General features: G+C 36.3%; 55 protein-coding genes, 2 pseudogenes, 2 riboswitches and 1 other annotated feature (2 of these 60 cut by a window edge). Of the genes and pseudogenes, 45 read left to right on the plus strand and 12 right to left on the minus strand.

Annotated elements, in window-relative coordinates:
- The 3 genes from LN736_RS08350 to LN736_RS08360 form a co-directional block, all read left to right on the plus strand.
- Window positions 1-471: the 3' portion of an HAD family hydrolase gene (locus LN736_RS08350; RefSeq protein WP_229981324.1), read on the plus strand. It extends 189 nt beyond the left edge of the window; 471 of the gene's 660 nt are visible here — the last part of the coding sequence; its start codon lies beyond the left edge, outside the window; its stop codon occupies window positions 469-471.
- A gap of 96 nt (window positions 472-567) precedes the next feature.
- Window positions 568-1,173 carry an IDEAL domain-containing protein gene (locus LN736_RS08355; RefSeq protein WP_179977816.1) on the plus strand — a complete coding sequence of 202 codons (606 nt, stop codon included), beginning with the start codon at window positions 568-570 and terminating at the stop codon, window positions 1,171-1,173.
- A gap of 110 nt (window positions 1,174-1,283) precedes the next feature.
- Window positions 1,284-1,781 (plus strand): hypothetical protein, encoded by a 498-nt coding sequence (locus tag LN736_RS08360; protein ID WP_229981325.1) that lies wholly within the window; start codon window positions 1,284-1,286, stop codon window positions 1,779-1,781.
- On the opposite strand, the gene LN736_RS08365 is transcribed toward LN736_RS08360, so the two are convergent.
- Window positions 1,778-2,527, minus strand: a complete 750-nt coding sequence (locus LN736_RS08365) for a polysaccharide deacetylase family protein (RefSeq protein WP_150356900.1) — start codon at window positions 2,525-2,527, stop codon at window positions 1,778-1,780. The genes LN736_RS08360 and LN736_RS08365 overlap by 4 nt on opposite strands.
- Window positions 2,528-2,655: 128 nt before the next feature.
- Here LN736_RS08365 and LN736_RS08370 point away from each other — a divergent pair, with 128 nt between their 5' ends.
- Both LN736_RS08370 and thiI read left to right on the plus strand, forming a co-directional pair.
- Window positions 2,656-3,792: a cysteine desulfurase family protein gene (locus tag LN736_RS08370; protein ID WP_229981326.1), complete on the plus strand. Its 1,137-nt coding sequence runs from the start codon at window positions 2,656-2,658 to the stop codon at window positions 3,790-3,792.
- Window positions 3,789-4,931 carry a tRNA uracil 4-sulfurtransferase ThiI gene (thiI, locus tag LN736_RS08375; protein WP_229981327.1) on the plus strand — a complete coding sequence of 381 codons (1,143 nt, stop codon included), beginning with the start codon at window positions 3,789-3,791 and terminating at the stop codon, window positions 4,929-4,931. Before LN736_RS08370 ends, thiI begins: the two co-directional genes overlap by 4 nt.
- Before the next feature lie 52 nt (window positions 4,932-4,983).
- On the opposite strand, the gene LN736_RS08380 is transcribed toward thiI, so the two are convergent.
- The 3 genes from LN736_RS08380 to LN736_RS08390 are packed head-to-tail and all read right to left on the minus strand — an operon-like array spanning window position 4,984 to window position 7,790.
- Complete coding sequence (locus LN736_RS08380; RefSeq protein ID WP_150356897.1) at window positions 4,984-6,123, minus strand: S1C family serine protease; 1,140 nt, start codon at window positions 6,121-6,123, stop codon at window positions 4,984-4,986.
- Complete coding sequence (locus tag LN736_RS08385) at window positions 6,110-7,435, minus strand: FxLYD domain-containing protein (RefSeq protein WP_229981328.1); 1,326 nt, start codon at window positions 7,433-7,435, stop codon at window positions 6,110-6,112. The genes LN736_RS08380 and LN736_RS08385 overlap by 14 nt, the downstream gene beginning before the upstream one ends.
- Before the next feature lie 22 nt (window positions 7,436-7,457).
- The gene (locus tag LN736_RS08390; RefSeq protein ID WP_150356895.1) at window positions 7,458-7,790 is read right to left on the minus strand and encodes a HesB-like protein; all 333 of its coding nucleotides are present in this window, start codon (window positions 7,788-7,790) and stop codon (window positions 7,458-7,460) included.
- Between the two features lie 179 nt (window positions 7,791-7,969).
- On the opposite strand from LN736_RS08390, the gene LN736_RS08395 reads away from it, so the two are divergent.
- The 7 genes from LN736_RS08395 to sufU all read left to right on the plus strand — a co-directional run bounded on the left by LN736_RS08395 (window position 7,970) and on the right by sufU (window position 14,946).
- Window positions 7,970-9,151, plus strand: coding sequence for a DUF4317 domain-containing protein (locus tag LN736_RS08395; protein ID WP_179977811.1), 1,182 nt, complete (start codon window positions 7,970-7,972; stop codon window positions 9,149-9,151).
- Window positions 9,152-9,268: 117 nt separating this feature from the next.
- Window positions 9,269-9,380, plus strand: a riboswitch (SAM riboswitch).
- Window positions 9,381-9,502: 122 nt separating this feature from the next.
- Window positions 9,503-9,664 (plus strand): YezD family protein, encoded by a 162-nt coding sequence (locus LN736_RS08400; protein WP_150356893.1) that lies wholly within the window; start codon window positions 9,503-9,505, stop codon window positions 9,662-9,664.
- 221 nt (window positions 9,665-9,885) lie between these two features.
- Window positions 9,886-10,632: a Fe-S cluster assembly ATPase SufC gene (gene sufC, locus LN736_RS08405; protein ID WP_150356892.1), complete on the plus strand. Its 747-nt coding sequence runs from the start codon at window positions 9,886-9,888 to the stop codon at window positions 10,630-10,632.
- Between the two features lie 29 nt (window positions 10,633-10,661).
- Window positions 10,662-12,068, plus strand: coding sequence for a Fe-S cluster assembly protein SufB (gene sufB / locus LN736_RS08410; protein ID WP_229981329.1), 1,407 nt, complete (start codon window positions 10,662-10,664; stop codon window positions 12,066-12,068).
- 11 nt (window positions 12,069-12,079) lie between these two features.
- On the plus strand, window positions 12,080-13,255 hold the full coding sequence (gene sufD, locus LN736_RS08415; protein ID WP_229981330.1) for a Fe-S cluster assembly protein SufD: 1,176 nt from the start codon (window positions 12,080-12,082) through the stop codon (window positions 13,253-13,255).
- Window positions 13,248-14,510: a cysteine desulfurase gene (locus LN736_RS08420; protein ID WP_150356889.1), complete on the plus strand. Its 1,263-nt coding sequence runs from the start codon at window positions 13,248-13,250 to the stop codon at window positions 14,508-14,510. Before sufD ends, LN736_RS08420 begins: the two co-directional genes overlap by 8 nt.
- Window positions 14,497-14,946: a Fe-S cluster assembly sulfur transfer protein SufU gene (gene sufU, locus LN736_RS08425; protein ID WP_150356888.1), complete on the plus strand. Its 450-nt coding sequence runs from the start codon at window positions 14,497-14,499 to the stop codon at window positions 14,944-14,946. Before LN736_RS08420 ends, sufU begins: the two co-directional genes overlap by 14 nt.
- 68 nt (window positions 14,947-15,014) lie before the next feature.
- On the opposite strand, the gene add is transcribed toward sufU, so the two are convergent.
- A complete protein-coding gene (gene add / locus LN736_RS08430; RefSeq protein WP_150356887.1) occupies window positions 15,015-16,055 on the minus strand; it encodes an adenosine deaminase in 1,041 nt (346 codons plus the stop codon).
- Window positions 16,056-16,281: 226 nt separating this feature from the next.
- Between add and LN736_RS08435 the strand changes: the two genes are divergently transcribed.
- From LN736_RS08435 to LN736_RS08535, 21 genes and pseudogenes are all read left to right on the plus strand, one after another.
- A complete protein-coding gene (locus LN736_RS08435; RefSeq protein WP_150356886.1) occupies window positions 16,282-16,437 on the plus strand; it encodes an aspartyl-phosphate phosphatase Spo0E family protein in 156 nt (51 codons plus the stop codon).
- A 226-nt stretch (window positions 16,438-16,663) separates the two neighbouring features.
- Window positions 16,664-16,924 (plus strand) — a binding site (T-box leader).
- Window positions 16,925-17,018: 94 nt separating this feature from the next.
- Window positions 17,019-17,651 (plus strand): class I SAM-dependent methyltransferase, encoded by a 633-nt coding sequence (locus tag LN736_RS08440; protein WP_179978317.1) that lies wholly within the window; start codon window positions 17,019-17,021, stop codon window positions 17,649-17,651.
- Between the two features lie 3 nt (window positions 17,652-17,654).
- Window positions 17,655-18,797 carry a trans-sulfuration enzyme family protein gene (locus tag LN736_RS08445; protein ID WP_150358027.1) on the plus strand — a complete coding sequence of 381 codons (1,143 nt, stop codon included), beginning with the start codon at window positions 17,655-17,657 and terminating at the stop codon, window positions 18,795-18,797.
- Between the two features lie 45 nt (window positions 18,798-18,842).
- Window positions 18,843-19,754 (plus strand): PLP-dependent cysteine synthase family protein, encoded by a 912-nt coding sequence (locus tag LN736_RS08450; protein ID WP_229981331.1) that lies wholly within the window; start codon window positions 18,843-18,845, stop codon window positions 19,752-19,754.
- Window positions 19,755-19,824: 70 nt separating this feature from the next.
- Window positions 19,825-21,120, plus strand: coding sequence for a LysM peptidoglycan-binding domain-containing protein (locus tag LN736_RS08455; RefSeq protein WP_229981332.1), 1,296 nt, complete (start codon window positions 19,825-19,827; stop codon window positions 21,118-21,120).
- Between the two features lie 385 nt (window positions 21,121-21,505).
- Window positions 21,506-21,685 carry a hypothetical protein gene (locus LN736_RS08460; RefSeq protein WP_179977805.1) on the plus strand — a complete coding sequence of 60 codons (180 nt, stop codon included), beginning with the start codon at window positions 21,506-21,508 and terminating at the stop codon, window positions 21,683-21,685.
- Between the two features lie 259 nt (window positions 21,686-21,944).
- On the plus strand, window positions 21,945-22,196 hold the full coding sequence (locus LN736_RS08465) for a TM1266 family iron-only hydrogenase system putative regulator (protein ID WP_150358023.1): 252 nt from the start codon (window positions 21,945-21,947) through the stop codon (window positions 22,194-22,196).
- A gap of 229 nt (window positions 22,197-22,425) precedes the next feature.
- Window positions 22,426-23,544 carry a [FeFe] hydrogenase H-cluster radical SAM maturase HydE gene (hydE, locus tag LN736_RS08470; protein WP_229981333.1) on the plus strand — a complete coding sequence of 373 codons (1,119 nt, stop codon included), beginning with the start codon at window positions 22,426-22,428 and terminating at the stop codon, window positions 23,542-23,544.
- Between the two features lie 70 nt (window positions 23,545-23,614).
- Window positions 23,615-24,355 (plus strand): annotated as a pseudogene (locus LN736_RS08475) (nucleotide-binding protein); the annotation flags it as partial.
- 1,358 nt (window positions 24,356-25,713) lie between these two features.
- Window positions 25,714-26,862 (plus strand): nitrogenase component 1, encoded by a 1,149-nt coding sequence (locus LN736_RS08480; RefSeq protein WP_179977803.1) that lies wholly within the window; start codon window positions 25,714-25,716, stop codon window positions 26,860-26,862.
- Window positions 26,859-27,623 (plus strand): nucleotide-binding protein, encoded by a 765-nt coding sequence (locus LN736_RS08485; protein WP_150358019.1) that lies wholly within the window; start codon window positions 26,859-26,861, stop codon window positions 27,621-27,623. Before LN736_RS08480 ends, LN736_RS08485 begins: the two co-directional genes overlap by 4 nt.
- A complete protein-coding gene (locus LN736_RS08490) occupies window positions 27,616-28,905 on the plus strand; it encodes a nitrogenase component 1 (RefSeq protein ID WP_229981334.1) in 1,290 nt (429 codons plus the stop codon). The genes LN736_RS08485 and LN736_RS08490 overlap by 8 nt, the downstream gene beginning before the upstream one ends.
- Entirely contained in the window at window positions 28,906-29,949 is a 1,044-nt protein-coding gene (locus LN736_RS08495) for a nitrogenase component 1 (protein WP_150358017.1), read from the plus strand.
- Window positions 29,950-29,988: 39 nt separating this feature from the next.
- Complete coding sequence (gene hypF, locus LN736_RS08500; RefSeq protein ID WP_407647124.1) at window positions 29,989-32,295, plus strand: carbamoyltransferase HypF; 2,307 nt, start codon at window positions 29,989-29,991, stop codon at window positions 32,293-32,295.
- A gap of 49 nt (window positions 32,296-32,344) precedes the next feature.
- Window positions 32,345-32,551 carry a HypC/HybG/HupF family hydrogenase formation chaperone gene (locus LN736_RS08505; RefSeq protein ID WP_150358016.1) on the plus strand — a complete coding sequence of 69 codons (207 nt, stop codon included), beginning with the start codon at window positions 32,345-32,347 and terminating at the stop codon, window positions 32,549-32,551.
- On the plus strand, window positions 32,551-33,606 hold the full coding sequence (gene hypD, locus LN736_RS08510) for a hydrogenase formation protein HypD (protein ID WP_229981335.1): 1,056 nt from the start codon (window positions 32,551-32,553) through the stop codon (window positions 33,604-33,606). Before LN736_RS08505 ends, hypD begins: the two co-directional genes overlap by 1 nt.
- A complete protein-coding gene (gene hypE, locus LN736_RS08515) occupies window positions 33,599-34,603 on the plus strand; it encodes a hydrogenase expression/formation protein HypE (protein WP_150358014.1) in 1,005 nt (334 codons plus the stop codon). Before hypD ends, hypE begins: the two co-directional genes overlap by 8 nt.
- 450 nt (window positions 34,604-35,053) lie before the next feature.
- Window positions 35,054-35,149: riboswitch (guanidine-I (ykkC/yxkD leader) on the plus strand.
- Window positions 35,150-35,309: 160 nt separating this feature from the next.
- Window positions 35,310-35,999, plus strand: a complete 690-nt coding sequence (locus tag LN736_RS08520) for a radical SAM protein (RefSeq protein ID WP_229981336.1) — start codon at window positions 35,310-35,312, stop codon at window positions 35,997-35,999.
- A 120-nt stretch (window positions 36,000-36,119) separates the two neighbouring features.
- The gene (locus LN736_RS08525; RefSeq protein ID WP_229981337.1) at window positions 36,120-36,599 is read left to right on the plus strand and encodes a MarR family transcriptional regulator; all 480 of its coding nucleotides are present in this window, start codon (window positions 36,120-36,122) and stop codon (window positions 36,597-36,599) included.
- Window positions 36,600-36,865: 266 nt separating this feature from the next.
- Window positions 36,866-37,444: a flavodoxin family protein gene (locus LN736_RS08530; RefSeq protein ID WP_229981351.1), complete on the plus strand. Its 579-nt coding sequence runs from the start codon at window positions 36,866-36,868 to the stop codon at window positions 37,442-37,444.
- Between the two features lie 18 nt (window positions 37,445-37,462).
- Complete coding sequence (locus tag LN736_RS08535) at window positions 37,463-38,290, plus strand: MFS transporter (protein ID WP_229981338.1); 828 nt, start codon at window positions 37,463-37,465, stop codon at window positions 38,288-38,290.
- A gap of 26 nt (window positions 38,291-38,316) precedes the next feature.
- Here the strand turns inward: LN736_RS08535 and LN736_RS08540 are convergent, their stop codons facing one another.
- Window positions 38,317-38,529 carry a hypothetical protein gene (locus tag LN736_RS08540; protein ID WP_229981339.1) on the minus strand — a complete coding sequence of 71 codons (213 nt, stop codon included), beginning with the start codon at window positions 38,527-38,529 and terminating at the stop codon, window positions 38,317-38,319.
- A gap of 797 nt (window positions 38,530-39,326) precedes the next feature.
- On the opposite strand from LN736_RS08540, the gene LN736_RS08545 reads away from it, so the two are divergent.
- The 4 genes from LN736_RS08545 (at window position 39,327) to LN736_RS08560 (ending at window position 44,982) form a co-directional block, all read left to right on the plus strand.
- Window positions 39,327-40,457: a YkvI family membrane protein gene (locus LN736_RS08545; RefSeq protein WP_229981340.1), complete on the plus strand. Its 1,131-nt coding sequence runs from the start codon at window positions 39,327-39,329 to the stop codon at window positions 40,455-40,457.
- A gap of 202 nt (window positions 40,458-40,659) precedes the next feature.
- Window positions 40,660-41,466 (plus strand): pyrroline-5-carboxylate reductase, encoded by an 807-nt coding sequence (gene proC / locus LN736_RS08550; RefSeq protein ID WP_229981341.1) that lies wholly within the window; start codon window positions 40,660-40,662, stop codon window positions 41,464-41,466.
- A 320-nt stretch (window positions 41,467-41,786) separates the two neighbouring features.
- On the plus strand, window positions 41,787-43,181 hold the full coding sequence (gene glmL, locus LN736_RS08555; RefSeq protein WP_229981342.1) for a methylaspartate mutase accessory protein GlmL: 1,395 nt from the start codon (window positions 41,787-41,789) through the stop codon (window positions 43,179-43,181).
- Window positions 43,182-43,230: 49 nt separating this feature from the next.
- Window positions 43,231-44,982 (plus strand): cobalamin-dependent protein, encoded by a 1,752-nt coding sequence (locus LN736_RS08560; RefSeq protein WP_229981343.1) that lies wholly within the window; start codon window positions 43,231-43,233, stop codon window positions 44,980-44,982.
- A 228-nt stretch (window positions 44,983-45,210) separates the two neighbouring features.
- Here the strand turns inward: LN736_RS08560 and LN736_RS19110 are convergent, their stop codons facing one another.
- Together LN736_RS19110 and LN736_RS08570 are read right to left on the minus strand one after the other, a co-directional pair.
- Entirely contained in the window at window positions 45,211-45,981 is a 771-nt protein-coding gene (locus LN736_RS19110) for an IclR family transcriptional regulator (RefSeq protein ID WP_229981344.1), read from the minus strand.
- A 354-nt stretch (window positions 45,982-46,335) separates the two neighbouring features.
- Window positions 46,336-46,701: pseudogene (locus tag LN736_RS08570) on the minus strand (IS982 family transposase); the annotation flags it as partial.
- 548 nt (window positions 46,702-47,249) lie between these two features.
- Between LN736_RS08570 and LN736_RS08575 the strand changes: the two are divergent.
- The 5 genes from LN736_RS08575 (at window position 47,250) to LN736_RS08595 (ending at window position 53,541) form a co-directional block, all read left to right on the plus strand.
- On the plus strand, window positions 47,250-48,449 hold the full coding sequence (locus tag LN736_RS08575) for a DUF362 domain-containing protein (protein ID WP_229981345.1): 1,200 nt from the start codon (window positions 47,250-47,252) through the stop codon (window positions 48,447-48,449).
- A gap of 173 nt (window positions 48,450-48,622) precedes the next feature.
- Window positions 48,623-49,984, plus strand: coding sequence for an NADP-specific glutamate dehydrogenase (gdhA, locus tag LN736_RS08580; protein WP_229981346.1), 1,362 nt, complete (start codon window positions 48,623-48,625; stop codon window positions 49,982-49,984).
- A 438-nt stretch (window positions 49,985-50,422) separates the two neighbouring features.
- Entirely contained in the window at window positions 50,423-51,799 is a 1,377-nt protein-coding gene (locus tag LN736_RS08585; RefSeq protein WP_150358443.1) for an APC family permease, read from the plus strand.
- A gap of 46 nt (window positions 51,800-51,845) precedes the next feature.
- Window positions 51,846-52,346 (plus strand): GNAT family N-acetyltransferase, encoded by a 501-nt coding sequence (locus tag LN736_RS08590; RefSeq protein WP_150358442.1) that lies wholly within the window; start codon window positions 51,846-51,848, stop codon window positions 52,344-52,346.
- Window positions 52,347-52,431: 85 nt separating this feature from the next.
- On the plus strand, window positions 52,432-53,541 hold the full coding sequence (locus LN736_RS08595; RefSeq protein WP_150358441.1) for a 4-hydroxybutyrate dehydrogenase: 1,110 nt from the start codon (window positions 52,432-52,434) through the stop codon (window positions 53,539-53,541).
- A gap of 161 nt (window positions 53,542-53,702) precedes the next feature.
- Here LN736_RS08595 and LN736_RS08600 read toward each other — a convergent pair whose 3' ends face one another.
- On the minus strand, window positions 53,703-54,104 hold the full coding sequence (locus LN736_RS08600; RefSeq protein ID WP_150358440.1) for a pyridoxamine 5'-phosphate oxidase family protein: 402 nt from the start codon (window positions 54,102-54,104) through the stop codon (window positions 53,703-53,705).
- A 128-nt stretch (window positions 54,105-54,232) separates the two neighbouring features.
- On the opposite strand from LN736_RS08600, the gene LN736_RS08605 reads away from it, so the two are divergent.
- On the plus strand, window positions 54,233-54,649 hold the full coding sequence (locus LN736_RS08605) for a winged helix-turn-helix transcriptional regulator (protein ID WP_229981347.1): 417 nt from the start codon (window positions 54,233-54,235) through the stop codon (window positions 54,647-54,649).
- A gap of 105 nt (window positions 54,650-54,754) precedes the next feature.
- Here LN736_RS08605 and LN736_RS18965 read toward each other — a convergent pair whose 3' ends face one another.
- Together LN736_RS18965 and LN736_RS08610 are read right to left on the minus strand one after the other, a co-directional pair.
- Window positions 54,755-54,886: a hypothetical protein gene (locus tag LN736_RS18965; protein ID WP_268253813.1), complete on the minus strand. Its 132-nt coding sequence runs from the start codon at window positions 54,884-54,886 to the stop codon at window positions 54,755-54,757.
- A gap of 15 nt (window positions 54,887-54,901) precedes the next feature.
- Complete coding sequence (locus LN736_RS08610) at window positions 54,902-55,054, minus strand: hypothetical protein (protein WP_190972254.1); 153 nt, start codon at window positions 55,052-55,054, stop codon at window positions 54,902-54,904.
- Window positions 55,055-55,211: 157 nt separating this feature from the next.
- Here LN736_RS08610 and LN736_RS08615 point away from each other — a divergent pair, with 157 nt between their 5' ends.
- On the plus strand, window positions 55,212-56,129 hold the full coding sequence (locus LN736_RS08615) for a fused DSP-PTPase phosphatase/NAD kinase-like protein (protein ID WP_229981348.1): 918 nt from the start codon (window positions 55,212-55,214) through the stop codon (window positions 56,127-56,129).
- Window positions 56,130-56,316: 187 nt separating this feature from the next.
- Window positions 56,317-57,339 (plus strand): acyltransferase family protein, encoded by a 1,023-nt coding sequence (locus LN736_RS08620; RefSeq protein WP_229981349.1) that lies wholly within the window; start codon window positions 56,317-56,319, stop codon window positions 57,337-57,339.
- Window positions 57,340-57,353: 14 nt separating this feature from the next.
- On the opposite strand, the gene LN736_RS08625 is transcribed toward LN736_RS08620, so the two are convergent.
- On the minus strand, window positions 57,354-57,671 hold the 3' end of the coding sequence (locus tag LN736_RS08625; RefSeq protein WP_190972253.1) for a GDSL-type esterase/lipase family protein. It continues 375 nt past the right edge of the window; only the last 318 of its 693 coding nucleotides appear in the window; its start codon lies off the right edge, out of view; the stop codon is at window positions 57,354-57,356.

Genomic DNA, 57,671 nt, shown 5'->3' on the forward strand with positions numbered 1-57,671 from the left:
GATTCTCTGGAGGAATTGATAAGAAAGGATAGAGAATTGTATTTAGCTAACTTGAAAGAAAACAAAGACATAAAACCCATAAAAGGTGTAGATGAACTCATAAAATTTCTCTATGAAAAAAACTTGAAGTTGGCAGTGGCATCTTCATCTCCCAAAAATGTTATAGAAAATGTTATTGAAAGGTTTAAGCTGGAAAAATATTTTTCTAAATTTGTGACAGGTGATGATGTTAAAAACAGTAAGCCCTCTCCAGATATATTTTTAAAAGCAGCAAAACTTCTAAAGGTAGAGCCAAAGCGCTGTATGGTTATAGAGGATTCTAAAAATGGAGTGGAAGCTTCGAAAAATGCTGGAATGTATTGTGTGGCCTTTAAAAATTTAAATTCAGGAAATCAAGAATTGACAAGAGCGGATTTTATATCGGATTCCTTTAATTACATACTAAAAGAATTTAGAAGAAATATTTTTTAAACTTTTTTAATATTGTGTATAAACGCAAAAAATTACTTTTTTCGTTTATAATAGTGGAATAATGTAAAAAGGAGATATAATAAGGGAGATATAATCATGAATATAAGCAATTTTACTGTTTCCAGTGATAAAAATAAGCAATTTCTATATGGAGTAAAACTTATCCCTAGTTTGGCAATGGACAGATTTGTAGATGCTATTTTAATTTCTGCTGTGGAAAACAACAGGGGATATAATGAATATGAAATTTCCTTCAAGAGAAGATGCGGGATTAAAACCATTGTAAATAATTTTAAATTTAATAGAAAAAATTTTATGGCATATATAAAATTTTTGACATCTTTTAAAAGTCTAGATATAAAGTATAGAAAATTTGTTGTTGAAGAATTTGGGGAAATAGAGCTGGTCTCTCTCAATAGAAGAATGATAAAAATATCTTCAAAAAATAATTGCAATAAATTGTTTTTTGTAATTTCTAGAAAAGAGCTGGCCTCTTATATAAACATATTGAAAAGTGTGTATTTAACTCAAATAAATAATTCTTTTATATATTATGATAATTATATTGTTGATCCCCTAAGTAAGCGGGAGAGGGATGAGTTCTATAGAGAAATTTTATTGACCTTAATAGACGGAGCATTGGATGCAAGAAACAAAGGGCTTTTTAGCTATCTTTGCAATGAGCTGAAAATATTGAAATAGCCTTGGTAATTTTACACTGGAGATTTATCATCCCCAGTGTAAAGTTGTGATATTATATAATTATGTGTATTAGTAAAATTAAAATATGGAAGTTAGGAGAAGTTGATATTTTGAGTAAGGGGCATAGGAAAGTATATATTATAATTTCAATAATTTTATTTGCTGTGATATGCTTTGGAATTTATAGATATAGAATAGCTAAATATAACAATGGCAAAAAAAATAAAACAGATGTGACAAATGTTGATAAAAAAACAGGACAAAAATCGAAGAGTAAAGAAAATGGGAAAAAGTACGAGAAAAGTACTTCTACTGATACTGAAAACGCCGTAAAGAGTGAAGCTGGTGTTTCTGATGGTTCACAGAAAAATATTACAGTAGAACAAGCGGTGAAAACAGCTTCGGAGTGTTATGGAGATAAAAATGAAAATACTAAATTTGTGTTTGATCATGAGACCGTAAGAGATAATATACACTATTATGTCATACAAGTTTTTGACAGCATGGAGGATCATTCTGCCACCAGCGGTTGGTATTATATAAATAAAAAAAATGGCAAGGCATATGAATGGGACCTAAATGAGGATAAACTTATTCCTGTAAATTAGTTATATTCTGACACTCTAAAATGGTATTCGGGGGTGTTTCTTGTGATAGTTTTAAATTCATATCCTAAATTTATGTAATAGTCAATTATTTTTGGCAGTACCTTACAAGTGTTTTTATTCTGGCTGTCACAGTGTGCAAGCAAGAATATTTTATTGGGATTGATACATTTTTCTGTGCCCTCACTATATAGTTTTTGAACGGGTGTCCTGTAATCTATGCCATCTGATAGACATAGGTTCCAATCATATATTTTATATCCACAGGAATGTAATTTCTCTAAAAGATATTCATCCAGATGCCCTTTGCTTCCAGTTGGGAATCTTATTATTTTTGGTGCAAATCCTAAGATGTTTTTTACCTCTTTACCTGTTTTATTCATTTCATTTAAAAAAGAATCAGGGCTCGAATATATTTTACTGTACTTATGTGTATAGGTATGAAGTCCTATGCTGTGCCCTTCATTGTATATTCTTCTCAATATTTTTTCATGACCGTTTATTTTATATCCTATTACAAAAAAAGTTGCTTTTACATTTTTTTCTTGTAAAATATTCAGTATTTTACTGGTAACCTCTGTGCTGGGACCATCGTCGAAAGTGAGGTATATTGTCTTGCCGGCGGGCAATGTGTTCGATTTACCTCTTATGGAAGGTGAATCTTCTGAAAAGGATTTTACAGGAGTTATACAGTTTAATAATACATATAAGGTACATAGTATGACTAACAGAAAGTGCTTGATTTTCATTTTGAATCCTCCTATTTTATTTCTTTGGTTAGTATGTGCTCTTATTATTTTTTTATAAGTGTGATAATATATGTTATATTGGTTTTATTATATTTTAATTATTTTTACATATAGGGGTGACAATGATAATGGAAGCTTATTTTGACAATAGTGCTACAACCAGGCCTTATGATGAAGTGATGGATTCAATGGTGGATACTATGAGAAATTATTACGGAAATCCATCTTCAGCATATTCTCTTGGATTAAAAGCGGAACTTAAAATGAATGAGAGTAGAGATATAGTTGCAGATACACTGAATTGTGACAGAGATGAGATAATATTTACTTCTGGAGGGAGTGAGAGCAATAACTTTTTGATAAGAGGCTTTGTAAAACCTGGAAATGAAATCATAACTACAAAAATAGAACATCCAAGTGTGCTGAATACCTGTAAAGCTTTGGAAAATAATGGGGTTAAGGTTATATACCTTGATGTAAACGGTAGGGGGAAGATTGATTTAGGTGAGCTTGAAAAAAGCATAAATAAGCAGACTCAGCTGGTCAGCATAATGCATACCAACAATGAAGTTGGCACGGTTCAAAATATCAAAGCTATAGGAGAGCTTATAAAGGAAAAGAGCAGCAGAATAAAATTTCATGTTGATGCAGTTCAGGCTTATGGAAAATATGATATAGATGTTAAAAAAATGCATATAGATTTATTATCTGCCAGTGGTCATAAAATACATGGCCCCAGGGGAGTAGGAATTGCCTATGTTAGAAAAGGGCTTATACCAAGACCTCTGATATATGGAGGTGGACAGGAAAGAGGATTTAGATCAGGTACTGAGAATTTAGCTGCTGTTGTAGGACTTGCAAAAGCTGCTGAAAAGATATATAAAAACAGAGAGCAGAATTTTCACCACGTAGATGAAGTGAAAAAATATTTCATGGAGAAACTCAGAGATATGGAGGAAGTTAAAATAAACAGCTGTGGAAAAGAATATTCTCCTTATGTATTAAGTGTTTCTTTTATAGGAGTTAGAGGAGAAGTATTGCTTCATATGTTGGAGGAGAAGGGCATTTATGTTTCTACAGGTTCTGCCTGTTCTGCCAAGAGCAGTAAAGACAGCCACGTGCTGGAGGCAATTGGACTTCCTAAAGATCATATAAGGGGTACTATAAGATTTAGCTTTGGCGAGGATAATTCAAAAGAAGAAGTGGATTATGCTTTAGATGTGATAGATGAATCTTTAAAGTTTTTAAGGAGAGTAGGTAAATGAGAAAATTATTGCTTGTAAAATATGCTCCGGAAATATTCTTAAAGGGATTGAACAAGGGAAAATTTGAGAGAAAATTAAAAGGTAATATAGAGAATACTTTTAAGGACAGCAGGTACTCTTTTGTAGTAGATCAGGGAAGATGGTTTATAGAATGCGATGATTTAAAAGATGGTATAAAAAAGCTTAAAAATATATGCGGCATATCTGAAATATGTGTGGTAGATGAAATAGATTCCGATATAGAAAGTATTAAAAAGCAAGCTCTCAGTAATGCTCTGAAAAATGAGGGAAAGACTTTTAAAGTTGTAACTAAAAGGGCAAACAAAAACTTTCCAGGAACTTCTATGGATGTAAGCAGAGAAGTTGGGGCTTATATACTGCAGAATACTGAAAGATTATCGGTAGATGTGAGAAAGCCTGATTTCTTTGTAAATATTGAGATAAGAGATAAGGCCTATGTATATTCAAAAAGAATTAAAGGTATAGGTGGCATGCCTTATGGTACTAACGGCAGTACTATACTTATGCTTTCAGGTGGTATAGATTCTCCAGTAGCCGGTTATATGATGGCAAGAAGGGGAGTTAGATTGAATTGTGTGTATTTCCACAGTCATCCCTATACCAGTGAAAGAGCCAAGGAGAAAGTCAAGGAACTGGCGGGTGTGTTGAAGAAATACACCGGGAGCATAAGCCTTTATGTGGTTCCCTTTACAAAAATACAGATGAGCATAATTGAAAACTGCAGAGAAGACGAATTGACTATAATAATGAGAAGATTCATGATGAGAATAGCCTGTAATTTAGCTGAAAGACATGGTATAAATTCTGTAACTACAGGAGAAAGTATAGGTCAGGTTGCCAGCCAGACTATGGAAGGTCTTGTTGTAAGCAATGATGTAGCAGATAGACCGGTATTTAGACCATTGATAGCCATGGACAAAGTGGATATAATGGACGTGGCAAGACAGATTGGGACTTATGAAATTTCCATATTGCCCTATGAGGACTGCTGTACCATATTTGTACCAAAACATCCTAAAATTAAACCCAGAGTTGAAGAGATAAGGAAAGCAGAAAGTGTTTTGGATATAGATGCTCTGGTAAAAGAGTCCGTGGAAAATACTGAATTTTTTAGCTGAGATCATATGAAAATGCAGTTCACTAAAATATTAAGTGATCTGCATTTTTCATTTATTCTTGAGGTGTGCTTTTGCCGCTCAGGATCTTAAGATTATTATTTTCATATCCTATGGTATACACCACATTGTATTTACTGACTTTCGAATTTGATGTATTTCCTTCAACAGCCTGAATTACAGCGGAAACTTCTATGTTTCCATTTTCTGTCCCATGACAGATCATATTGTCTATTTTTACAGATAAAGTTTGAAGGTAGCCTTTTCTAAAGTCTTCATAGGTAGTACTTTGCTGCCAGTTTGCTCCAAGTAAAGAATAGGCAGTTACATAGTCATTGGAATTTAAACTGTTGTAGAAATATGAAACTAAATAAGCGGCATCCTCTGTGGAAAGCTTTGAATCTCCAGTTGAAGCAGTATTTTGGGATGAAAATTTATAGGTATTGGGATTAGCTGCCCAGTTGTCTATCATGGGAATAACTTGAGTTATTGGTATGCTGAAACCTATGGATTCATCGTCTACTTTTGCAGAGTTTATACCTATAACTTGTCCTGTGCTTCTATCCAAAAGAGGGCCTCCGCTGTTGCCTGGAGATACAGGGGCAGAAATTTGGTAGACATTTTTATACTGGTAATTTTCTAGGTTGAAATTTCTATTCAAACCGCTTATTATACCTGTAGTAGCTGTATTCTGAAGACCAAGAGGGCTTCCAAGGGCTATTATCTCATCTCCTATATCAGCCTTTTTGTTTTTTGAAATTTTCATCGGACTTTTTCCTTTTAAGTTATCCACCCTGACTAAAGCTATATCTGTAAGCTCACTTTTACCTATAAGCTTACCTTTATATGTTGCGGTATCGGCCATCTTTACAATTATGGCGGAGCCGTCTTTTACCACATGTGCATTAGTTACTATATCTCCTTTTGTATCATATAAAAAACCAGAGCCAGTTATATTTCCACTGCTATTCTTTACTTCTAAAGATACCACTAATTTTTGATTTTCATGTATTATTGTCTTTAAATCCTTGGATTTGGGTGTGCCGAGTACTTCAGACACATTTCCCAATTTAGATGAACCTCTGGAGGATTTAAGACTTATATTTTTATGTATAGCAAAACATGCTGTAATGCCAATTACTAAGAAGGTTATTGTGGTAAGAAGAGAAACTATAAAAATTTTATTTATTTTCATAACTATCCTCCTGCGGCAATATCCAGGTTATTTTTGTGATTTTAATGTGATGGCCTTTTGACATCCCATATTCTGTATTTTCAAATTGACCTGTGTCATTTATAGATAAGTAATTGGGATATACATAGGTAGAATCGTTTCCAAGTTCGGCATTACTGGAATTATATATGGTATAGTATATTTGTATAGAGCTGATGGGCTTTGTAGCTATGTTTTTGATAGTTCCTTTAATTACGAAATCTCCGTATTTATTTATATTAGTAGAAGTAGAAACTACCTCTACTGCATTGGTTTTATTGTTTTTGTTCTCCAGGGCAGCTGAAGCCATGGCGTTCTGAATTCTAGTCTGTTCAGCTGTTTCAAAAGAATTTTTCTCGGATATTATGACCTGTTTAAAATTGTTGAGCTTTTTATCATTTGGATTATAAACGATACCTTTGTCTATAGTTTGAAGGGCAGAGGTGAAATCATTGTTTTTCAAATATTCATTCGCAGTGTTGTAAGCCACAGCGCTTATTCTTTTTCTAAGTTCTGAAGCAGTTTCACTGGCCTCTTTCACATTGTAATTGGATATTTTGTTTAGCAGTCCAGCTAAATCCTCTATGCTGCTTTTATTATTCATTTCATTTTTTATTTGTAATACAGTTATGCCCATTTTCTTATTTTCTATGTTTTTATTTAACAGGGAATAAAAAGCTCCGGTTTTATCCGATATTAAATTAACAGCTTCGTCTAATTCATTTAAAGCCCCATTGTAATTTTTATCCTTTATATAACTATCTACGGCACTTATATGTAAGTTTACAGATTTGCCATCCTGCAAAAATATTTTATCTGCTTTTAGGGTTTCATTATTTGGACGTAAACTCAGGGCCTTGTCTATTATTGAATACGCACTAGATATATTTCCCTGAAGAGCTATATTTTCGGCAGTAGTTCTATTTTTTTCAACATTTTTAGAAACAGAGGCTTCATATAAATAATAAGTGCAGGTTAAACTCACGGCAAGTACTGCTGACAAAAGGGGCATTGCTATATTTATATTTTTATAAAATGGAATTTTACAACAGGTATTATCTCCAACTTTCTTATTTAAACTAAAATTTGTTGTATTGTCTTTTGATTTATCTAAAGCTAGGGCGTTTAACTGATCCTCTTTTATATTATGTTTTAAGGCTTGTCTGATATTATGAATTTTAATTGTACTTTCATTTAAATTTTCTATTTCCAGGTTTTTATTTAACCTGGTTCCGCATTTTTCACAAAATAGAGCTTGATTAGAAACCTTGGCTCCACATTTATAACAAAACATTCTAGTATTCTCCTTAAATTTATTAATTTTTACATCCATTGCAGTTTTCACAGTCTGGAAGGTTAGGTTTAAATACGGGTTCTATAGAAAAACTTCCGAGTCCGTTTTCGCTTCCACATAGGAATATAAAACCACTAAACTGCATGAATAAGTTTTTGTCTACTATAAAATTTATATCCTTTATTTGCTGAGTCAAATCATTGTCGTTTTTTTTATCGGCACTCATGTTGAAATGAGGACCGTGACAGGACATACCATCTAAATAAATTCTTATTGTAGAATAGGTAATATTATTCTCAGTCAAAAATTTTTTAAATTCATTGTAAGCTGTATTACTTATTTTTATAAAATTCATATAAAATCCTCGCTTAATGATCAAATTTTTATAATTGTACAGATATACTTATATGTATTGTACCAAAAATTTTATAATTGTACTATAGTAATTTATTCATAGCAAATATTATTATATTTTGTTAAAATAAGTATGTATAGAATGGGATTAGAACTTATTTTTAGAGCGGAGATGTAAAAATGAACAAAAAAGATTTGGCGAATATAAGAAAAGAGTTTAAGTTGGGAAGTTATATGCTTCCTATTAAGGAAGTTTACAGCGTATATTTAAAAAAAGATAATGGAGAAATAATAACCAGGGAACTAGAGCATTTTGAAATGATGGAAATAGAGAAGAGGGAGCTTTACCTGAATAATTTCAAAAAGGTGCTTACAGGTTCTCTGGATTCCAAAATATTTGAATTGGATTTTAAGGAAACGGATGGGAAAGAAGGCCATGAGGTTGGTGAAAGCACACAGCAGATATTGTATGGTGCTTTGAATTCCGGGAAGAGTGCGGCTGAATTTGGAGATAAGATAGTGGATAAAATATCTAAAAATTATACCTATGATACGGATGTAGTGATAAATTTTATAAAAGCAGAGTATTATAACAGCAGAAAAAATAAGAATGGAGATGAAAGTGATGTAGAAGATTATGTTCAAGCTGTGGAGTTTATATTGTGCAGTGTAAACAAGGTGGAAATTCCCAAAAAGGTATTGAAATTTGATTATACCGAGATGAAATTCAAGCCCAATTCTGCACTGGATATGATCGTGAATTTAAATTCTCCTCTAGACGGATTCATGTTTCCAAGTTTTACATGTGAATATGTAGATGTGAACAAGATAATATATTATTCTTCTAAAACGAAGCAGGTTAACGGCACTTTTGTAGAAAAAGTCCTTGAGTGTACTGTAAAACCCACGGCTGTAGAAGAAAAAGAAAGTTTTAAAAGTATACTGGGTACAGTGACAGGAGGCAGAATAAAGCCGGATATCATGAAGGATGTATATGAAAGAATAAATGAAAAACTTGATGGAGGAGATAGGGAAGAGGAGGCAGTACTGGATGTAAATGAAGTTACCAGGGTTTTAAAAGAAAGCGGCCTTAAACATATACAGTCTGTCAAAAGCGCCTTTCAAGAGGTATGTGGTGGAGATCATGAATTTAAAGCCAGAAATGTAATCCCTGATTTTAAAAGTAAATCTGTAAAGATTGAAAATGAAAATACAAGTATAATTATAAGGCCTCAAGATCTGGGTAGTGTAAAGCAGGTAATAGACAAGAGAGGGAAAAAATGTTTATTGATAGAACTTAAAGAAGATATGGTTATAGACGGGCTTAATTTGGAGACTGAGAAAATGGAAGATTATATCTAATTGAAAACAATTCTTTTAAGGATAAAATTTTAATGTTAAACTTCTTAATTTGATTAAAAATTAATTTGACCGTAAGAATGTTATAAGGTATAATTAAAGTCAATAATTTAATATTAACCCTTATCAAGAGAAACTTAGGGAATGGCCCGATGAAGTTTCAGCAACCCATGTATTAATTGGTACATGTAAGGTGCTAAGTCCATCAGAACACAGTTCTGGAAGATGAGGTAAATATAAAACTTCAACTTGAACATTTTATATTTATTATAATATAGAAAAATCCTCTTCTTCATAAAAGGGGATTTTTTAGTTATTAATTTATAAATTAATGTAAAAGGGGGCAATATGAAAATGGGAGAAAAAACTGCGCGAAAAAATAACCAGATCTCAGAACAGTACATTAAAGAAATATTGCAGTCATTGAAGAGTATAAATTATGGTTCAATAACTTTGGTGATTCAAGATGGAATAGTAATTCAGGTAGAGACAAAAGAAAAAATAAGACTAAAATAGAGATTGAATAAACTTAAGATATTATCAGAAAATAAAAACTTTTAGAGAAAAATATAAAATGATATTTTAATTATTGATTATCCTTTAAATAAATAGTAAAATGTAATCAGATACAATGTTGAGTATTTAAGTCGGATATTTTATCCTGATGCCCATTTATAATGGGATTGATTTTTGGAATTAAATATGACTTAAATACTCGGATATAAAGGAGAGGTATAATGGGAAAAAAGTTACTGGAAATAAATAAGCTGAAAACGGAAGTTGAAGGTAATGAAATATTAAAAGGACTTGATCTAGAAATTGGCAAGGGTGAAATACATGCCATAATGGGTCCCAATGGGGCAGGGAAATCTACTCTTGTAAATACTATAATGGGTCATCCTAAATATGTAATATCATCAGGAGATATAGTATTTGATGGGGAAAAAATAAATGATTTAAAGGTGGATGAAAGGGCAAGAAAGGGAATATTCATGTCTTTTCAGTATCCGCAGGAGATACAGGGAATAACTGTTGAAAATTTTTTACGCAATGCTAAGGCTGCTGTTACAGGTAAGAGAGGTGGAATATTGGCATTTAGAAAAGCTTTAAAAGAAAAGCTAAAGCTTTTAAAAATAGATGAAAGTTATGCTAAAAGATATTTAAACGTGGGATTTTCAGGTGGAGAAAAAAAGAAAAATGAAATACTCCAGATGGCGGTACTTGAGCCCAAGCTTGCTATGCTGGACGAAACGGATTCTGGACTTGATGTAGATGCAGTTAGAGTAGTATCGGAAGGGGTGAGCAAACTCCGAACAGAGGATAACTCCATACTTATAATTACACATCACGATAGTATATTAGAATATTTGAAACCGGATTACGTTCATATACTTGTAGATGGAAGAATAGTTAAAACTGGTGATGCATCTTTAGCTGAGGAAATAGAGAAAAACGGATATGACAGGTTTAAGGCATTGGCTTAACAGGATGTTTTAAAAGAGAGGTGTTTTTATTGGAAAAAGAAAAAACTCATATAGAAGATATAAGAAGAAATATTTATGATATAAAAAATGAAGACAAATCCAGTTATAAAACTGGCTCGGGTCTTACAAAAAAGATAATAGAAGAAATATCAGATGAAAAAAATGATCCTGAATGGATGAGGGAGTTTAGACTTAAATCCTTAGATATTTACAATAAGATGCCTATGCCGTCCTGGGGACCTGATCTTTCGGATCTGGATATGAATAACATAGTTACCTATGTAAGGCCTGATACCAACATGAAACATGATTGGAAGGATGTGCCCAAAGATATAAAAAGAACTTTTGATTTACTTGGAATACCTAAAGCGGAGCACGAATCCCTGGCAGGTGTGGGTGCACAATATGATTCGGAGATAGTCTATCACAATGTAAGCGAGGAGCTGAAAAAGCAGGGCGTTTTATATATGGATATGGAAACGGCTATAAGGGATTACGAAGATCTGATAAGACCTCTTTTTATGAGGCTTGTGCCTCCAACAGATCATAAATTTGCAGCACTTCATGGAGCAGTTTGGTCTGGCGGCTCATTTGTATATGTTCCTGAGGGAGTTCAAGTTGATATACCAATACAATCTTATTTTAGATTAAATGCCCCTGGTGCAGGACAATTTGAACACACCCTTATAGTAGTTGAAAAAGGAGCAAAAATTCACTATATAGAGGGATGTTCGGCACCTAAATACTATGTAAACAATCTACATGCAGGTTGTGTTGAGTGTTATGTGAGAGAGGGAGCTTCATTAAAGTACAGTACTATAGAGAATTGGTCAAGAAATATGTACAATTTAAATACCAAAAGGTGTGCAGTGGATAAAAATGGGCATGTAGAATGGGTTACAGGTTCTTTTGGATCTAAAGTATCCATGTTGTATCCTATGAGCATACTGAGGGGAGAGGGAGCAAGATGCGATTTCACAGGAATAACTTTTGCAGGTGCCGGGCAGTATCTGGATACTGGCTCTAAAGTAGTTCATGCAGCTCCAAATACTACGTCAGTGGTAAATTCTAAATCCATTTCCAAGGATGGTGGAGTTTCAATTTACAGAGGCCTGTTGAGTTCTACTAAAAATGCAGTTAACTCCAAGTCCAGTGTATCCTGTGAATCATTGATGCTTGACAGTGAATCCAGATCGGATACTATACCTATTGTAAGTGTGGCAAACAACAATGTTGATATAGGACATGAGGCTAAAATAGGTAGAATAAGTGACGATGCCATTTTTTATCTTATGAGCAGAGGTCTTACGGAAGAAGAGGCAAGAGGGATGATAGTTACAGGATTTGTTGAGCCTGTAGCAAAGGAACTTCCACTTGAATATGCAGTGGAAATGAATAATTTGATTAAATTAGAATTAAAGGGAACCATAGGATAAGGAGGTAGTTTATGATAGATAATAGGGGAAATTTAAGCAAAAGTAAGAGAATAATTTCCGAATTGCAAAACAAGAAGGAGTTTAGACTAAATCAGGCCTATGTACCTACATGGAAGCATCTTGGATTAAATAATTTTCACCTTGATAATTATAAGTTTCCTGAAATAGAGGCATATGATGCAGGGTATATGGATTTTAAGGCTGAAGATTTTGAGGGGGTAACCTTAAAATTCATGCAGGAGATTGATGGAGAAAATCTTGCTCAATATTCTAGTTTTAAAGATGCTACTTCTGTATCAAAAGATTCTGTCAGACTTGGGGAGAACGGATTTAATTCAGGAATATTTGTAAAAGTTCCAGAGAATAAAATTTTGAATTCGCCTATAAGACTTAATTTCAATTTAAATGAACACAACCCTACAGTTATAGATCACAACATAATTGTAGCCGAATCAAATAGTAAAATTACTTTAGTGGTGGATTATTGTACTGAAAATAAAGACATAGATGCATTTCACAATGGTTTGACTAAAGTATTTGCAAAGAGCGGCTCAGTAGTAGATGTTATAAAAGTTCAGAGGATGAATGATAAGTCAACCCATTTTGATTCGAATATGGCTCAGGTGGAGAATGGAGCAAAAGTAAATTGGATTACTGTAGAGATGGGAAGCCATATAAATGTTACAAATTATAATTCGGATTTAAAAGGGGAATACAGCAGTGCAGATATATATTCAGCCTATTTAGTTGATGGAGACAGAAGACAGGATCTTTACTATACCACCAATCATTTTGGTAAAAAGAGCACAAGTAATATGGTCATAGAAGGGGTACTGAAGGATAGAGCCAGAAAAGTTTTTAAGGGAAATATAGATTTTAAGAGAGGCTCATCTAAATCCAAGGGAGCTCAGGCTGAAGAAGTTCTTCTTTTAGATCCAACAGTTAAGACGGATACTATTCCAATACTTCTCTGCCAGGAGGAAGATGTGGACGGACAGCATGCAGCAAGTGTAGGCAAAATAGATGAGAATCAACTTTTTTATTTGATGAGCAGGGGCTTTGATTATGGTGAAGCGGAAAAATTGGTTATAGAGGCTAGATTTAATCCTATATTTGATAAGATTCCAGCAGAAGATTTAAAAAAGTTTTTATCTGAAGAACTTAAAAGGAGGATTATAAATGAGTAATGGAAATGTAATACAGGAGAGTATAGATGTAAAGAGGATAAGAAAGGACTTCCCAATACTTTCTATAAAAGTGAAGGGTAATGATCTGGTGTATTTTGACAATGGAGCAACTACACAGAAACCACTTTCTGTCATAAAAGCCGTAGAACATTATAATGAGAATTTAAATGGAAATCCCCACAGAGGTGCCCACTATCTTGGAGTCACGTCTACAGAGGCTTATGAGGGAGCTCGTGAGAAAGTAAGGGCTTTTATTGGAGCAGAGAAATCCTCTGAGATAATATTTACAAGGAATACTACAGAATCCTTAAATTTGATAGCTTATAGTTATGGGCTGAATTTTGTAAATAAGGGAGATGAAATAGTAATTGCTATTTCAGAGCATCACAGCAATATACTCCCTTGGCAGATGGTAGCTAGAGTAAAAGGTGCAGTGCTTAAATATATGTATACTAATGAAGAGGGAAGAATAACTGAAGAAGAATATAAAAGTAAAATTACTGACAAGACAAAGATTGTATCCATTGCTCAGGTGTCAAATGTACTTGGAACGAAATATCCAGTTAAAGATATTGTAAAATACGCTCATGAAAAAGGAGCTGTAGCAATAGTAGATGGAGCACAGAGTACACCTCATATGAAGGTGGATGTATCTGATCTTGATACGGATTTCTTTGTATTTTCAGGTCATAAAATGCTAGCTTCTATGGGAATAGGAGTACTTTATGGAAAAGAAAAATTTCTCCTTGAAATGCCGCCTTTCCTAGGTGGTGGTGATATGATAGAATATGTTACAGAACAAGATGCTACTTTTGCAGAGCTGCCTTTTAAATTTGAAGCCGGCACTCAAAATGTGGAAGGTGCAGTGTCTCTCGGTGCAGCTATTGACTATTTAAATTCAATAGGACTTGACAAGATTGAAGCCTATGAGGAAGAACTTACGGAATATGCACTTAAAAAAATTTCAGATATAGATTATGTGACGGTTTATGGCCCTAAAAGTGCCAAGAATAAAGGTGGAATTATTTCATTTAATGTAAAAGATGTTCATCCTCATGATGTAGCAACTATATTAAATAATTACGGAGTAGCAGTTAGATCAGGACATCACTGTGCACAACCTCTTATGAAACATTTGGGAATCCAAGCATCTTCCAGGGCTAGCTTTTATTTTTACAACACTTATGAAGAAATAGATAAATTTATAGAAGCCCTTAAGAATGTTAGGAAGTGGTTGGGATATGGACGATCTTAGTCTTGTGTATTCTGAAATAATAACAGAACATAACCAGGATACCACTAATAAGAGAGAGCTGAAAAACCCTGATTTAAAAGAAAGAGGACATAATCCCAGCTGTGGAGATGATATAACTCTTTCATTGAAATTCAAGGGAGACATTATAGATGATATAGCTTATGAGGGAAGCGGATGTGCCATATCTCAGGCTTCAACATCTATAATGATAGATTTGATTAAAGGTAAAACTGTTGAAGAAGCTTTGGATTATGTTAAGACATTTATAGGAATGATAAAAAAGGAAATTACAGATGAAAAAGAGTTGGAAAAATTAGAAGATGCTATAGCACTTAAAAATATATCCATGATGCCTGCCAGAGTGAAGTGTGCAGTCCTCGCCTGGCATACATTAGAGGAAGCTATAAAAAAAAGAAAGAAGGGTGTCTCTGAATAAGCTGTATTCAAAACCCAGAGCACAAATATCAAACTCCATTATTTGATATTTGTGCTCTATTTTTTCTGTTAACTGTCAATTGCTTTTGTATTGTTTATAAAAGAATAGTAGTCATTTCTCAAATTGTTTTTGTCTTCTTCAGAGGCAAAAGAACAATTTATTCCATTTTCAGTGACCTTTTTTATATCTTTGAAATCGAAATTTTGGTATTTTACAAGATATTTAAATTCCTGAATTATATCTGTGTTTGACACAGTGATATTGTCTGTGTTTACTGTTACCATAATATCCTCATCCAGGTATTTCTTTATTGGATGTTCTCTGTAGGAATTTACGGCAGATGTATTCACATTGCTGGTTATACATACTTCGAGAGGAATTTCATGCTCTATCAGATATTTAAGGGTTTCTTTGTCTTTATATGCATAAGTGCCGTGGCCTATTCTCTCTGCATGTAATATTTTTATAGATTTTAATATGTTCTCTGAAATACCCGTTTCGCCTGCATGGATTGTACGGTGAATGCCGTATTTTCTTGCTAAATTAAAGGATTCACTGTGAATTTCTGGAGGAAAATTTGTCTCATCTCCTGCAAGATCTATGGCAGCTACTCCCCTGGAAAAGTATTTTTTAGCTAATTCAACAACTTTTATCCCAAGTTGAGGGGACTCCTGTCTTAGGATGCATAGTATTAAATTTGACATGATCCCTAAATTTTTTCTACCGTAATCCATGGCAGAAAGTACGGTTTCTATGACCTGTTCAGGTTTTAAATTGCCAGCTAGATGATTAAAGGGGGCAAAACGAATTTCTATGTATTTAATATTTTTTTTAATAGCATCTTCCAGCAATTCGGTAGTCACTCTGTATATATTTTTTTCACTTTGCATAATTTTTATAGGTAGATTGAATTTATCAAGATATTGTTTTAGAGAATTGCATTTCCCAAGAACTTTAACTTGTTTTTCAAGAGTATTTAAATCGATATCTGAAGTAAGTATATTTTCTTTAGATGCAATGTCTAAGATAGTTTCGGGTCTTAAACTGCCGTCTAGGTGACAGTGGAGGTCTGTCTTTGGAATAAGTTCTAATATTTTATCGAGATTCATTATACTATTCTCCTTGTCAGATATTTTTGATATATCAATATTATATACCTAAATGTTAATATACAATAGAAAGTATTTGAAAAGGTTATATAAAATGTTAATTTTAACTCTTGATATTATTGTATTTTTCTGGTATATTATAAAAGGTTTGTGTATTGCAATATTTATACAATAAAGTAATACACTAAATAAGATTGTTAGAATTTATAAGAAAGATGGTAAATTTATGGAACAAATAGAACGATTAAGGGAAAAATTAAATTTATTGGTTATTGAAAGTGAGGATCTCTACAAGGGAGAAATATTGGAGATAAGTCAACAGTTGGACAGGTTAATTTATCTCCAATATAGGAAAGTCAATGGTTCTGAGATAAGTATCTGATATTTGCAGTTTGTATTTTCTCTGTCAGTTGTGGATTGAAAATAGTGGTAGCCATTGAATAAAAGTATCGGGTAATTTGGTAACATTTTATAAGAATGAGTATATAATAAAATTAAAATATAGAAGTATTTGCAATTAATTAAATTTTATGTTGTAATTTTTACTTGATCAAAATAAATTTATATAGTATTATAAGAGTGTAAATTTAATTCATAGTGAATTACTAAGAATTACGATGATGGGAAGAGTAGGTTACACAAAGTTATAAGAGAGAGTTTCCCTCGGGTGTGAGGAAACTTTAACTGGTGGTAATTGAATTGCATCTTGGAGTACTGGATTGAACGATAGTAGATTTCAGCGGAAACGTCCGTTAAAGCGTTGAGGTATGATTGTACCAATAAAAAAAAGAGTTTTGTCATGTAAATTTAATTGATTTTATGTGATATAAACAGAGTGGAACCGCGGAAGTAAACCTTCTGCCTCTGTATTGAGGCAGAAGGTTTTTTTATTTTTCAAATTCCGGAATTTGAAAAATAGTATGAGTAAAAATTAATTTAATATTTATTAGGAGGTTAATTATGATGAATTCAGTATCGTATTTTGATTCCATTGCAGATAAATGGAATGTGATAAGGTCAGAGTATTTTGAGGATAAACTAAAATATATTGTGCTCTCTAAGTTTAATATAGAAGATAAAATATGTGTGGATTTAGGATGTGGGACGGGATTTATTTCATTGGTTTTAGCTGAAAGTGCAAATTTGGTGTTTTCTATTGATAACTCGAGAAATATGTTAAAGCAGCTGCATGATGAAGCTGTAAATAGAAAGATTAAAAATATATATCCAATAAAGGGATCTATAACGGATATTCCACTATTTGACGAATCCATTGACGCTGTGTATATAAACATGGCATTACATCATGTTGTGGATGCAAGAAAAGCAGTAAAAGAAGCTTACAGGATTTTGAAAAAAGACGGGGCATTTATCATAGCGGATGTAAAAGAGCACAATGGAGAGTGGGCAAGAACTGAAATGCATGATAAATGGCTGGGATTTTCCAATGAACAGATAAGTACCTGGCTTGTCGAAGCAGGATTTAGTGGAATAAATTTTGAAAATACAGAGTTAAAATGTAAGGCCTATTCAAGTAAAGGCGAATATACTGAAACTGGAATATTTATAGCAAGTGGAATTAAGAAGGGAGAATAAATTATGGAGATTGAGTCATTGTTAATACACGGAGGAATAGATGGAGATAAAAGAACAGGGGCAGTCAGTGTACCTATATATCAAACTTCTACCTATAAACAGGAGGCGCTTGGCAAAAATAGCGGTTATGAGTACTCTAGAACGGGAAATCCAACTAGAGAAGCTCTGGAAAAATTAATTGCAGATCTGGAAGGCGGATATAGAGGTTTTGCATTTGCTTCTGGACTGGCAGCTATATCGGCGGCTTTGATGCTTTTCAAAAGCGGAGATAAAATAATAGTTTCCAGTAATGTGTATGGAGGAACTTTCAGAGTTATAGATAAAATATTCAAGAACTTCAATTTAAATTATGTACTAGTGGATACCAGTGATCTGCAAAAAGTAGAGGAAAGCATTACTGAAGATGTAAAGGCAATATTTATTGAGACACCTACCAATCCACTTATGACCATAACGGATATATATAAGATAAGTGAAATAGCAAGGAAAAATAAGGTGTTAACTATTGTGGACAATACGTTTATGACACCTTATCTTCAAAAGCCTATAAAACTAGGTGCAGACATAGTGATCCACAGTGCTACTAAATATTTGGGCGGTCATAGTGATCTGATTGCTGGCCTTTTGGTGGTAAATAATGAAGAATTAGGAGAAAGGGTTCATTTTATTCAAAACTCAACGGGAGGCATATTAAATCCTTTTGACAGCTGGCTTTTAATAAGAGGAATAAAGACATTATCTGTTAGAATGGATAGGCACAATGAGAATGCCGAATATGTGGCCAATTTTTTGAAAGAGAATCCGCTAATAGACAAGATCTATTATCCTGGGTTTTCAACTCATCCTGGATATAAACTTCATAAATCCCAGGCTTCAGGGTATGGTGCAATTATATCCTTCGTTTTAAAAGAGGGTATAGATATAAATAAATTTTTTAAGGGATTGAAGCTTATAACCTTGGGCGAAAGCTTAGGAGGAGTTGAATCATTAATATCTCATCCAGCTACAATGACTCACGCAGCAGTACCCTATGAAATAAGACAAAAAATAGGAATAGTGGATAATTTGATTAGATTGTCCGTAGGACTTGAGAATAAAAAAGATCTAGTAGAAGATTTGAAAAATGCATTGGAATTTTCTAAATAAAACAGCATAATTGCGCAATGTGAAATGTGGTGGAGGGTTAACAACATGATATATTATAATGATATAAAAGAGATGATAGGCAATACGCCCATGTTAAAATTAAATAATTTTGATATAAAAGACAGTGTGTCTATATTTGCTAAATTAGAAAATTTCAACCCCGGAGGCAGTGTAAAAGACAGGATTGGGGCGTATATGATAGAAAGTGCAGAAAAGAGGGGAATTTTAAAGAAAGGGTATACTGTAATAGAAGCAACTGCAGGTAATACTGGCTTGGGTATTGCCCTGGGAGCCCTCAACAAAGGCTATAGAGTTATATTTGTAGTTCCAATGAAATTTTCTGTTGAAAAACAAACTCTTATGAAAGCACTTGGGGCAGAAATAGTAAATACTCCTGAAGATAAGGGAATGATTGGGGCTATAGAAAAATCACAAGAGCTCCTTGAAAGTATACCAAACTCAATTTCATTAAAGCAATTTGAAAATGCTGATAATCCACAAGCTCATTATTTAACTACAGGTCCTGAAATATATTTAGATATGGAAGGACGAATTAATTATCTTGTAGCAGGAGCAGGTAGTGGAGGTACTTTTACAGGGGTTGCGAGATATTTAAAGGAAAAAATAAAGGATATAAAATCAGTTCTGGTAGATCCGGAGGGATCCACTTTAGGTGGCGGCGAGGAAGGTCATTATGCGGTTGAAGGCATAGGAAACAATTTTGTTCCCTGTACCATGGACATGGATCTAGTTGATAAAGTTATAAAAATAAATGATGAAGAGGCTTTCGATATGGTTAAGAAATTAGCAAAAAAAGAAGGATTAATAGTGGGATCCTCTTCAGGTGCTGCAATGGCAGGAGCAATAAAATTGTCAAAGACTATAGAGCAGGGAAATATAGTAGTTATATTTCCAGATAGAGGAGATAGATATTTTAGTAAAAATATTTACAATTAGTTCTAGAACAGAAATATAATTTACGAATATAATGGTTAATGATAGTAAGTGAAAAAGGAGTACTACGTTTTTGAATATATATGTAGTTCGTTCAGGCGATTCTATATGGTCCATAGCCCGTAGGTTTGGTGTTATTCCCGACAGCATAGTGGATGTCAATGGTCTTCGACCGGAGGAAAGTCTAGTAGTGGGGCAATCCCTTGTAATCCCTAGCGCAGAAAGGGCATACATGGTTAGACCAGGTGATTCTATATGGTCCATATCCCAAAAATTTGGAGTTTCTGTAGACAGCATAGTTCAGTTAAATAACATTGTAAATCCTGCATCTATTCATCCAGGCATGGTAATAAGAATACCAGAGAATTCAAAAAATTATGGTGTAATTGAAACCAATGGATTTATACAGCCATCCACTGCTGAACGGGAAAGAGCTGTAGTGAACAATGTAGGTCTCTATTTAACCTATGTAACGCCTTTCAGTCATCATGTCACTGAGCAGGGTGAACTTACACCTCTTAGGGATGAGACCATAATTGAAGCCGGCAGAAATAACAGAGTAGCACCACTGCTTTCAGTAACAAATATATCTGGTGCAAATTTTGATACTGATTTAATATCTGCCATATTAAACAATGAAAACCTTCAGGATACTTTGATAAACAATATAATTGATACCATGGATGAAAAAGAATATTATGGAGTTGTAATAGATTTTGAAAGAATTCCGCCTTCAAATAGAGAAAGGTACAATAATTTTCTTGAAAAGCTGGTATCAAAAGCTCATCCCCTGGGATATGTAGTCGGCACCGCACTGGCACCTAAAACATATGATGTAACCTCTGGTGCATGGCATGGAGCTCATGATTATGCTTCCCATGGCAGAATAGTGGACTTTGTTATAATAATGACTTACGAATGGGGTTGGTCGGGAGGCCCTCCTATGGCCGTAGCGCCTCTCAACGAGGTTAGGAGAGTAATAAATTATGCTGTGAGCGTAATTCCGCCTAATAAGATATTGATGGGCATACCCATGTACGGTTATGACTGGACATTACCCTATACGCCTGGCGGTGAATTTGCAGAGAGCATAGGACATCAGGAGGCAGTGAACAGGGCAAGAAGATATGGGGCAGAGATAAAATTTGATGAGAGAGCGCAATCTCCATATTTCAATTATGTGGATGAAGAGGGAAGAGAACATGTGGTTTGGTTTGAGGATGCGAGAAGTATACAGGCAAAGTACAGGTTAGTCAATGAATACGGCCTCAGAGGAGTAAGTTACTGGACGCTGGCTCAGCCTTTCCCTCAAAATTGGTATATATTGAATAATATGTTTGAGATTACGAAGGTTATACCTGCTGAGTAGGTTAGTGTGTCTACGAATTTGTGTAAAACAATGTGGATTATGATAAAAATTAATTTGGAATTACTATGGGATATATTCCTGTAGTAATTTTTTTATTTATAGTTTTTATATCAACTAATTTTTCCTCATCACGAATACATTCTAGAAATGAATTTATTTTATATTCAGCGATGTCGACTCTAAGTGAAAGGTTGATGAATCCGTTTTCCCTGTATCTTTTTCCACATAGTTCTGTTATTGTCTACAATGTTTCTGGCTTTAATAGAATTACGGGATATGATATAGTTTAAATGTAATAAGAAAAATTGTATAAGGGTACCTCTTCTTTAGTTATGGGTGGATCATGGTTAATAATGTCTGCGTATGAAGAAGAGGTGATGCGTTTATGTCAGAAGGATATTTAGTATTGTTCTTTAGTTTATTTTCAATCACTGTTATTTGTATAGTGGCATTATCTGATAAAAAATCAGATATTAAAATCGAAAATAAAATAACTTTGAGACCTGATGAAATATCATCCGGTACTAAAGTAAACATAAATAATTCCAAAAAGAATAATAGATAGTCCCTGACAAGACCTATCTATTATTTAAACTATACAATTTACTAAGCAGACTAAATTCATAATCCACCCTCTTATTACTAATAGTATATCATAAAATATAGGGATTATACAGTAGAAAATTTTAGTGTAAATGGAGTTTGTTTATAAGGGCTTACTCCATCTTAACCTTAATTAACGGTATTCTTATTATTTGACTTTTTACTGAAATTGAAATATAATCAATATCATAAAAGAATTGGTAAATTATGAGGTGGTGCCGATGGAAACAAGAGTGGCCATTATCGCAATCATTGCGGAAAGCAGGGAATGTGCAGAGCAGATCAATGATCTGTTGCATGAATACGGTTCCTATATTATTGGGCGCATGGGACTTCCCTATCGTGAAAAGGGAATCAATATTATTAGCATCGTGATTGATGCTCCGCAGGACAAGATCAATACTATTGCGGGGAAAATCGGTCGAATTAAAGGAGTTACTGCAAAAACGGTATATTCTAATGTTACAAATTAATAATTAAATCAAACAAATATCAGCCTGACGTCAAAATTTTTTTGAGACGAAAGATCGATATAGCTGTTAAATATGAAATAGCCGTATCCGTCAGGATACGGCTATTATTTGTCTAACCGAAATAAACCAGAAGCTTATAATAAGGGGAGGTAATGACTTTACCCAAAATAACCGGAGGCGCTGTGGAAGTTGGACGCTATGGTAAATGACAGAGAAGAGGTGGTGGGCGATGACGATTCAATTGAATGACGCAAATGACGCGTCGAAACTGACTGACTTTTTGAATAATGCCTGTAAAAGGGAACTTTCTGAAATATTGAGGTTTTTTTTACAGAATGCACAGACGGAGGTGCTTTCTCTGCTTGCCTGTCGTGCGGAAGAAATCAGGGAAAAATACTATGAACGAAAAATATATTTCCGCGGGCTTATAGAGTTTTCAAGTTTCTGCAGAAACGACTGCTATTACTGTGGTATTCGAAGAAGCAATTTTAATGCGCGCAGATACAGACTCTCAGATGGGGAAATCCTAAACTGTTGTACAATCGGATACAGGCTTGGATATCGGACTTTTGTATTACAGAGCGGTGAGGATATATATTATACCGATGAACGGATGTGCCATATTGTCTCAGCCATCAAAGCCAGTTTTCCTGAGAGTGCGGTTACGCTTTCATTGGGAGAAAGGAGCCGAGACTCATATAGGCGGCTTTTTGACGCCGGTGCAGATCGATACCTTTTGCGGCATGAAACGGCCGACGAAGCACATTACAGAAAGCTTCATCCGCCTGAACTGAGTCTCAGAAACCGTATGCAGTGCCTGTATAATCTCAAGGAAATAGGCTATCAGGTTGGTTCTGGATTTATGGTGGATTCACCTTATCAGACGTATGATACACTGGCTGAGGATTTTATATTTCTTCGAGATTTACAGCCTCATATGGTAGGAATAGGTCCTTTTATTCCGCATAAGGACACTCAATTCGCAAATTATTATGAACCTTCGTCAAGGACGACGCTGATATTGCTCTCGCTTTTAAGGTTTCTGTTGCCAAAATCGCTGCTTCCTGCAACGACTGCACTTGGTACTGTTGACCCAATTGGCAGGGAGAAAGGTTTTCAGGCAAGTGCTAACGTGGTTATGCCAAACCTTTCCCCGACGGAGCACCGCAGAGATTACTCTCTCTATGATAATAAAATCTGTATGGGTGAGGAATCAGCGGAATGCTTCCACTGCCTTGCCGGCCGGATACAAACCGCCGGCTTTGTTCCAGACTTCTCAAAAGGGGACCATTTTGATCGGCAGATGGAAGTACCAAACTCTGATCCCTGCCCTACAACAGAAATGTGAGAAAATATAACAATGATTTTGCGCTGAAGTATAATTTCAGTGCAGAAAAATTATGCAGGAGGTGGAAAAAATGATTAAGTTAGCTGTATATGGAAAAGGTGGTATCGGGAAATCAACCACGGTTTCAAATCTGGCGGCGGCGATGGCTGAAAAAGGGCTCAGGGTCATGCAGATAGGCTGTGACCCGAAGGCAGATTCCACCGCCATCCTTCACGGCGGTACAAAAATACCCACTGTGTTGGAGCTTGTGAGAAAATATAACAATGATTTTGCACTGGATGATATGGTATGCGTCGGCTTTGACGGAGTAATCTGCGTTGAAGCGGGTGGACCTTTGCCGGGGCGTGGCTGCGCGGGACGAGGTATCATCGCCGCACTTGAAAAGCTCGCCCAGAAGGGCGCATATGAAACATACAAACCAGACGTTGTAATGTATGACGTGCTCGGAGATGTGGTCTGTGGCGGATTTTCCATGCCCATGCACGGTGGCTATGCCGATAGTGTATTCATTATAACATCTGGAGAAAATATGTCGATTTACGCAGCGGCAAATATTGCTATGGCTGTGGAAGATTTTAAAGGCCGTGGCTACGCTTCTCTCGGCGGGCTGATCTTAAATCGCCGAAACGTAAAAAACGAGGAGAAAAAGGTGAAAGAACTGGCGGCTGATTTCCATACAGAAATCGCCGGAGCGCTTGATTTGAGTGAGACTGTACGAGATGCGGAACTGCTGAATAAGACAGTTATCGAAGCCTTTCCAGACAGCAAAATGGCTTCTCAATACCGCAGCCTCTCTGAAAATATACTGCACATGCATAAGCAAAAGAGAAGGAGAAACAGTGTGCTGAAAAAAATCAATGGAAAAGCAGGTATGATCGGAGAGGAAATAAGAATACGTGATGCCGAATTTCCGTCACCGTTTCTCTCCGGGCTGGAATACAATGCACCGGCCAGGGGACCATGGAACATCGTGCATACGGGGATGCTGATACCACAGTCGCACCAGGTATTCGTTTGTGCCGAGGGATGTCTGCGCGGTGTCATTCTCACCGCGGCTGAGATGAACGCCATGGATAGGATGTCCTGGGTTTCGGTTCATGAGAACGACCTTTTGGATGGCAGTATGGAGCGGAATATTGTCGATGGTACGGCTGATATTCTGAATAAAATGGATACGCTTCCACCGGCTGTGCTTGTGTTTATCAGCTGTATCCATCTTTTTACTGGTTGTGATTTCAAAGTAGCTCTGACTGAACTGAGCACGCGTTTTCCCGGCGTTGATTTTGTTGAGTGTTATATGACTCCCACGATGCGCAAGAGTGGACTGACAATGGATCAGATTATGCGCCGACAGCTGTACAGTCCATTAAGATCGGTGCAGAAGAATAAAAAATATGTCAATATCATCGGAAACGACAGGCCCACTGATGAATCGAGTGAATTTGTTTCCTTAATACGCGGCGCAGGCTTCGAGATCAGGGATATTGCACTCTGTAAAACTTATGGAGACTATTTGAAGATGGCGGAAAGCGCCGTCAATATTACATATCTTCCCGCAGCGTTTGCTGCTGGTGAGGAACTTTGTCAAAGGCTTGGACAGAATCATCTGTATCTGCCGCTGAGTTATTCGTACAAAGAAATCATGGAAAATTACAGGAAACTTTCTAATGTTCTTGAAATTAAGATGCCAGATTTCTCGGATGCCATGGACAGAGCGGACAAGGCGATTAAAGACGCATACCGTATTATTGGAAATATACCGATTGCCATCGACTACACCTCGACACCGCGTCCTCTCGGATTAGCTCGCCTGCTTGTGGAACACGACTTTGCGGTGAAAAAAGTCTATGTGGACAGTTTTCTCGATGAGGACGGGCGGGATTTTGTCTGGCTGAAAGAAAATAAACCGGAACTTGTGCTGTCCTCGACGGTTCACCCGAAGATGCGGTTTGCCGCTCATGGCAGCCATGATGAAAAAGTTTTGGCTATCGGCCAGAAGGCTGCGTATTTCAATGAAACAGGCCATTTTGTAAATATCGTGGCAGGCGGCGGAATGTACGGTTTTGATGGGATCGTCCATCTTGCCGAAATGATGACCGATGCATATCTGCACGAAAAGGACGTGAAAACGGTCATCCAGTATAAAGGATTGGGGTGTGAGAGCTGCTTATGAGACAGACGGCAAGAATTATATCAACTTATACGGCGGATATTTCGGGTGTCTGCTCCGCTCTCTTTGAGCTTGGGGGAATGACTGTAATTCATGACGCATCGGGATGCAATTCTACATATACAACGCATGACGAGCCCAGGTGGTATGATCTGGACAGCATGATCTATATATCCGCACTGACGGAGACGGAGGCCATCCTGGGTGACGACAATAGATTGATTGGCGATATTGTGAATACGGCTGGGGAACTTTCGCCGAGGTTCATCGCCATATGCGGTTCTCCGGTGGCAATGATGATCGGGACGGACTTTAAGGCAATTGCCAAGGTGATCGGTGAAAAGACCGGTATCCCGACCTTCGGCTTGAGCACAAATGGCATGCACTCCTATCTTACCGGTGCTTCCTGTGCATTGGAGACTGTCGTGAAGTATTTTTGCCATGGAGATGTTGCCAGGTCTAAAGATCTCTCCGTGAATATTATCGGGGCAACACCATTGGACTTCTCAATAAATGGCAGCGTGGAATCGATCAAACGGTGGCTCGCCGAAAGTGGATTTAGGCTTGTATCCTGCATGGCAATGGGGAGTGATTTGGATCGTATCAGCCTGGCGGGCAGTGCACATGTCAACCTTGTTGTGTCATACAGCGGTCTTGCCACCGCAAAAATGCTGCAAAAACAGTTCGGTACTCCATACGTTGCCGGTGTTCCATTTGGAATCGGGTTTGCCGACATCCTTGCCCATGTACTTAGAAGAGCTGCAAAGAGTGGAAAAAGCAGTGTGCCCTGTGCAGAGCGGAAAAGTGGATCGGATGGCGGACTGACAGTTGTCGGCGAAAGCATATTTGCTGGATCGCTTGCACGTGCAATCGAGGTGGAATCCGGTAGATCAGTCAGGGTACTCTGTCCGCTGGAAACAACGGAAGAACTGACGGCGGAGGGGGACGTTCTCATTCCGAATGAGGATGATGCAGCGAGACAGTTTGCTTTAGCCGGCAGTGTCATAGCGGATCCTCTCTATAAGCCGATATGTCCGGATGACGTATCGTTTTACAGTCTGCCGCACGAGGCATTTTCCGGAAGGTGCTACCGGGAACAAATACCGAATTTGATTAATAGAAAGCTGAAACTGGAGGAAACGATATGATAAAAATAGCTGTTTACGGGAAAGGTGGAATAGGAAAATCAATGATTACGAGTAATCTAAGTGCTGCATTTGCTTCTCTTGGGAAAAAAGTAATCCAGATTGGCTGCGATCCGAAAGCGGATTCGACGATCAACCTGCTTGCCGGGAATCGGGTCATGCCAGTTATGGATTATTTGCGAAAATTCGACCGAGAGCCGGATCATCTGGAGGAAATCACAAAAGAGGGCTTTGGGCATGTCTTGTGCATCGAGACCGGTGGGCCGACTCCGGGGCTCGGGTGTGCGGGCCGTGGAATCATTACGACATTCAGCTTGTTGAACGATCTGGATCTTTTTGAAAAATACCGCCCCGATGTTGTCCTTTACGACGTGCTCGGAGACGTTGTGTGCGGTGGATTTGCCGCACCGATACGGGAGGAGTATGCATCAGAGGTGCTGATCGTTACTTCCGGTGAAAAAATGGCACTTTATGCTGCAAATAATATCAACACCGCCGTCCATAATTTTGCCGACCGCAGTTACGCAAAGGTGCGCGGCATCGTATTTAATCGTAGAAATGTGGATCATGAGGAGGAAAAAGTCCGGGCGTTTGCCTTAAATGTCGGTCTGCCAATTGTTGCGGATATTCCGAGAAGTGACGATATTATTCGATACGAAGATATGGGGAAAACTGTCATAGAGGGGGATGCTTCACTGCCTGTAAGCTGCAAATTTTTCGACCTGGCAGAGTTATTGTCTGGGGATGAAGAAACCGATGAATAAGGCATATTACATAAGCGCCGAAGAACTAGTGCACCGTGGGTATTCCGATATACCAGATGAGCTGCTTTCGTCTACGCACTTGATTTACAGTTCACCTGCAACGCTGGCGTTCAACTCTCCGGGCGCACAGGGTTTCGGCGTCAAACGTGCTGGACTGGCCATCCCAGGCTCCGTAATGCTGCTTATTTCACCGGGCTGTTGCGGAAGAAACACAGCTGCACTCAGCCAAAAGGGCTATGAAGAACGATTTTTTTACATGACGATGGATGAAACTGATATTGTCACAGGGCGGCATCTGACCAAAATTCCAAATGCAGTTAAGGAGGTCTGTGAGGCATGTGATACGGTGCCAACGGCTGTCATGATCTGCATTACCTGTGTTGACGCACTGCTTGGAACGGATATGGAACGTGTATGCAAAAGGGCATCTGAGCATGCGGGAGTTCCCGTGATTCCATGCTATATGTATGCACTGACACGGGAGGGGCGTCTACCGCCCATGGTCGCGGTGTGCCAGTCCATTTATTCCCTGCTGAAACCTGCCCCTAAAAAGCCGGATGCAATGAATATCATCGGATATTTTTCGCCGCTGAGGGACGACTGCGAGCTGTATGCTCTCCTAAGACAGGCGGGTATACATCAGATCCGTGAAATTTCCCGATGCCGGGATTTTGGTGAGTATTTGACCATGGCTCAGGCGAACTTCAATCTTGTGCTGAGCCAGGAGGCGAGACATGCCGTGCTGGACATGGAAAAAAAGTTGAATATCCCAAGTATTGAACTGACAAGGATGTATCAGCTGGACAAAATACGCAATCAGTATCATCTTTTCGGTCAGGCCTTGGGTGTGACCTTCGACGACCGAAAATATTACAATATGGCATCCGCATCAGTTGAAAAATTTCGCAGTGATCACAACAATGTCACGTTCGCGGTAGGTGAATGGGCAAATGCCGACCCCTTTGAGTTGTCACTGGCGTTAATCCGATATGGATTCGCGGTTTCCGAAATCTACGGCACTGTGGGCGATGTGAATTTTGCCTACCTCAAAAAAATTGCACGGCTCAGTCCGCAGACAAAAATTTATTCCAATCTTTCTCCGACCATGCTCTATTACGACTCAGATGATTCGAACGTAAACGCCGTCATTGGCAAAGATGCGGCCTATTATCATCCGGGATGTGCCGGAGTTGACTGGAATGAGGAACTCCAACCCTTTGGATATGCCGGTGTGACGGCACTTTTTGAAGCGCTCGATACAGTATTTAGCAAGGAGGACTGAATGAATATGATTAAATATCTGTCGCCGTTCGCTCCGGATATATCCGGAGCCGTATCGGTACTCTTCGAACTTGGAAGTCTTATTGTGATCTGTGATGCAGGTGGATGTACCGGGAACGTATGCGGCTTTGATGAGCCGCGCTGGTTCCAGAAAAAAAGTGCCATTTTCAGTGCTGGGCTGCGGGACATGGATGCGATACTCGGATGTGACGAACGGTTGATTACAAAACTGCAGGATGCCGTATCAAAGATAGACGCAGCGTTTACGGCGATTATCGGCACACCTGTGCCGGCGGTCATAGGAACGGATTTTCGTGCACTTAAGCGCATGGCCGAGAAAAGGACTGGACTTCCGGCAATTACTATTGAGACGAGCGGGACCAGCCTCTATGATGAGGGGGAAGAGAGCGCCATGCTGAAACTTTTTCAGGGCTTTGCCACGGAGGGCTTTCCGGTAAAACGCGGCACCGTCGGCGTGCTGGGAGTGACACCGCTTGAATTTTCTAGCCTGCAGGCCGGGGAGCTTATGGCTTCGGCGGTGGAGCACAGTGGCCTTGGCAGGGCCGTTTGCTATGGAATGGGCCGCGGTCTTGACAGTGTACAGCACGCCTCTGCCGCAGAAAAAAACCTGGTTGTATCTCCTGCTGGTCTTAAAACTGCGAAATACCTGAGATCAACCTTCGGGACACCGTATACCATAGGTTGTCCCCTCATTTCGAAAAATCTGAAGGAAAAGTTAACAGGACTTGCCGGAAAACGGGTGCTTGTGATCCATCAGCAAATACTGGCAAACTCGGTACGCAATAGAATACTTGATAGTGTCGATGCCGACGTGACGGTTGCATCGTGGTTCATGCTGAAGGATGATTTGAAGCAGAAGGGGGACTTCAGACTCACGGACGAGCGGCAGTTTGCCGCTGCTGTGGAAGACGGCGGCTATAACGTGGTTATCGGTGACAGTTTTTTGAAACGTGCACTCAGGCACTATTATGGCCAATTTATTGATTTTCCGCATTTCGCAGTATCCGGCAGACTGGAAGAATGAACCGTGTAAAGCGGTGGTATAAAGAAAGGGAGTGAATTGATGAAAATGTCTTCTCTGATCATCAGGATTTACGGTATTGTCCAGGGTGTGGGCTTCCGGCCGTTTGTCAGCAGAATTGCCCACCGGTTCGGCATCAAGGGAAGTGTGGCCAACAAGGGATCTTACGTGGAAGTGCATGTACAGGGAACGGACAAAGCACTTCATGCGTTTTTGAAAGTGCTTAAAAACGAACCTCCTGAGAGATCGACGATTTTAAAGATAGATCTAAACAAGACTGACGAAAAGACTGCGGAGAGCTTTGAAATTATTGAAAGCGAAAAAGAGGTTGGAGATATTTTTGTTTCACCGGACATTGCCACATGCGACAAGTGTAAACAGGAGCTTTTTGACAGAAACAATCGGCGTTATCTGCACCCTTTTATCAATTGTACTGCCTGCGGCCCGAGGCTGACTATTCTCGATTCCATGCCCTACGATCGTGTCCGCACAAGCATGGGAGAATTCCCGATGTGCCCTGCCTGCGAATATGAATACACCCATGCCGAAACCAGAAGGTACGATGCACAGCCAGTTTGCTGCAACGACTGCGGTCCTCAGGTGTATCTGCTTGAACGTTCGGAGCGTGGTGCGGATGCGATTACCTATACAAGACGTGCCATAATGGATGGAAAAATTGCGGCGGTCAAGGGAATTGGTGGTTTTCACCTCTGCTGTGACGCATCGAATGAAAGAGCCGTCAACCGTCTGCGTGCACTAAAAAGTAGACCTATAAAGCCGTTTGCGGTTATGCTGCATGATCTGAACACGGTAAAACGCGAGTGTATGATTCTCCCTGGGCAGGAGAAAATATTAAACGGTCCCCAAAAGCCCATCATCCTTCTGAGAAAGAAGCCAGTCAGCCGTCTTTGCGATCAGATTGCGCCAGATAACCCGATGGTTGGAGTTATGCTGCCCTATGCGCCAATACAGATGCTGCTCTTTACTTATGATGACGATGTTCAAATGACGGACTGCCTGGTAATGACGAGCGGAAACGTATCGGGTGCGCCGATTTGCAAAAGTGATGAGGATGTCTTACACGAAATCTCAGGATTCTGCGATGTGGTTTTGTCGCACGATCGGAAAATCCGCTTGAGAGCCGACGATTCTGTCATGGATTTTTTTCAGGGAAAACCCTATATGATTCGGAGGTCACGCGGATACTCACCGCTGCCATTTATGCTCTCAAGTGATTTTCACGGACAGGTCCTTGGTATTGGCGGCGAGCTGAAAAATACGTTTTGCATTGGGAAAAATAGACTGTTTTATCCGTCCCCCTATGTTGGAGATATGGCGGACATACGCACCGTCTGTGCCCTGCGCGAATCTGTTGAAAGAATGGAAACGCTGCTTGAAGCAAAGCCGCAGATTGTGGCGTGCGATATGCACCCGAGATACAACACAACGGCCATTGCGGGAGAACTTGGCCTACCGATCATGAAGATACAGCATCATTACGCTCATATTGTTTCGTGTATGGCGGAAAACGATTATGCAGATGATGTGATCGGAGTCTCTTTTGACGGCACTGGCTATGGGGCTGACGGAACCATCTGGGGAGGCGAGTTTTTAAAATCGTCTTACGGCGGATTCGAACGGCTCGGCAGTATCCGCCCGTTTTTGCAGATTGGTGGTGATGTCTCGGCTCAGGAGGGATGGCGTATTGCCGTTTCGATGCTTTACGCTCTATATCAAGATAAGGCAGCTGATGTTATCTCCGCGCTGGGCCTGTGCAGCCCAAAGGTAATGCGTGTGCAGATGATGATGGCGGATAAGAAGCTCAACAGTGTCCTTTCCACCAGTGCTGGACGGCTTTTCGACGCGGTCAGCGCCATTCTCGGCATAAGGGGAATTTCAACATTTGAGGGTGAGGCATCAATGGCGCTCCAGTTTGCCGCCGAGACTTACTGTGAACAGTATCCGGATATCTCGGAAAAAGTTTCCGGCGCCGTCCATCGAATGTTGATTTCCGTAAAAAACAGGTTTGTGCTTTGCACGGATGAACTGGTGAAATATCTGACGGATTTGGTGCTTTCGGGTGGAGACACACAAGAGCTCGCCTATAGGTTCCATGTTGCCTTGGCGGAAATGATTACGGCAGGTTGTGAAAAGGCCCGGGATATAACAGGGCTTGATGTGTGTGCGCTCAGCGGCGGCGTTTTCCAGAATCGGCTCCTCACCGAAATGTGTACTTCACGGCTGCGGGAACATGGATTTACTGTGTTGCTTCACAGTCTTATCCCTCCGAACGACGGCGGGATCGCGCTCGGTCAGGCAGTTGCCGCCATGTACCATCTAAATCAATAAAATCATGTATTTAAATGAATTATATTATCAAATATTGGAGGTATGAATTATGTGTGTAGGAATATCAGCAAAGGTTGTCAACATCGATGAAGACACGGCGGTTATTGACATGTCCGGGGCCAAAAGGAAGGTATCGGTAGATCTGATGGAGGATCTCGAACCCGGTGATTATGTTATGGTTCATGCAGGAATGGCTATTGCCAAAATTACTGACAGCGATGCTGATGAAACTAGTAAAATTATGGAGACGCTTTAATGGGAAATCGTAATGCATCCGCAAAGGAAATTATTGAATCTTATAATGGCCGGCATCTTCGCATTATGGAAGTATGCGGCACGCATACCCATGAAATTTTCAGACTGGGAATCCGGAAAATCCTGCCCGAAGCCGTTGAACTGATCTCCGGCCCCGGGTGTCCGGTCTGTGTTACGCCGGTTGGATTTATCGACGAGGCCGTCATGCTCGCACTTGATCATGGTGCGGTTATCTGTACTTTTGGCGATCTAATCCGCATTCCCGGATCAAAGGTAAGTCTAGCCGGCGCCAGGCCGAAGGGTGCGGCTATCAAGATGGTATATTCTCCGCTGGATGCCGTTGAATACGCTGGGAAAAACCCGGATAAAAATGTTGTTTTTCTTGCAGTGGGATTTGAAACTACAGTGCCGGCAGCGTGTCTCGCTGTCAAAAAAGCTAAAATGGCGGGCCTCAAAAATTTCACTATCCTAGGTGCCAACAAGACGATGCCAAATGCTTACAAAGTACTGAAGAACAGTGCTGACGCATTCCTCTATCCGGGACACGTCAACGCTATTGCCGGAACGTATGTCTGTGAACAGCTTGTTAAAAAGGGAATCTCCGGTGTCGTGACGGGTTTTACTGCGGACGAGCTTCTTACCGCACTTGCTGTTGTGATCAAGTTGAGTCAGAAAGGAAAGCCATTTTTCCGGAACTGTTATCCGCGGGTGGTGAAGCCCGAAGGCAATGTACTTGCGCAAGAGCTTATAAAAGAAGTCATGGAGCCCTGCGATGCCGAATGGCGTGGGCTTGGAATGATAGAAGGTTCCGGTCTTAAACTTCGAGATGTGTATGGTGGTTTTGATGCAAGGCTTCGGTTCAGTCTACCGAAGATCACTGGCAGGAGCAGCCCCGCATGCCGCTGCGGCGATGTACTTCAGGGAAAATGCAGGCCATCAGACTGCAAAGCGTTTGGGACTGGCTGCACACCGCAGCATCCAGTGGGTGCTTGCATGGTGTCCAACGAGGGTGCATGCTCAGCCTATTATCAGTATGGAGGAGATTTAAATGTATAAAACGGTTATGCTAGCTCACGGTGCAGGCGGAAAGCAGACGTCAGAGCTGATTGATCAGATATTTAAGGTTCATTTTTCTAATCCGGATTTAACTGCAGATGACGCGGCGGTCCTGCCAATAGAATCAGGGAAGATTGCATTTACTACGGACGGTTTTATCGTTTCACCCTATGAGTTTCCAGGTGGGAACATCGGAAAACTCAGTATATGCGGAACAGTCAACGATTTGTCCTGCATGGGCGCAAAACCGCTTTACCTATCCTGTGCCTTTGTAATTGAAGAGGGATTTCCGATGGAAAAACTGGAGCAAATTGCGGAGGCGATGGAAAAGACGGCGAAGGAAGCCGGCGTGAAGATTGTGGCCGGCGATACCAAGGTGACGGGAAAAGGTCAGGTGGACAATATTTTTATTACCACTACCGGAATTGGTCGGATATTGGCGGGTGCCAATCCTTCAGGAAAGCTGGCCCGGCAGGGTGACGCCGTTATCGTAACCGGTGATATAGGGCGGCACGGTTGTGCAATTCTGCTTGCCAGGGATGAGTTCGGCATTGATGCAAACATCACAAGTGATTGCGCTCCTCTGTGGGATACGGTTAAACAAATGTTCAATACCACTAAGAATATTCATGTTATCCGTGACGCCACACGAGGCGGTGTCGGTACAGTGCTGTATGAGATCGCAGGACAGAGTGGTGTTGGAATACGCCTGGATGCTGAAAAGATCCCGGTTGCCGGAGAGGTGTCCGGTATCTGCGGCATGCTTGGGCTGGAACCTCTGTATCTGGCCTGCGAGGGCAGGCTTGTAGTATTTGTACCAAAGGAAGAGGCTCTGTCGGTCATTGAGACACTTCACGGTTGCCCTTATTCGAAGAACGCCGCAATTATCGGTGAGGTTACCTCTGATATGCCCGGCAAGGTAATTATGAAAACAGCCATTGGTTCACAGACGCTTCTGCCTCAGCCAGGTGGAGAACTACTGCCTCGCATTTGTTGACATAATATTAAATGAATATTTTCTTGCAAGGCTTATCAGCAATCGAGTAGGAAGCTGCCCATTCGTTGAGCAGCCGCCTCTCACACAATCCGTGCGTACTGTTTAGTACAGGGTTGTTCAATTCCATCCATGGATGTAAACCTTCATGTTCTCCGTAACTTTATGCACTTCCTGCGCTGACCACCTTGTTTTTCTGGGCATTCATCTCGAGCTTCAGCTCTAAGCCGGTACGAAGAGTAGAAATATCAAAAGATAACGTGAAGAAAAGATAGTTTTAGGAATATCAATAAGTATGTTATGAAAATATAATTTTAAGTAATATGAAAGAAAATGGTTTATATATGAGATACTGAAAGTCATAGAAGAAAAAATATTGACTTGATTTAAATCAACTATTATGCTAAATTAAATTTATAAGTTGCAACTTATAGGTTACAAGAAATTTTATATATTTGAGTTTTCTAGGGTTCCGCAGTTTGCAGCTGGCTGGTCCGAGAGAGAACGCACATTTAGTTGTGTACACGGAAGGATAAAAGCCCGGGAGATATTTTTATAATATTTCCTTAGGGTTTTTTATTTTCTTTTTAATAAGCCATAAAATATTACCTATATAATTTAAAAATAGTAAAAATAAGTATAGTTTTACTCAAATCTTAATATTAACAATAAAGAAGTATCAATAAATTAATTTGAGGGGGATAAGGTAATGGGTGATTTTAGCTATAAAGATATTTATGTTGAAGATGGAAAAAGAGTACTGGAAATTAACATACTTCCAGAAAAGTACTGCAACTTTGACTGCATATTTTGTCCTATTGGAAGATCGCAAAACAAGGTAGATACCCAAAAGTCATTTAATAAAATAGAAAGTTCATTGATTGAACTAGAAAGCATAATAGAAAATACAAAACCAGAATTAATTTTTATTAACTCAAAAGGAGAGGCCTTAGTAAATGACAAAATCGATGATATTATTAACTTTATTAAAGGCAAAGGTCTACCTGTAAGGCTGTTTTCTAATGGATATTTATTAGGTAGAGATGAATATATGAAAATTGCCAATAAATGTGATGAAGTTGTTGGAGAACTAAAAATAATAACAGAAGAGGGCTTCCAAAAAATCCAAAGACCTATTGAAGGGTATACATTAGCAAAATATATTTCAAATATGATTGCTTTTAATAAACAATACAAAGGAAAGTTTATATTTGAAATTACTATCATTAAGGGTTATAACGATGATGAAGAATCAATTCAGAGGATAAAAAATATTATCAATAAAATATCTCCTGACAAGATAATTATTGCCAGAATGGAAGATGAAAGATTCAGAAAAAAACTTGGTATAACTGATGAAAGATTTGAAAAAATTTCAAATGCATTACTAAATATTTAGTAATGCTAATACGTTGATTGATGTAGTTTAATTCTTAGAATAATTATTTTAACATTGTTGAAATAGAAACAAAAATTTAATATAATATTGTTAATACACCAACAGATAGGAGGACAGGCCATGGACAAAGAAGAACAGGCCATGATGGGTTTATGGAATATATTTAAAAAAAGAATGTGGCTTGATAGCTTTAAGATGAAAGACAGGCTTAAGGGTTATAATCCTTCTGAAATACATTGTATTGCTTATATCGGAAAAGATGAAGATTCCAATGTGACAAAGCTGGCGGAGTCCTTTGACATGACCAGAGGTGCTATAAGCAAACTAACTAAGAAGCTCGTAAAAAAAGGGCTTATAGAAAGCTATCAGAAGCTGAATAACAATAAAGAAGTCTATTTTAAACCCACCGAGCAAGGAAAAGCAATTTATAATATCCATGAGGAAATGCACAAAGAGTTTAAGGATAGAGATCAACCTTTTTTTGAACAAGTAACCGAGAAACAGCTTGATGTTATACTCGACTTTGCGGAAAAGTATAATATACATTTGGATACGGAAATAAAGAAACTAGGTGTAGATATAAAATTTGATAAACTATAGTTATACAGAGTCCCATTGAAATACATTAAGAAATACGAAATCACTGGCATCCCACCCTCATTGAGGATGGGATGCATTTTTGTGCGCCTTTAAATCCGTGAGCCTTATTGTTTCCTTTTCAATATTAATGTTGACAAGGAAACAATAAAATGATAAAATGATTACGTTGACAAGGAAACAAAAATGCCATTACGAGAGGAGATCGTACAATGAACAAATCTGCAGAACAAAGGAGAAACAAATCTTATATGCAAGGAGGAAAAAGAATGAATATCATCGGAATTATCGCAAGTCAGCGTGAAGAAGGCAATACTACATTTATTGTAAACAAAATACTCGAAGGTGCGAAGAAACAGGGCGCCGAAACGAGTACCTTCAGTTTTAGCAATCTTAATATCAAACCATGCCGTGGTTGTTGGGCCTGCCACAAGGGCGATCAGGGTTGTGTTATCAAGGACGACATGCAGAAAATTTATGACGCACTTGAGCATGCCGATGCCATTGTTTTAGGCTTACCGATTTACATGGGGCAGATGAGTGCCCAAGGTAAGATATTCACCGACAGGCTGTTTGCACGATTTTCTCCGCGATTCTCCCCGTTTTTCAAAGAAAATGCTGTGAAACAAAAATTGATTCTTTCGTTTAATCAAGGGAATCCTGATGCCGACCTGTTCAAATCGTATATTGATTACACGAAACACATGTTTGAGGTACTGGAATTTGATGTGAAAGAAGTACCTGTTGTTACTGGTTTGCGGAATGGGCCGGCGTGTGAAAGAGAAGATCTGCATACGGGCCTAAAGGATTTCGGTTCAGCGTTGGTTTTGGAAGGGTGCCAGAAATAATATAGGGGGAACACGATAATGCAGGAAGAAAATAAGAACGGCAAGCACCGCATATTTGCCTTAGTCATGCTTTTGTTCGGCACGTTTATGGACATATTGGATACCATGGTGATCAACATTGCCATACCTTCCATTTCAAATAGTTTACATGCCGGTTCATCGTATGTCGAGTGGACGGCAAATGCTTATATTCTCGGAATGGCGCTGTTTGTCATTACCGGCGGGCGGCTTGGGGACATTTGGGGCCGCAAAAAAATATTTTTACTGGGCATGGCGGGGTTTACGATTACATCCGCTGTTTCAGGTTTTGTCCCTACTATTGATGTCCTGATTTTTGCGAGAGCACTCCAGGGAATAATGGCCGCGATGATGGTTCCGCAGGTGCTTTCTTATATTCAGGTTTTATTTGCACCTGAAGAACGTGCCGGAGCACTTGGCGTCTACAGCGGAATCAGCGGATTGGCAACTGTTGCTGGGCCTATAGTGGGAGTATTTCTGATCAAAATTAATCTTTTTCAGCTTCACTGGCGTACTGTGTTCCTCATAAATGTTCCGATTGGAGTTTGTACTTTTATTGCTGCCGCTATCGTACTTGTAGAGTTGAAATCGAGTAAACCGTTGCGTGTAGATATACTGGGCACGCTCATGGCGGTGGCCTCGCTGATCTTGCTGCTGTATCCGCTGATACAGGGAAACAGTCTGGGCTGGCCCGTTTGGACATATTTTTCAATGACCTCCTCAGTTATTGTTGGTATCCTTTTTGCTGCCTACGAGGAGCACCGCACCAAACAGAATAAATCACCTTTAATTGCACTGAACTTTTCCAGTTTCCACCCCTCGAATTAAATCAAATTCTTGATTAAGTTTATCATTCAGTATCCTTTAATACTATTCCTTAATCCTTGTGCAAGCATAAAATTACAAAGCTGCTTCACATTCTGCTTATTATCATTTACATTGTGAATAAAAGGAACTCTAATTATTATTTTTTCTCTAATGTTCAAGTCTTTTACAAGCATTAAAAGATTCTTCTTAATAATTTCCGTTGAAACACCCGTATACTTTTTATGCATTTCTGGATCCATATGCTTAATATCAAAAAGAATATAATCACATAAAATACATTTTTTCTTTTGATAATGGATTGAAAAAGATGGACTGCACAATTCCGGATTATAACACCACGCACACATTTATTTTTATCTTTTAAGAACAGCAACATTAATTTATTAATCCTTTTTTTATTTTAGAAAGCAAATATTATCAACTTATATATTAATATTTTTTAAAACAAAATATAGGAGGAAGCATAAAACAGAATTAGAAATTCTATTTTACTTATGCTTAATAATAAGCTTTATAAAGTAATTTGGAGAAAATACTTTAAATTCTTAAAAATATATCCATTAATTTTAATAAAACGGAATTGAAAATTCTATAATATGAAATTATACTATAAATAAGTGGTAATGAAATATGAAAATGATTACATGAATGTATCATGTAAAAAAATGCTTTGATTTTCTTATTTCTTGCAAAAAAATATAATTGCAATTTAAAAAATGAAATTAAAAATACCAGAATGTAGAATTATACTATTTATTATAGTAACAAAAAATAAAGATGATTACATGTATATATCATGCTAGATAATTATTTTGAAAAACAAAGTTTTACTGAGCTTTTATTATAAAGAATTTAGATTTAATAAAATTTTTATCACCAATTTAAAAAAAGGGGGTACAATATTTGTTTTTGATGAATTTATTTGAAAAGTGGGTGAGTAAAAGGTTATTAAAAAACTTAATTCTTTAATTTAATAAAAAATAATTAAAGAAAAAACTTTATATTAACTAATTTAAAAATACAAGGAGGGACAAAGATGGAAAAAGAATCAATTAGGGTGAAAAAAGTACTAATTCTTGCAGGAGCATTGTGTGCATATTGGATTGGATCAGGGTTTGCAACAGGACAAGAGGTTTTACAATTCTTAGCAACAAGTGGTGCAGCAAAGGGTCTTATAGGAGCTATAATCTATACGATTTTATTGGGGTTCTTTGCCTATACCTTATATGGAACAGGACAGAAAATGCAATTTGAAAATCCATATGATATTTTTGTATATTATTGTGGTAAATATGTAGGTAAAGCTTATGTATGGTTTAGTGTTGTATTGATGTATGGTATATATGTGACAATGCTAGCAGGTGCAGGTGCAACACTTCATCAGTATTATGGAATTGCATCCTCCATGGGCACATATATTGTAGCTCTTTTGGCATTGGCTACAGCAGTGCTAGGAGTTGAAAAACTTATTGACATAATAGGTGTTATTGGACCTGTTAAGATAGTGTTTTTAGCAATAATGGGTATTGCTGCTTTAGCTACTTTTGCAAAACAGCCAAATTTATTGTCGGCTAATAGTGCTCTTATAGCGACAGCTGGATTTAAAACAGCTTCTGGTAATTGGCTCTGGTCAGCAATATTATGGGCATTTTTAGGTCTTATGTTTGGTATCACATTCTTTGTTATTAGTGGATCATCTTGCAAGAATGTAAAGGAAGCAAAGCTCTCAAGTTTGATTGGAGTTGGTGGAATTTTTGTTGCAGTTGTTTTTGTAGTTATAATGGAAATTGTTTATTTAGATGTTATTAGAGGTCAGCAAGTACCTACATTAGCAATTGCTAAACATGTTTCTCCTATTTTAGGAATGGTTTTTGCTCCAATACTAACGCTGTGTATTTATTCAGCAGTATCTTCTATTATTTTGGTTGTTACTAGAAACTTTGCTGTAGACAAAACTAAAAAGTTCAATATCGTTGCAACAGGACTAACTCTTGTTGGTATGTTTGCTGGTACATTATTACCATTTGATCAATTGGTAAATATTCTATATCCTATTTCAGGATATATAGGTATTGTCTTAGTAGCATTTATGATTTATAAAGAGTTTATAAATAAAAATGCATTTCCATATAGTAAGAATAATAAAGAGAGTGTTGAAAATAAATAAGAAAATCTTCCTCAATAAAGATATGAGAACAAAAATGCACTTGAAAATATAAATTATAAACTACAGAATTAAATTTATCTAAATTTTCTGATTTGAAAAAGATATTTTAACATTAAGAGATTTTTAGCAACTGTAAATTGATGTTTAAAATTAATGCTCTATAATTACTCAAATTTAAATACGAAAAAAAGGAGAATTCGTTATGTTAAATAAAAAAATAGTATTTATAGGTGGAGGAAATATGTCTGAAGGTATTATTCGTGGTATTATCAACAATAAAGTATTGGTACCAGGTAACATCTACGTTTATGATGTCTTGGACGAAAGAATTGAATATCTTCATAATACCTACGGCATTGTATCTATTCTAAATGTTGAGGAATCAGTTAGAAAAGCCGATATAATTATAATAGCTGTACGTCCGCAAGATTTTAATCAGGTGGTGGTTCTTATTAAAGGTAATACTTCTAATGGACAAATTATTATTTCAATTTGTGCAGGAATCAATGTAGCAAAAATGGCTAATTTTATTGGTAATGAACATAAATTTGCTCGCATTATGCCTAATACCATGGTTGAAGCTCAGCATGGTTATAGTGGTGTCTGTGTAAATGATAAAATTGCAAATGAAGATAAAGAAATCATATCTACACTTTTTAATTGCCTGGGTCAGACGATGTTTATAAATGAAGTATTATTTGATGAGTTTACAGCCTTTAGTTGTGCTGGACCAGCTTATGTTCTTTATTTCATTGCTGCCATGATTGATGCTGGTGTACAATCTGGTTTTTCACGTAAGGATTCAACTGCCATTACCATTGAAAATATAATTGGCTCCGCAATGATGGTACAAATGACAGGTAAGCATCCATATCAGATTACTGATACTATGACTTCACCTGCTGGAGTAACAATCACAGGTTGTCATGTTTTAAGCAAAACAGGGTTTCATGGAATCGTGATGGATGCTGTTGAGAGTGCAGTTAAACGTACCAGAGAGCTTGGCTGAACTGTTGGAGTAAAATTATAATAATTGGTGAATATTCTAATGCTTTGATGTTTATGATTTTTTAAGAATATAGTGTATATTTTGCAAGGTAGAATTATCTATATATAAATAAAGTATTTAATCTATAAAATTAGTGTAAGGATGTACGAGGAAATAATGTATAAAATTTGAAAACGTTCTATATATGATGATTCACAAGAAGATGTAAGTTTAGTTACACAATTAAAATCAGTAAAGAGTATGGAACTCTTTGTCATATCACATAATTTCTGTAGTAGTTTTTTAGAATATGAATTAAAAGCTAGGGGAGAGGTGTAAAAATGAATTTTGCGATATTAGTGGACTTTGGAAGTACTTTTACCAAAGCAGCAGTTGTTTCACTTGAAAAAGAAGAATTGACTTTCACAACTCAGACACCATCTACAGTTAAAAGTGATGCTAGAATTGGTTTAAAAATATGCCTTGATAGGATTAGAAATAATATAGGAAACGAAAGTTTTGTTAGTGCCGTTCGATTAGCATCTAGTAGTGCAGCTGGAGGGCTTCGAATGGTTGTCGTAGGCTTGACAAACTCATTAAGCATGGTAGCAGGCAAAAATGCTGCTTTTGGAGCAGGTGCCAAAATAATAAAAGCTTTTTCACGTAAGTTAACTGATAATGATATAAGTGAAATTGAAAAAATAAATCCAGAAATAATTTTATTATGCGGTGGATATGAAGGTGGAAATGTAAATTGGTCAATAGACAATGCTAATAAATTAGCTAAATCTTTTAATATCCATTCCCCAATTGTATATGCAGGTAATAGCAAGATTTCAAATGAAATAAGGTTTATCTTTTTAAATCAAAAAAAAGAATGTTTAATAGCAAAGAATATTATACCAGATATAGGAATTCTAGATGTTGATTCGGCAGTGGAAACTATTAGAGAAATTTTTATGAAAAAAATAATTAACATGAAAGGTTTCGACAAAGTTAAAGAATATGTGGGAAATGTTGTTATGCCTACTCCAGCTTCAGTGTTGACTGCAGGAAAAATGTTAGCTCAAGGAACCGAGAAATATCCAGGGCTTGGAGAAATTATGATAGTTGATGTTGGAGGAGCTACGACGGATGTACATTCTTTTTCTCCCCCAAAAAAACATTCAGATATAAGAGTTGTAGGTGCTCCAGAACCCTATGCGAAACGAACAGTAGAAGGAGATTTAGGGGTTCGCGAATCTTCGAATTCACTCCTTGAGGCTGCAGATTGCAGCAAATTAATTGATAATTTTGGAATCACGAGGGAGTATGTTGAGAAAGCTATTAAACGAAGAATTGCAGATACATCTATATTGGCAGATTCTGATGTTGAAAAAAATATTGAGTTTTTCCTTGCCAAAGAAGCCGTGAGGATTGCTACTCGAAGGCATGCAGGTCAGTTTTTTTCAGGGTATAGTAATGAAGTAAATATGATTCAAAAAGGAAAGGATCTTAAAAATGTTGAATTTATAATAGGTACTGGAGGTCCAATTATTAATGGACTAAATCCAAAATCCATATTAAAATCAGCATTAAGTGATTCTAATACTGAGGCTAATATTTTGTTGCCGAAAAAGTCAGAATTTTTGTTAGACAAAAAATATATTCTTTATGCAGCTGGATTATTATCACAGATTGATAAAAACATTGCATTTAAAGTTTTAAAAGGCAATTTAGCAAAACTAGACAATTAACAAGGTAAGTATTATATAAAAAATTTTATTTTAAAGGGAGGGGTTGGCTATGAATATGTTGACTAAGAAAGATTTAATACCTGAAGACTTACCACAACTTAAGGATCTTATGGGTGAAATAAAAAAGATCTCAAATAGTATAACTGTTGGAGAAACGCTTTTTATGAAAAAATATGGAGTGAAATCTGAAGTTGAATACAAATTAAAATGTATGAAAGAAGGAAAAATCATGCGCCATGCCCATATAGGCTGGAATTCATGGGAAGAAACTGCTAAAGGATTTAAATATATTTATGATGAACTTACTAAGCGCGGTTTGACGCTAGACAGATTTGGAGTATGTCTTGACTGGGTAATGGGTGTTCCTAAAGAACTTCGTTACAAGGTTCGTAAAGGTACAGGGCTTATATTTGATACTCCTGAAGAATGGAAGCAGGTAGGCCAGATTGTTCCTATTCAGCCACATTTTGGCGACCACATGATAGGATCTTTGAATTCAGTTGAAAATGTTAAATTAGCACTTGAGGCTGGTGTTACAACTATGGGCAATGTTTCTCAATTTTATACTTATGAATATCCAGGGTTAATGGATAAGAGCAGCCGAGTAATAGGAATGGTTAAAGCGATAGGAATTATGGCAGAGTTTAAAGATAAAGGTGCACTTATTCATGCAAACCTTGATGATGGATTTGGAGCACAATTTCATGATCTTGCAAATCTTACAGGATGGGCTATGATTGAAAGATATATAGTTGAAGATTTGATTGGAGGAAGCTTGTCACATTGTTTCGGTAATTTATTTAGTGATCCTACTTTAAGGATGATATTCCTTCTTGCCATGGATGAAATTAATGATAAAAATTCAGTAGGTTCAATGTTATATGGAAATACTATAGATTTTTCTAATGATTATGATAAGAATTATGGAGCACTTTCATCATTTCAGATAGCTGATATGGCTGCGCAAATGTATAAACCCACTGGACATGCTGTAACTCCTATTCCCATAACTGAAGCAGTACGTGTTCCTTCTCCAGATGAAATAGTTCAGGCTCATGTGATTTCAAATATGCTTGAAGAAAAAGCAAAGCACTATTCCTTATTTATGGATTGGGAAAAAATATCATGTGAAAAAGATAAACTTGTAATGGGTGGCCAGATATTCTTTGAACGTGTTATGAATGGACTTGATGATATAGGTATAGATATTAAAAATCCTTGTGAATTATTTATGGCTTTGAAAGAAATTGGAGCTGCTAGATTAGAAGAATACTTTGGAGTAGGAAAAAAAGATCCTTATGCTATGAGAGGGCGTATTCCATTAAGACCAACAGATATCGTTTGGACAATAAATAATAAAGAGAAAAAAATCAGTGAAAATATTAAAAATCTAGAAAAATCTTTAGAGGGTGTAAAAATAGTATTAGGTGCAACTGATGTTCATGAATTTGGTAAAGAGATAGTCAAATCAGTTCTTCTTAAAACGGGAGCGAAAGTATTTGATTTGGGTTCAAGTGTAGAACCTCAGGAAGTAATAGACACTATAATTGAAACTGAAAGTCAGTTTGTGGTTATGAGCACATTTAATGGTATTGCATTGTCTTATGCTAAAAATCTATGTGAACTTCTTAAACAAAATAAGCTAAAAACTACATTTTTCATGGGAGGTTTATTGAATGAAAATATGGACGGTAGTGGATTAGCTGTTGATGTTAGTGATAAGCTCAAGAAATTTGGGGTGATTTGTTCTAACGATGTAAATGTTCTTATTGATGAGATTAAAGATAAAATATCATCTTAGAGGAAAAACGTAAACCTTTAAATTAATAATTTATATACTATGAAAATCTGAGCATGAAATTTAAATATAGTCATCTTTAAAAGAGATGGCTATGTTTAAATAAAAAGAGCATTAAATTGGCCTTCTATATTAACATATTAATAGTTAATTTTATATAAAATAGACTTTCTTTTTTAAAGGCCATATCTAATTTGTGTAAATCAGATTTAGGTATGGCCTCAAGAGTATTTATATTTTAGTTAACTCAGCTGAAATATTTTTTGCAGCATCTAACATATCTTGTACTATGTCAGGAATTTTTTTGAGATCTACTCTATATTTAGGTATTGTGGTACTTATGGCAGCTGTACTTCTGCCTTTGTGATCAATAATTGGAACGCCTATACAAAATAACCCAGATTGAAATTCTTCATCTTCAATGGCATAACCATTTTCTTTTATTTTTGATAATTCTTTCCGTATCTCTTTGGGCTCAGTAATAGTTTTGTCAGTGTTACGTTCAATATTAGATGGTATAATAATCTTATTCAAAATTTCAGGTGGTTGAAAAGCTAATATGCTTCTTCCGAGAGATGTACATAAAGCAGGATACTCTACTCCAATTTTAAAATTTGGCCTCAGTATATTTGGTGAATCTACCTTCGTAAGGTAAATTATTTTCTTACCTTGAAGTATAGCCAAGTTAACTGTTTCACCATGCTTTTCAACTAGCTTTTCCATATAAAGTTTTGCTCCATCTATCCATTCTAAGTTTTTTGAGTAGTTCCTACTGATATTATAAAGGGCGATACCAAGTCGATATTTATGGGTTTTAGGATTTTGCATCAAGTAGTTTTTTAATTCCAAAGTATTTACAATACGTTGTACAGTGCTTGCCGGAAGATGCGTGTTCTCGCTAAGTTCTATAATACCCTTTTCACCTGGACTGCTAAACTGATCTAAAATTGTCAAGGTCTTAATTACGGATTTAACATATGAGGTATCATTTTCTATTTCCACTTTAGTCCTCCTTTAGATTGGGTTTAATTTTTATTGGCGAGAAAAATATAATTATAATTCTTTTTCATATATTATTATGGAATATTTTATTTCATTTTTCAATACAATTTCGAAAAATTTTAATTATTATATAGTAGAACTTTAAAATAATGTGAGTTTGAAAATTTGAACTTATTTATAGTTAATACTCCTATAAATAAAGCTGATGTACAAATATGGAAGCAAAATGTGAGGAATAAAATAAAAACTGTTATACTAATTCTTTAGTAAAACAGATAGCTTTTCAAAAAATCTAAATTTTTATAGAATTTAAAACTTATAGCATTGGCAGAACTATTTGTCATATACTTTTCGGCTATAGTCAGTCAAATATCCATCAAGCGTATTTAATGTATGAAGTTTAAATACATAGTAAGTCTCTTTCTTTGATGCACATCTGCCATAGGCAGCTGCGCATCTAAATGTTTTATGAAAATGTGCTCTTCCAAACTTACATGCATAATCAGGCATTCTCTGAGTCTATTGTTAAAAGTTACCCAACTAATGCTATGGTAATTATCTTACTGTCATGTATTATTGAAGTATTGATATTTTTCTGTTTTTTACAGAATCAGGGGCTATTTCCTGATAAATATCATCAATTATTATAAAACTTACAGTAATAAAGTCTTTCAGGTTTTCAATATGTATGGTAATGTTGTGTTTAGAAAGCTTTAACATGCATGTTACTCTCATTGATTATTTGCTTGTTTTTAATGAAAGATTAACATATTATGTTCGGGCTTTTCTATCTGTAAATTATGTCAAAATAATTAACTAGCACAAGAGATAAATTTGCTAAAATTCTACAATGAAGAATTGACAATTCCTTAAAATGAAATTATAATAAAAATGAAAGGTTTATTTGTTCTTGAATAAAAAAAGATTTATAAATTATATAGTAAATGGAAGAGGATTGAGTGTATAGCTTTTGAAAAATTGAGCGTTTCAATTAAGGAGGTGACTAAAGGCATTATTCAATGATGAAATCTATGACTATTTGAAGAAATTTTTAAGCTTGGAGTTAGGTCAATAAAGTGGACACAAAAATCAAATATTTAGGCAGATTTTTTTGTAATTGTTTTCACATTGCTAAGAGACAATATATCTAATTGCACCATGTATTCTATTTAAGAATTGTAGAGCTAATAATTATGCTTGAATTTTATATTGCTATAGGAGTAATGAGCTAAAATAGGATAAAAAATGATAATAAAGGAGTGGATATTATGAGTACAGTGTCTATTGTTAAAACTAATGGTAATGCTGAAAAAGACATTGACGCTGCTGTAAGAAAGTCCGTAGAGATGATTGGCGGTTTGAAAGATATAATAAGACCGGGTAATATAGTTTTAATTAACCCAAACTTAGTAGCACCGGGAAAGGATAGATTGTCAGGTGCAGTTACCCGTTATGAAGTATGTAAATCCATTGCAGACATAACAAAAGAATTAGGAGCAGAACCTATTATCGCAGAATCCTCTGCAGCAGGAGTAGATACTGAAAAGGTAATGGAATTTGGTGGATACGATAAACTTAGAGAGAGAGGATATAAGGTAGTTGACCTTAAAAGATCAACTCGTGAAAAAATTAAATGTGAGAATGGTAAAATTGTACAAGTATTAGAATCTTGGGAATTAGTAGCAAAAGCAGATGTTATAATCAGTGTACCGGTTATGAAAACTCACGATCAAACAGAAGTCACTCTTGGAATTAAGAATTTAAAAGGATTAATTCATGATAGTCAAAAGAAACGATTTCACCAACTAGGAGTTATGCAGGGGGTAGTAGATATAAATCAATGCCTTAAGCCAAAGTTAACTATAATTGATGGGATAGTAGGTCAGGAAGGTCTTGGGCCTATATTCGGTGACCCGGTTAAATTGGGATTGATTATCGCTTCAAAAGACCCTGTAGCAGCAGATTCAGTAGGAAGTGCAATTATGGGCTATGATCCAAATGATATAAAAATAACGAAATTTGCATATGAACGAGGCTTGGGTGAAATGAACCTCGATAAGATAGATATTAAAGGTGAGTCTATAGAAAGTGTAAAGCATCGTTTCAAGCGTGCTTCTGAAACTGAGTTAGAAGGTGTTCCTCATTTTACAAAAATTGAAGATGCTGCAGCATGTACTGGCTGTAAAAATACACTTATAAGTGCAATTATGGATATGAAAAATGATCATATAGAACACTTGTTAAAAGGTAAAACAATTGTGTTAGGGCCTGTGAGTGAAGAAAAAATTCCAAAAGATATAAAAAAGGAAGATTTAATACTTCTTGGAAAATGTACAAAACATTTGGAAAGATACGGCACACACGTAATGGGATGTCCACCTAATAATATCTGGGTAGTAAATGCTATAGCTGGAGATAAAGCAAAAGTGGCAAGAAGATATGCTACTGAAGAAGATGCAAACGACTAGCACAATAAAATGGTATGCTAGGTTATATGAGGATCAGCTAAATAGAGCATTTCATTATACTTATCAGCATTCTTTGGAATAATTTATTGAGTACATTTTAATTAAATTTAAATATATATTGACTAGTACACTTTTATTTAAAACAAAAATAACTATTATGGAGGTATTTTAAAATGTCAGAAGAAAATACAGAAAATTATATCAATGAGGTACTAGAAAAGGTAAAAAAAAGAAATAGTAACGAGCCTGAATTCCTACAAACAGTAGAAGAAGTTTTAGGATCTATAGGACCAGTATTTGAGAAGCATCCTGAATATATGGAACAAAATCTTTTGGAAAGATTCTGTGAACCTGAAAGACAGATAGTTTTTAGAGTTCCCTGGGTAGATGACGATGGCAAGGTACAGGTTAACAGGGGATTTAGAGTCCAATTTAATGGCTGCATAGGACCATATAAAGGAGGACTTAGATTTCACTCATCTGTTTATATAGGCATTATTAAATTTTTAGGATTCGAACAAATACTCAAAAATTCACTTACAGGCCTTCCAATAGGTGGAGCTAAAGGTGGTTCTGACTTTGATCCAAGAGGTAAATCCGATAATGAAGTAAGAAGATTCTGCGAGAGCTTTATGACTGAATTGTACAGACATATAGGACCGGATGTAGATGTTCCTGCCGGAGATATAGGTGTAGGAGCAAGGGAAGTAGGATATTTATATGGACAGTACAGAAGATTAAAAGGTGTGTTTGAAAACGGTGTTATTACAGGAAAAGGCTTATCTTATGGTGGAAGTTTAGTAAGACCTGAAGCAACTGGGTATGGCGCGACTTATTTCTGTCAGGAAATTCTCAAACATGAAGGAACTGATTTAAAAGGTAAGACCGTGGCTGTATCGGGATTTGGAAATGTTGCATGGGGTGTATGCAAAAAAGTTGCACAATTAGGTGGAAAAGCTGTAACTATTTCTGGGCCGGATGGATACATCTATGATCCAGAGGGAATAGTTACTGATGAAAAAATAAATTACCTGCTTGAGATGCGTGCTTCCGGAAGAGACAAAGTAAAAGATTATGCCGACAAGTTTGGTGTTAAATTCTTCCCTAATGAAAAACCATGGGGAGTTAAAGTTGACATAGTAATGCCGTGTGCTACTCAAAACGACATTCATCTGGAACATGCAAAACAGATAGTGGCAAATGGTATAAAATTTGTATGTGAAGTTGCCAATATGCCTTGCACTAATGAAGCTGAACAATATTTCTTAAAGAATGATATAATACTTGGACCTTCAAAAGCAGTCAATGCAGGTGGAGTTGCAACTTCAGCACTTGAGATGGCACAAAACAGTGAGAGATTATCCTGGTCAGCAGAAGAAGTTGACGAAAAACTCCATAACATAATGGTTAATATATATAACAATTGTAAAAATGCATCTAAGGAATACGGATTTGGATATAACCTGCTGGCAGGAGCTAATATTGCCGGATTTGTAAAAGTGGCAGATGCAATGTATGCACAGGGAATATACTAATTAGCTTTTCAGAGATTTGAAATTAAACAGTTTATGAATGATTAAAAAGAAACAGATTCAAATTTATTGAATTTGTTTCTTTCTTATATATGTAACATACAATTACTCTAGTTTATGTTACACCTATTCATAAATGAATAGAAAAAGTTATAAATGAATAGAACGTCAAGTGTGAAATTGTAATAATACATGATAAAAGAGTATTCAAATTTGAATAAGGACACAGGACAAAATCAATAAGTCAGGTATTAGATGGACTAAGATGTACAAAATTAGAAGACTATTAAGAAATTGGCAGTATTAGCGGTGATAGTGTTGGGATAGATAATTTTTCAAAATTTGGCATAGAGGTTGCTTTAAATAATATTGTGAATGCATTGAAAATTTATGAAATTAAAATAAGAGTTCCAATAAAAGATTTGAAAGGAGTACCAAGTTATGAGCGATGAAGGTATAAAATTAAAGGAACCCACTAATGAGTTAAAGAGAATATTACCTTTAAGATCTTTAGTATTTTATGGAATAGCAATGATTATACCCATGACGATTTTTACTACCTATGGTATTGCAACCACAAGAACGCATGGAATGGTATCGTTCACTTATACAATTGCTACAATAGGGATGGCTTTTACGGCATTTAGTTATTCAAAAATGGTTAAAAAATATCCTATGGCAGGATCAGCTTACACATATGTATCTAAATCCATGAATCCCTATGTTGGATTTTTTGGAGGATGGGTGCTTTTGCTTGCATATATGGTTTTGCCGATGCTGAATTATGTTGTAATGGGAATTTATTTTTCAAACTTGATACCTCAGATTCCTGCATCAGTATTTATTGTAGCCGCAATAATTGTTGTTACATGGGTGAATTACCGGGGTATAAAACTTGCTACAATTGTAGATACCGTTCTTGTATTGCTTCAGTTAGTGTTTTTGGCTGTATTTTTCATTATGGTAATCAAATATATTTTAAGGGGAGGAGGAGCTGGTACACTGGTGGATTCTAAAGCTTATTTCAATCCTACAGAATTTTTTAAACCAGGTGTTGGCATGCCTGCTATATTATCCGGCGCATCTATGTTGGCACTTTCTTTCCTCGGATTTGATGCTATTGCCACTTTAAGTGAAGAGGCAATTAATCCTGAAAAAAATGTTGGCAAGGCTATCATAATAGCATGTGTTGGTGCAGGATGTGGTTTTATAATTGCAATGTATTTTCTGCAGCTTGCCTGGCCGAATGCATTTTTTGAAATAGCTAATAAAGATTCTGCAGCAGTTGAATTAATAACTAGGGTCACCCACTCCATGGGAATGAAGATTTTTTTCACTGCTACTTTTGGTGCAGGACTTTTTATATCATCATTAACGGGAGTTGCCTCAGGTGCAAGAATACTTTATGGTATGGGTAAAAATGGAATATTGCCACATAGGATATTTGGGAAAGTACACCCCAAATATAAAACGCCTATGTACAGTATTTTAATAATGGGGTTGCTTGGCTTAATAGCAATAGTTATTTCATTGGAAAATGTTACGGCAACAGTAAACTTTGGTTCGCTGCTTGCGTTTGTTTTTGTTAATTTGTCGGTTGTGGCTCAATATTTTATTAGAGATAATAAGAAAAAGGGTATGGATATTATAAAATATCTGATTGCACCTCTTTGTGGAGCGCTTATATGTTTTTTCATTTGGGCAAAGGTGGATACGCCATCCAAAATAGTTGGTTTTAGCTGGATAATATTGGGGCTGGTTTATTTAGCCATTAAGACAAAGTTTTTCAGAGAATTGCCACCTGAAATAATGGAATAGGTTTATAGGATGGAAGTATTAATCGATTAGGGAAGGGATTTGAAAGATGGAAGTCATAAAAACAAAAAATCCAAGATTTACAATTAGATTTGCAGTACCAGGGGAAGCTGAAATGGTTTTGGAGTTTATGAGAAAGCTCGGTGCGTATCAGAAAATGTCTGATAAGATTACAGCTACTGAAGAAGATATTTATAAATTATTGTCAGATAAAAAAGGCGGAGCGATTTTTGGAGATTATGATGGAAAAACTGTAGCATTTATCTATTTTTGCCGTAACTCTTCAGCCTTCATAGGGCAGGCAGGTATTTATATAGACGGATTCTATGTTGATGAGACTATGAGATTTAAGGGATTGGGAAAAATTATGATGTCTTTTATGTCTAGATTTGCAATTGAATCAGACTGCAGGAGATTGGAGTGGGGATGCCTAAATTGGAATACTCCATCTATTAAATTTTATAAAGATAGGGGAGCCGTGGCTGTTGATACCATGACTGTGTATAGGCTTCCTCCAGACAAGCTAAAGGAAAATGCGGCTCTATTTTAGTAATGAGATATAGTTTAAAAATTTTATATAAATAAAAAACTTATTACAGAGTTTTAAAATAAATAGATAAGGAGAAGTGTTAAAAATGTTTAGATTAGTACCTGATATTTATAAATTTGATACAGCGGAAGAATTTATGAAATCTTTTCATATTGGTAAAGGGGACTGCATAGTAACAAATGAATTTTTATACAAGCCTTTTTTAGAAAAATATGATGAGGGTGCAGACAGCATATTTCAAGAAAAATATGGTGCTGGTGAACCCTCCGATGAAATGATAAATGCTATAATTAAAGACATAGGAGACAAAAAATACAATAGAATTATTGCTGTTGGTGGAGGAACTGTAATAGATATATCTAAGGTACTTAGTCTTAAATATACCGATGATTCCCTGGATTTATTTGATGGGAAAGTTCCTTTGGTAAAAGATAAAGAATTAATTATTGTACCTACTACTTGCGGCACGGGCTCTGAAGTTACCAATGTATCTGTTGCTGAACTTAAGAGCAAACATACAAAGAAAGGTATAGCTTCTGATGAACTATATGCCAGCCATGCAGTACTTGTGCCTGAAATGGTGAAGGGGCTGCCATATAAATTTTTTGTAACGAGTTCTGTTGATGCATTAATACATGCGACAGAATCCTATGTGTCACCAAAAGCCAACCCATATACTAAAATGTTTAGTGTAAAGGCAATAGAATTAATTTTGAATGGATATATTAAGATAGTTGACAGAGGAGAAAGTTATAGGACTGAAATAATTGATGATTTTGTACTGGGAAGTAATTATGCGGGCATAGCTTTTGGAAATGCAGGGTGTGGTGCTGTTCATGCTCTTTCATATCCTATTGGAGGTAACTATCATGTGCCTCATGGAGAAGCAAATTATTTATTTTTTACAGAAATATTTAAAACCTATTATAAAAAGAATCCTGATGGTAATATAAGAAATATAAATAAAATGCTTATTAACATATTGGGATGTGATGGAAACAATGTATATGACAGCCTGTCAGGACTTTTGGATAAACTTCTTCCAAGGAAAAAATTGAGGGAGTATGGAATGAAGAAAGAGGAAATTGAAATTTTTACAGATCAAGTAATTGAAGGACAACAAAGATTGCTGATAAATAATTATGAACCCCTATCAAGAGAGGATATAATAAACATATACAGAAGATTATATTAGTATAATTAAAGTTATGAGCATGTTGGGTTCAGGATGTCATTATTTTTATTAGGTATAAAATAAGCATAGGTATCTATCACATCAGTGGTAGACATCTATGCTTATCTTTTAGATATAATCCCCATTTTACACAGATTTTAGTAATACCCTCTTATGTAGAATTAAAATTCTATTTCTTTAGAATTTTCTCCTGTTAAATCTGAAACTGTTGCTGTACCGTGTTCAATATAGAATATTTTAAAAATAGGATTATCTGAAGATTTGTATAATTTTTTTACCAGTTCTGACGAATTTAATACCAATTCTTTTTTGTCCTTATCATCGGAAAATATAACTTTTCCACTTATTCTTCCTGTGATCATATCCTTTGATGTGGTGCTGTATTCAATATACGGTGATTCGACTAGCTGTTTATAAACTTTCTTTGTGCTGTTAGTACAGAAATAGAGCTTACCTTCATCCCAGGTCATAAATCCAAAGGGCCTTACTCTGGGTTTTCCATTATCCACAGTTGCCAGGAATCCAAATCCATTTTCTTTAAAAAGTTTTATTATCTCGTCCATTTAATTTTCCTCCTTGATTTTTTATTTATTATAAATATAATATAATCATATGTTTAATATTACAAGTACGCATATTTATATTACATAGTCATATAATATAGACTATTATGAAAGGACAAGGATTTGAATTGAATGATAAAATTAAATTTTGTCCTGTATCTTCGGCTCAAAATGTATTAATGGGAAAATGGAAATTGCCGATTTTATGGGCTCTTCATAATAAGACAATGCGTTTTAATCAGCTTCAAAAGTTGATGACCACTATTTCCAGGGGAGTACTCACGCAGCAGTTAAGAGAACTTGAGCGTGACAAACTTGTAAATAGAAAGGTATATAGAGAGGTGCCGCCTAGAGTAGAATATTCTTTAACGGAAATTGGAAGGAGCTTTATTCCTGTAATGATTGAAATTATAAAGTGGGGAACAGAATATATTAAAAAAACTGAAAAATGCAGTATGGATGTTTGTATATTGAATGGATTTCCCTGCGAAGAGTGCTATAGGAGTGTTACTGATGTATCGTGCAAAACAAAGGATATTCACTAAAATACTGCAGCTGAGAAAAGTTTATTGCAAAGACGGGAGCGGGTATAGATTTCTCACAAATCTGTACCCGTTCCCCAGTAAAATTGAGGTTTGGTTATACTCCAGTTATACTCCATGTTTTGTGGAGTGTTTTTTGCCGTTTCTATTATGATTTTTTGCTTCCTCCGTAATAGGGGTGTTTCCCTTGGATTTTTTAATTCTGGTCTTTTTACTGTCCGGCTGGCTGTCTTTTGACATTTTTATCACCTCTCTCTATATCAATCCTGCATCTTTGTTTCCTGTTTTGGCCTTGCCCTGGATTTCAGGTATAGGTTTTTCCCTGTTTTTTTTAAACTTGGTTTTTCTATTGCTTTCAGTTCCATGGGGCTGTTTTGGATCTGGTCTTCTCATACCTGCTTTAGCCATTTAATATCCTCCTAAACTTTTAAAATATATATTATTTTTTACACAACTTCAATATGGTATGCATATTTTTTGTAATTAAATTTAAGTAATATTATTTGAACAAAATTGAAAAGATATATATGAAATTATGAAATCATGAAAGAGAGGCGAAATGTTTATGAGGAAAAAATTTACCAGGTTGGTAAGTACATTTATTTTTACGGTATTTTTTATGTCATTTGCAAATATTGCAGAAATACCACGGGTGTATTCCCAGGAGGTTTTTAACTCCACAAATAGTGAATCATACCTTAAAATAGATTCCAAGAAAAAGGCTAAAATGCCTAAGAGGTTCAGGAAAACCACAGATAATATAGATGAAAAAGATGTGAATCTAAAAGGATTATCCACGTTAAATGCTTCGGGAAGTGCACAGTTTACAGGAAATAACATAAAAATGATGAAAGAACAGATAGGTAATGTTCCCACAGCTGTAGTTGATTTGAGGCAGGAGTCCCATGGATTCATAAATGATCTGGCAGTGAGCTGGGTAGGTGAAGACAATAATAAAGCCAATAAGGGACTGAGCAGAGAAAAGGTCTTGAAAGATGAAAGTAAAAAAATCAAGAGTATTGTGTTGAATGAAGAAATTGATATTGACGGGAAAGAAATAGTTCCCACTAAGGTTCAAAGCGAGAAAGAACTGGTAGAAGAAAATGGCATGACCTACATCAGAATACCTGTTACGGACAATGAAAGACCTACAGATGAAATGGTGGATTATTTTATAAAGGTAGTTAAAAATATGCCCAAGAATACCTGGTATCATTTCCACTGCAAAGCTGGAATCGGAAGGACTACAACTTTTATGGCCATGTATGATATGATGAAAAATTCCAAGGAGGTCAGTCTTGAAGATATAATGGAAAGACAGGTGCTTCTGGGAGGCAAGAATCTTTTAAAGCCCATCTATAAACCTGAAAGTTTTTCCGGGGAAAGATCTGAATTTATAAAAAAATTCTATGAGTATACGAAAGAGAACAAGGACGATTTTAATACTACCTGGTCACAATGGCTCAAAACCAGCGGAAGCTGATGAGGGAAAAAGCTTTCTATGATAAAATCCAAATATCATAGAAAGCTTTTTAATCATAATAACGTTCTTTTTTATTTGTAACGAAAAATGTTTACAATATTTAAACTTAATTAATCAATATAACACCTTATTGTAACAATAGAGCTATATAGTAAATAAATAAAGTTTGTAGAAACGGAGTTTATTTATGGATATGGAGCTTAATATAAATTCAGCAAAATGCAGAAGCTGTTATTTTGACAATTTAAAAATTCTTCTAATCACTTTAGTAGTAGTTGGGCATACCATTGAGCCATTGATTGGTTCAAATCCTAATATAAAATTAATATATAATTTTATATATTCCTTTCATATGCCTCTATTTGTTTTTATTTCAGGCTATTTTTCAAAGAATATCAGCAGTGATAAAAAATTTTTTTCAAAAATCACCGGTATTCTTATGTATTATATCATTTTTCAATTATTATACTGTCTATTCAATATCTATGTGCTTAAAGAGGAAAATTTTAAAATCACTTTTGTCAATCCGTACTGGATTACATGGTATCTTCTTTCACTTGTTATATGGAGTCTTATACTGCCTTATTTTTCTAAAATAAAGTATTCAGTTATAATAACGCTTGTTATTTCCATATTAAGCGGATACGATAATAATATTGGATACTATTTGAGCTTATCGAGAACTATAACCTTTTTTCCATATTTTTTAATGGGTTACTTCTGCAAAGAATATCATATAGATACTGTGAGGAAATATATCAGAAAAAAATATGCTGTTTTAGGCTTGCTAATTGTTTTCCTGCTGATATATCTGTTAAACGATAAGATCGATTATAGATGGTTCTATGGCAGTTATTCCTATTCACAGTTAGACAGCTTAAATTATCCTGAATATATAATGCGTATATTTACATATTTTATAGCTGTAACTATATCTACTATTGTTTTAATTTTAATTCCGGATAAAAACCTGCTTTTTACAAAATTAGGCTCCAGGACCATAGCTGTATATGGATTTCACGGGTTCATTATTAAAATACTGGTTAAATACAATTTTTTTAATTATGTAGATTCTCTTATAAGTGAAGTGTCCATTATTATACTCTCGCTGCTTATTGTAATGCTGCTTTCTTCTCAATTTATGAATAAGATTACTAAAATAATAATTCACCCTAAGTTTTTTGAACAGATAAACTTGAGCAAAATTTAACGCGGGATTTACCATTAGTCAACATACTTGTTTATTTCATGTTTCCATATTAAATATCCCAGGCCGTTTAAGTGAGTTCCATCATAAGTATATTCACCTGACAGCTTATCATATTTTACAAATCTATCAAATAGATCTATGTATATAATTTTATTGCTGCTCAGTTTTTGCAGTTCATTGTTTAAAAATCTTACATCCTTGTTGGATTTAATATTGTTGTTTGGCAGGATACTTTCAATATAGATAATTGTATCTGGAGAATCAGTCCGTATTTTGTTTAAGATCTTTTTATAATTACTTAATATGTATGCTGTATCCTGCTTGTGCAAAAG

This window comes from Clostridium aromativorans (genome assembly GCF_020908015.1).
GTDB classification, from domain to species: domain Bacteria; phylum Bacillota; class Clostridia; order Clostridiales; family Clostridiaceae; genus Clostridium_B; species Clostridium_B aromativorans.

Bases quoted from the DNA above. Each gene is read 5' to 3' on its own strand.
- LN736_RS08585 (WP_150358443.1), top strand. From the start codon at position 50,423: ATGAGCGATGAAGGTATAAAATTAAAGGAACCCACTAATGAGTTAAAG.
- LN736_RS08395 (WP_179977811.1), top strand. From the start codon at position 7,970: ATGAACAAAAAAGATTTGGCGAATATAAGAAAAGAGTTTAAGTTGGGA.
- LN736_RS08530 (WP_229981351.1), top strand. From the start codon at position 36,866: ATGAATATCATCGGAATTATCGCAAGTCAGCGTGAAGAAGGCAATACT.
- LN736_RS08575 (WP_229981345.1), top strand. From the start codon at position 47,250: ATGAGTACAGTGTCTATTGTTAAAACTAATGGTAATGCTGAAAAAGAC.
- add (WP_150356887.1), bottom strand. From the start codon at position 16,055: ATGAATCTCGATAAAATATTAGAACTTATTCCAAAGACAGACCTCCAC.
- LN736_RS08540 (WP_229981339.1), bottom strand. From the start codon at position 38,529: ATGGATCCAGAAATGCATAAAAAGTATACGGGTGTTTCAACGGAAATT.
- LN736_RS08620 (WP_229981349.1), top strand. From the start codon at position 56,317: ATGGATATGGAGCTTAATATAAATTCAGCAAAATGCAGAAGCTGTTAT.
- LN736_RS08535 (WP_229981338.1), top strand. From the start codon at position 37,463: ATGCAGGAAGAAAATAAGAACGGCAAGCACCGCATATTTGCCTTAGTC.
- LN736_RS08380 (WP_150356897.1), bottom strand. From the start codon at position 6,123: ATGAAAATAAATAAAATTTTTATAGTTTCTCTTCTTACCACAATAACC.
- LN736_RS08610 (WP_190972254.1), bottom strand. From the start codon at position 55,054: ATGGCTAAAGCAGGTATGAGAAGACCAGATCCAAAACAGCCCCATGGA.
- LN736_RS08480 (WP_179977803.1), top strand. From the start codon at position 25,714: ATGAGACAGACGGCAAGAATTATATCAACTTATACGGCGGATATTTCG.
- glmL (WP_229981342.1), top strand. From the start codon at position 41,787: ATGAATTTTGCGATATTAGTGGACTTTGGAAGTACTTTTACCAAAGCA.
- LN736_RS08545 (WP_229981340.1), top strand. From the start codon at position 39,327: ATGGAAAAAGAATCAATTAGGGTGAAAAAAGTACTAATTCTTGCAGGA.
- LN736_RS08490 (WP_229981334.1), top strand. From the start codon at position 27,616: ATGAATAAGGCATATTACATAAGCGCCGAAGAACTAGTGCACCGTGGG.
- LN736_RS08450 (WP_229981331.1), top strand. From the start codon at position 18,843: ATGATATATTATAATGATATAAAAGAGATGATAGGCAATACGCCCATG.
- hypF (WP_407647124.1), top strand. From the start codon at position 29,989: ATGAAAATGTCTTCTCTGATCATCAGGATTTACGGTATTGTCCAGGGT.
- LN736_RS08615 (WP_229981348.1), top strand. From the start codon at position 55,212: ATGAGGAAAAAATTTACCAGGTTGGTAAGTACATTTATTTTTACGGTA.
- LN736_RS08400 (WP_150356893.1), top strand. From the start codon at position 9,503: ATGGGAGAAAAAACTGCGCGAAAAAATAACCAGATCTCAGAACAGTAC.
- sufU (WP_150356888.1), top strand. From the start codon at position 14,497: ATGGACGATCTTAGTCTTGTGTATTCTGAAATAATAACAGAACATAAC.
- LN736_RS08495 (WP_150358017.1), top strand. From the start codon at position 28,906: ATGAATATGATTAAATATCTGTCGCCGTTCGCTCCGGATATATCCGGA.
- gdhA (WP_229981346.1), top strand. From the start codon at position 48,623: ATGTCAGAAGAAAATACAGAAAATTATATCAATGAGGTACTAGAAAAG.
- hypE (WP_150358014.1), top strand. From the start codon at position 33,599: ATGTATAAAACGGTTATGCTAGCTCACGGTGCAGGCGGAAAGCAGACG.
- LN736_RS08520 (WP_229981336.1), top strand. From the start codon at position 35,310: ATGGGTGATTTTAGCTATAAAGATATTTATGTTGAAGATGGAAAAAGA.
- hypD (WP_229981335.1), top strand. From the start codon at position 32,551: ATGGGAAATCGTAATGCATCCGCAAAGGAAATTATTGAATCTTATAAT.
- LN736_RS08370 (WP_229981326.1), top strand. From the start codon at position 2,656: ATGGAAGCTTATTTTGACAATAGTGCTACAACCAGGCCTTATGATGAA.
- LN736_RS08445 (WP_150358027.1), top strand. From the start codon at position 17,655: ATGGAGATTGAGTCATTGTTAATACACGGAGGAATAGATGGAGATAAA.
- LN736_RS08385 (WP_229981328.1), bottom strand. From the start codon at position 7,435: ATGTTTTGTTATAAATGTGGAGCCAAGGTTTCTAATCAAGCTCTATTT.
- sufD (WP_229981330.1), top strand. From the start codon at position 12,080: ATGATAGATAATAGGGGAAATTTAAGCAAAAGTAAGAGAATAATTTCC.
- LN736_RS08590 (WP_150358442.1), top strand. From the start codon at position 51,846: ATGGAAGTCATAAAAACAAAAAATCCAAGATTTACAATTAGATTTGCA.
- LN736_RS08465 (WP_150358023.1), top strand. From the start codon at position 21,945: ATGGAAACAAGAGTGGCCATTATCGCAATCATTGCGGAAAGCAGGGAA.
- LN736_RS08355 (WP_179977816.1), top strand. From the start codon at position 568: ATGAATATAAGCAATTTTACTGTTTCCAGTGATAAAAATAAGCAATTT.
- LN736_RS08420 (WP_150356889.1), top strand. From the start codon at position 13,248: ATGAGTAATGGAAATGTAATACAGGAGAGTATAGATGTAAAGAGGATA.
- LN736_RS08365 (WP_150356900.1), bottom strand. From the start codon at position 2,527: ATGAAAATCAAGCACTTTCTGTTAGTCATACTATGTACCTTATATGTA.
- LN736_RS08460 (WP_179977805.1), top strand. From the start codon at position 21,506: ATGTCAGAAGGATATTTAGTATTGTTCTTTAGTTTATTTTCAATCACT.
- thiI (WP_229981327.1), top strand. From the start codon at position 3,789: ATGAGAAAATTATTGCTTGTAAAATATGCTCCGGAAATATTCTTAAAG.
- LN736_RS08435 (WP_150356886.1), top strand. From the start codon at position 16,282: ATGGAACAAATAGAACGATTAAGGGAAAAATTAAATTTATTGGTTATT.
- proC (WP_229981341.1), top strand. From the start codon at position 40,660: ATGTTAAATAAAAAAATAGTATTTATAGGTGGAGGAAATATGTCTGAA.
- LN736_RS08505 (WP_150358016.1), top strand. From the start codon at position 32,345: ATGTGTGTAGGAATATCAGCAAAGGTTGTCAACATCGATGAAGACACG.
- LN736_RS08440 (WP_179978317.1), top strand. From the start codon at position 17,019: ATGAATTCAGTATCGTATTTTGATTCCATTGCAGATAAATGGAATGTG.
- hydE (WP_229981333.1), top strand. From the start codon at position 22,426: ATGACGATTCAATTGAATGACGCAAATGACGCGTCGAAACTGACTGAC.
- LN736_RS08595 (WP_150358441.1), top strand. From the start codon at position 52,432: ATGTTTAGATTAGTACCTGATATTTATAAATTTGATACAGCGGAAGAA.
- LN736_RS08600 (WP_150358440.1), bottom strand. From the start codon at position 54,104: ATGGACGAGATAATAAAACTTTTTAAAGAAAATGGATTTGGATTCCTG.
- LN736_RS08525 (WP_229981337.1), top strand. From the start codon at position 36,120: ATGGACAAAGAAGAACAGGCCATGATGGGTTTATGGAATATATTTAAA.
- LN736_RS18965 (WP_268253813.1), bottom strand. From the start codon at position 54,886: ATGTCAAAAGACAGCCAGCCGGACAGTAAAAAGACCAGAATTAAAAAA.
- sufC (WP_150356892.1), top strand. From the start codon at position 9,886: ATGGGAAAAAAGTTACTGGAAATAAATAAGCTGAAAACGGAAGTTGAA.
- LN736_RS08390 (WP_150356895.1), bottom strand. From the start codon at position 7,790: ATGAATTTTATAAAAATAAGTAATACAGCTTACAATGAATTTAAAAAA.
- LN736_RS08485 (WP_150358019.1), top strand. From the start codon at position 26,859: ATGATAAAAATAGCTGTTTACGGGAAAGGTGGAATAGGAAAATCAATG.
- LN736_RS08560 (WP_229981343.1), top strand. From the start codon at position 43,231: ATGAATATGTTGACTAAGAAAGATTTAATACCTGAAGACTTACCACAA.